The 57,671-nt window shown below is 41.8% G+C and carries 49 protein-coding genes, 1 tRNA gene and 2 pseudogenes (2 of these 52 running past the window's edge); 35 read left to right on the top strand and 17 right to left on the bottom strand.

Going from position 1 to position 57,671, the window contains the following annotated elements; all coding sequences use genetic code 11:
* On the top strand, positions 1-31 hold the 3' portion of the coding sequence (locus tag CSQ79_RS19210; protein ID WP_099702758.1) for a retropepsin-like aspartic protease family protein. Its footprint begins 527 nt before the window's first position; the window shows 31 of its 558 coding nt (coding positions 528-558); its start codon lies beyond the left edge, outside the window; the stop codon is at positions 29-31.
* Here CSQ79_RS19210 and trpD read toward each other — a convergent pair.
* The 4 genes from trpD to CSQ79_RS19190 all read right to left on the bottom strand — a co-directional run bounded on the left by trpD (position 19) and on the right by CSQ79_RS19190 (position 3,721).
* The gene (gene trpD, locus CSQ79_RS19205) at positions 19-1,095 is read right to left on the bottom strand and encodes an anthranilate phosphoribosyltransferase (RefSeq protein ID WP_099702757.1); all 1,077 of its coding nucleotides are present in this window, start codon (positions 1,093-1,095) and stop codon (positions 19-21) included. The genes CSQ79_RS19210 and trpD overlap by 13 nt on opposite strands.
* A gap of 51 nt (positions 1,096-1,146) precedes the next feature.
* Entirely contained in the window at positions 1,147-1,899 is a 753-nt protein-coding gene (locus CSQ79_RS19200; RefSeq protein WP_289501322.1) for a hypothetical protein, read from the bottom strand.
* Positions 1,900-1,988: 89 nt separating this feature from the next.
* Positions 1,989-2,885 carry a S1 RNA-binding domain-containing protein gene (locus CSQ79_RS19195; protein ID WP_099702755.1) on the bottom strand — a complete coding sequence of 299 codons (897 nt, stop codon included), beginning with the start codon at positions 2,883-2,885 and terminating at the stop codon, positions 1,989-1,991.
* A 92-nt stretch (positions 2,886-2,977) separates the two neighbouring features.
* Positions 2,978-3,721, bottom strand: coding sequence for a dienelactone hydrolase family protein (locus CSQ79_RS19190; RefSeq protein WP_099702754.1), 744 nt, complete (start codon positions 3,719-3,721; stop codon positions 2,978-2,980).
* A gap of 333 nt (positions 3,722-4,054) precedes the next feature.
* Between CSQ79_RS19190 and CSQ79_RS19185 the strand changes: the two genes are divergently transcribed.
* Complete coding sequence (locus tag CSQ79_RS19185) at positions 4,055-5,038, top strand: GntR family transcriptional regulator (protein ID WP_099702753.1); 984 nt, start codon at positions 4,055-4,057, stop codon at positions 5,036-5,038.
* 23 nt (positions 5,039-5,061) lie between these two features.
* On the opposite strand, the gene CSQ79_RS19180 is transcribed toward CSQ79_RS19185, so the two are convergent.
* From CSQ79_RS19180 to tig, 5 genes are all read right to left on the bottom strand, one after another.
* Positions 5,062-5,706 carry a MarC family protein gene (locus tag CSQ79_RS19180; RefSeq protein WP_099702752.1) on the bottom strand — a complete coding sequence of 215 codons (645 nt, stop codon included), beginning with the start codon at positions 5,704-5,706 and terminating at the stop codon, positions 5,062-5,064.
* Between the two features lie 8 nt (positions 5,707-5,714).
* Positions 5,715-6,632 (bottom strand): alpha/beta fold hydrolase, encoded by a 918-nt coding sequence (locus CSQ79_RS19175; RefSeq protein ID WP_099702751.1) that lies wholly within the window; start codon positions 6,630-6,632, stop codon positions 5,715-5,717.
* Positions 6,633-6,769: 137 nt separating this feature from the next.
* A complete protein-coding gene (clpX, locus tag CSQ79_RS19170) occupies positions 6,770-8,107 on the bottom strand; it encodes an ATP-dependent protease ATP-binding subunit ClpX (protein ID WP_099702750.1) in 1,338 nt (445 codons plus the stop codon).
* Positions 8,108-8,116: 9 nt separating this feature from the next.
* Positions 8,117-8,809, bottom strand: a complete 693-nt coding sequence (gene clpP, locus CSQ79_RS19165; protein ID WP_099702749.1) for an ATP-dependent Clp endopeptidase proteolytic subunit ClpP — start codon at positions 8,807-8,809, stop codon at positions 8,117-8,119.
* A 317-nt stretch (positions 8,810-9,126) separates the two neighbouring features.
* Positions 9,127-10,542, bottom strand: a complete 1,416-nt coding sequence (tig, locus tag CSQ79_RS19160) for a trigger factor (protein ID WP_099702748.1) — start codon at positions 10,540-10,542, stop codon at positions 9,127-9,129.
* Between the two features lie 704 nt (positions 10,543-11,246).
* Here tig and CSQ79_RS19155 point away from each other — a divergent pair.
* From CSQ79_RS19155 to CSQ79_RS19120, 8 genes are all read left to right on the top strand, one after another.
* A complete protein-coding gene (locus CSQ79_RS19155; protein ID WP_099702747.1) occupies positions 11,247-12,308 on the top strand; it encodes an aspartate-semialdehyde dehydrogenase in 1,062 nt (353 codons plus the stop codon).
* A 44-nt stretch (positions 12,309-12,352) separates the two neighbouring features.
* Positions 12,353-13,246: a 4-hydroxy-tetrahydrodipicolinate synthase gene (gene dapA / locus CSQ79_RS19150; protein WP_099702746.1), complete on the top strand. Its 894-nt coding sequence runs from the start codon at positions 12,353-12,355 to the stop codon at positions 13,244-13,246.
* Positions 13,247-13,410: 164 nt separating this feature from the next.
* Entirely contained in the window at positions 13,411-15,177 is a 1,767-nt protein-coding gene (locus CSQ79_RS19145) for a ribonuclease J (RefSeq protein WP_099702745.1), read from the top strand.
* A gap of 587 nt (positions 15,178-15,764) precedes the next feature.
* Positions 15,765-16,136, top strand: a complete 372-nt coding sequence (locus CSQ79_RS19140; RefSeq protein WP_099702744.1) for a Mo-dependent nitrogenase C-terminal domain-containing protein — start codon at positions 15,765-15,767, stop codon at positions 16,134-16,136.
* Positions 16,137-16,436: 300 nt separating this feature from the next.
* Positions 16,437-17,459 (top strand): aldo/keto reductase, encoded by a 1,023-nt coding sequence (locus tag CSQ79_RS19135; protein WP_099702743.1) that lies wholly within the window; start codon positions 16,437-16,439, stop codon positions 17,457-17,459.
* A 197-nt stretch (positions 17,460-17,656) separates the two neighbouring features.
* Positions 17,657-18,550, top strand: a complete 894-nt coding sequence (locus tag CSQ79_RS19130; protein ID WP_099702742.1) for a hypothetical protein — start codon at positions 17,657-17,659, stop codon at positions 18,548-18,550.
* A gap of 182 nt (positions 18,551-18,732) precedes the next feature.
* Positions 18,733-18,909 (top strand): 50S ribosomal protein L32, encoded by a 177-nt coding sequence (gene rpmF / locus CSQ79_RS19125; RefSeq protein WP_099702741.1) that lies wholly within the window; start codon positions 18,733-18,735, stop codon positions 18,907-18,909.
* Positions 18,910-19,033: 124 nt separating this feature from the next.
* On the top strand, positions 19,034-19,636 hold the full coding sequence (locus CSQ79_RS19120; RefSeq protein WP_099702740.1) for a sulfite oxidase-like oxidoreductase: 603 nt from the start codon (positions 19,034-19,036) through the stop codon (positions 19,634-19,636).
* An 81-nt stretch (positions 19,637-19,717) separates the two neighbouring features.
* Here the strand turns inward: CSQ79_RS19120 and CSQ79_RS19115 are convergent, their stop codons facing one another.
* The 3 genes from CSQ79_RS19115 to CSQ79_RS19105 all read right to left on the bottom strand — a co-directional run bounded on the left by CSQ79_RS19115 (position 19,718) and on the right by CSQ79_RS19105 (position 23,078).
* Positions 19,718-21,094 (bottom strand): aldehyde dehydrogenase, encoded by a 1,377-nt coding sequence (locus tag CSQ79_RS19115; RefSeq protein ID WP_099702739.1) that lies wholly within the window; start codon positions 21,092-21,094, stop codon positions 19,718-19,720.
* A 168-nt stretch (positions 21,095-21,262) separates the two neighbouring features.
* Positions 21,263-21,940: a response regulator transcription factor gene (locus CSQ79_RS19110; RefSeq protein ID WP_099702738.1), complete on the bottom strand. Its 678-nt coding sequence runs from the start codon at positions 21,938-21,940 to the stop codon at positions 21,263-21,265.
* A gap of 1 nt (position 21,941) precedes the next feature.
* Positions 21,942-23,078, bottom strand: a complete 1,137-nt coding sequence (locus CSQ79_RS19105; protein ID WP_289501321.1) for a sensor histidine kinase — start codon at positions 23,076-23,078, stop codon at positions 21,942-21,944.
* A gap of 440 nt (positions 23,079-23,518) precedes the next feature.
* Between CSQ79_RS19105 and kdpA the strand changes: the two genes are divergently transcribed.
* From kdpA to CSQ79_RS19060, 9 genes and pseudogenes are all read left to right on the top strand, one after another.
* Positions 23,519-25,207, top strand: a complete 1,689-nt coding sequence (gene kdpA / locus CSQ79_RS19100; protein WP_099702737.1) for a potassium-transporting ATPase subunit KdpA — start codon at positions 23,519-23,521, stop codon at positions 25,205-25,207.
* Between the two features lie 34 nt (positions 25,208-25,241).
* Positions 25,242-27,344, top strand: a complete 2,103-nt coding sequence (gene kdpB / locus CSQ79_RS19095; RefSeq protein ID WP_099702782.1) for a potassium-transporting ATPase subunit KdpB — start codon at positions 25,242-25,244, stop codon at positions 27,342-27,344.
* Positions 27,345-27,461: 117 nt separating this feature from the next.
* Positions 27,462-27,710, top strand: coding sequence for a potassium-transporting ATPase subunit F (locus CSQ79_RS19090; protein WP_289501320.1), 249 nt, complete (start codon positions 27,462-27,464; stop codon positions 27,708-27,710).
* Between the two features lie 2 nt (positions 27,711-27,712).
* Positions 27,713-28,330, top strand: coding sequence for a K(+)-transporting ATPase subunit C (gene kdpC, locus CSQ79_RS19085; protein WP_289501319.1), 618 nt, complete (start codon positions 27,713-27,715; stop codon positions 28,328-28,330).
* A gap of 47 nt (positions 28,331-28,377) precedes the next feature.
* Positions 28,378-28,580, top strand: a pseudogene (locus tag CSQ79_RS28975) (type II toxin-antitoxin system HicB family antitoxin).
* Positions 28,581-28,583: 3 nt separating this feature from the next.
* Positions 28,584-28,808: pseudogene (locus CSQ79_RS28970) on the top strand (type II toxin-antitoxin system HicA family toxin).
* Positions 28,809-28,971: 163 nt separating this feature from the next.
* Entirely contained in the window at positions 28,972-30,144 is a 1,173-nt protein-coding gene (locus CSQ79_RS19070) for a universal stress protein (RefSeq protein WP_289501318.1), read from the top strand.
* Positions 30,145-30,290: 146 nt separating this feature from the next.
* The gene (locus tag CSQ79_RS19065; protein ID WP_099702735.1) at positions 30,291-31,448 is read left to right on the top strand and encodes an anhydro-N-acetylmuramic acid kinase; all 1,158 of its coding nucleotides are present in this window, start codon (positions 30,291-30,293) and stop codon (positions 31,446-31,448) included.
* 312 nt (positions 31,449-31,760) lie between these two features.
* Positions 31,761-33,287, top strand: coding sequence for a serine/threonine-protein kinase (locus CSQ79_RS19060; protein WP_099702734.1), 1,527 nt, complete (start codon positions 31,761-31,763; stop codon positions 33,285-33,287).
* A 452-nt stretch (positions 33,288-33,739) separates the two neighbouring features.
* Here CSQ79_RS19060 and CSQ79_RS19055 read toward each other — a convergent pair whose 3' ends face one another.
* Both CSQ79_RS19055 and gltB read right to left on the bottom strand, forming a co-directional pair.
* Complete coding sequence (locus CSQ79_RS19055; protein ID WP_099702733.1) at positions 33,740-33,934, bottom strand: NblA/ycf18 family protein; 195 nt, start codon at positions 33,932-33,934, stop codon at positions 33,740-33,742.
* Positions 33,935-34,967: 1,033 nt separating this feature from the next.
* Complete coding sequence (gltB, locus tag CSQ79_RS19050) at positions 34,968-39,689, bottom strand: glutamate synthase large subunit (RefSeq protein ID WP_099702732.1); 4,722 nt, start codon at positions 39,687-39,689, stop codon at positions 34,968-34,970.
* 789 nt (positions 39,690-40,478) lie between these two features.
* On the opposite strand from gltB, the gene CSQ79_RS19045 reads away from it, so the two are divergent.
* The 9 genes from CSQ79_RS19045 (at position 40,479) to CSQ79_RS19005 (ending at position 49,768) form a co-directional block, all read left to right on the top strand.
* Positions 40,479-42,401, top strand: a complete 1,923-nt coding sequence (locus tag CSQ79_RS19045) for a phosphodiester glycosidase family protein (protein WP_099702731.1) — start codon at positions 40,479-40,481, stop codon at positions 42,399-42,401.
* A 335-nt stretch (positions 42,402-42,736) separates the two neighbouring features.
* The gene (locus CSQ79_RS19040; protein ID WP_099702730.1) at positions 42,737-43,153 is read left to right on the top strand and encodes a cupin domain-containing protein; all 417 of its coding nucleotides are present in this window, start codon (positions 42,737-42,739) and stop codon (positions 43,151-43,153) included.
* Between the two features lie 109 nt (positions 43,154-43,262).
* Positions 43,263-43,598, top strand: a complete 336-nt coding sequence (locus CSQ79_RS19035) for a HesB/IscA family protein (RefSeq protein ID WP_099702779.1) — start codon at positions 43,263-43,265, stop codon at positions 43,596-43,598.
* Between the two features lie 199 nt (positions 43,599-43,797).
* A complete protein-coding gene (rpsL, locus tag CSQ79_RS19030; RefSeq protein ID WP_099702729.1) occupies positions 43,798-44,169 on the top strand; it encodes a 30S ribosomal protein S12 in 372 nt (123 codons plus the stop codon).
* 307 nt (positions 44,170-44,476) lie between these two features.
* Positions 44,477-44,947 (top strand): 30S ribosomal protein S7, encoded by a 471-nt coding sequence (gene rpsG / locus CSQ79_RS19025; RefSeq protein ID WP_099702728.1) that lies wholly within the window; start codon positions 44,477-44,479, stop codon positions 44,945-44,947.
* A gap of 104 nt (positions 44,948-45,051) precedes the next feature.
* Positions 45,052-47,127, top strand: coding sequence for an elongation factor G (gene fusA, locus CSQ79_RS19020; protein WP_099702727.1), 2,076 nt, complete (start codon positions 45,052-45,054; stop codon positions 47,125-47,127).
* 22 nt (positions 47,128-47,149) lie between these two features.
* A complete protein-coding gene (tuf, locus tag CSQ79_RS19015) occupies positions 47,150-48,379 on the top strand; it encodes an elongation factor Tu (RefSeq protein WP_099702726.1) in 1,230 nt (409 codons plus the stop codon).
* Between the two features lie 266 nt (positions 48,380-48,645).
* Entirely contained in the window at positions 48,646-48,963 is a 318-nt protein-coding gene (gene rpsJ, locus CSQ79_RS19010) for a 30S ribosomal protein S10 (protein WP_015190074.1), read from the top strand.
* A gap of 163 nt (positions 48,964-49,126) precedes the next feature.
* Positions 49,127-49,768: an LON peptidase substrate-binding domain-containing protein gene (locus tag CSQ79_RS19005; RefSeq protein WP_099702725.1), complete on the top strand. Its 642-nt coding sequence runs from the start codon at positions 49,127-49,129 to the stop codon at positions 49,766-49,768.
* A 47-nt stretch (positions 49,769-49,815) separates the two neighbouring features.
* Here CSQ79_RS19005 and pheA read toward each other — a convergent pair whose 3' ends face one another.
* Positions 49,816-50,673, bottom strand: a complete 858-nt coding sequence (pheA, locus tag CSQ79_RS19000) for a prephenate dehydratase (RefSeq protein ID WP_099702724.1) — start codon at positions 50,671-50,673, stop codon at positions 49,816-49,818.
* A 164-nt stretch (positions 50,674-50,837) separates the two neighbouring features.
* On the opposite strand from pheA, the gene CSQ79_RS18995 reads away from it, so the two are divergent.
* Positions 50,838-51,488 carry a DUF3318 domain-containing protein gene (locus CSQ79_RS18995; protein ID WP_099702723.1) on the top strand — a complete coding sequence of 217 codons (651 nt, stop codon included), beginning with the start codon at positions 50,838-50,840 and terminating at the stop codon, positions 51,486-51,488.
* Between the two features lie 26 nt (positions 51,489-51,514).
* On the opposite strand, the gene CSQ79_RS18990 is transcribed toward CSQ79_RS18995, so the two are convergent.
* The gene (locus tag CSQ79_RS18990; protein WP_099702722.1) at positions 51,515-52,291 is read right to left on the bottom strand and encodes a 7-carboxy-7-deazaguanine synthase QueE; all 777 of its coding nucleotides are present in this window, start codon (positions 52,289-52,291) and stop codon (positions 51,515-51,517) included.
* Between the two features lie 298 nt (positions 52,292-52,589).
* On the opposite strand from CSQ79_RS18990, the gene yqeK reads away from it, so the two are divergent.
* From yqeK to CSQ79_RS18965, 5 genes are all read left to right on the top strand, one after another.
* Positions 52,590-53,198 (top strand): bis(5'-nucleosyl)-tetraphosphatase (symmetrical) YqeK, encoded by a 609-nt coding sequence (yqeK, locus tag CSQ79_RS18985; RefSeq protein ID WP_099702778.1) that lies wholly within the window; start codon positions 52,590-52,592, stop codon positions 53,196-53,198.
* A gap of 100 nt (positions 53,199-53,298) precedes the next feature.
* On the top strand, positions 53,299-53,745 hold the full coding sequence (rsfS, locus tag CSQ79_RS18980) for a ribosome silencing factor (RefSeq protein WP_099702721.1): 447 nt from the start codon (positions 53,299-53,301) through the stop codon (positions 53,743-53,745).
* A gap of 4 nt (positions 53,746-53,749) precedes the next feature.
* A complete protein-coding gene (locus tag CSQ79_RS18975) occupies positions 53,750-54,250 on the top strand; it encodes a CGLD27 family protein (protein ID WP_099702720.1) in 501 nt (166 codons plus the stop codon).
* 61 nt (positions 54,251-54,311) lie between these two features.
* Positions 54,312-55,265, top strand: coding sequence for an asparaginase (locus tag CSQ79_RS18970; RefSeq protein ID WP_099702719.1), 954 nt, complete (start codon positions 54,312-54,314; stop codon positions 55,263-55,265).
* Between the two features lie 40 nt (positions 55,266-55,305).
* A tRNA-Met gene (locus tag CSQ79_RS18965) sits at positions 55,306-55,382 on the top strand.
* A 51-nt stretch (positions 55,383-55,433) separates the two neighbouring features.
* Here CSQ79_RS18965 and CSQ79_RS18960 read toward each other — a convergent pair.
* Positions 55,434-56,186 (bottom strand): SDR family NAD(P)-dependent oxidoreductase, encoded by a 753-nt coding sequence (locus CSQ79_RS18960; protein ID WP_099702718.1) that lies wholly within the window; start codon positions 56,184-56,186, stop codon positions 55,434-55,436.
* A 78-nt stretch (positions 56,187-56,264) separates the two neighbouring features.
* Between CSQ79_RS18960 and CSQ79_RS18955 the strand changes: the two genes are divergently transcribed.
* Positions 56,265-57,671 carry the 5' portion of a slr1306 family protein gene (locus tag CSQ79_RS18955; protein WP_099702717.1) on the top strand. Its footprint extends 36 nt past the window's final position, so the window shows 1,407 of its 1,443 coding nt (coding positions 1-1,407); it begins with the start codon at positions 56,265-56,267; its stop codon lies off the right edge, out of view.

The following is a 57,671-nucleotide window of genomic DNA, read 5'->3' as shown; positions in this document are numbered from 1 at the left end:
GCAAAATGTTGTTGAGTTTCATGTTCGTTGAAGAAACTCGACTAATTGCTCCAGCTTAGTCCAAGCAGCCCCACTCAGAAGAATGTCCTTCGCCAACGTAATTCCGGTTGCCAGATCTTCCGCAGGGACAAGCCCTGCTACTTGTAAGGCTAACGAAGCATTAAGGGCTACTACGTCTTGTTGAGCTACTGTTCCTCTACCCTGCAAAACTGCCTGCAAAATTTCTGCGTTTTCTTGCACATTACCTCCACGAAGTGCTGTTGTAGGAGCAGGAGTTAAGCCAAATTCTAGAGGATCAATAGTTGTCAAATGAACTTGACCTTGAGACAGAATAGCTAAATCAGTGAGATCAGCTAAGCCTGCTTCATCTAGCTTCTCACGCCCATGAAGTGCGATCGCTTTTTGTGTACCCAATTGACATAATGCCTGAGCAACAGTTTGTAAAATTGTGGCATCAAATACTCCAATAACTTGCCCTGTAGGACGCAACGGATTAATCAAAGGTCCCAAAAGATTAAACACAGTTCTTACTTTAAGCGTTTGCCGCAGCGGCGCTACAACCTTCATGGCAGGATGCCAACCACGCGCAAACAAAAATGTAATTCCTACTTCCTCAAGCGCAGCTTGAACTTGTTGTGCTGACGCGTTTAAATCAACACCTAGTGCTTCCAAAACATCAGCAGAACCAACGCGACTTGAAGCAGAACGATTGCCGTGTTTCGCAACACGAACTCCAGCAGCAGCTGCCACAAAGGCAACTGCAGTTGAGATATTGAATGTAGCAGCACCATCACCGCCAGTACCACACGTATCAATCACTGGCTGATCGTGCATAATTTGCTCTTGGCATTGAGATTGAACGAGTAGAACCTCAGCCATTCCTGCAAGTTCTTCTGCCGATACGCCTTTCACTTGAATTGCGGCTAAGATTGCACCTGATAGAACAGGTGGAATTGTTTCATTTAGCCATCCTTGCATCAGTTGCGCGGCTTGTTCCCGAGATAGCGACTGGCGATCCAAGAGTTGTTGTAATAACTCGCTATTCCAGTTTGCAGGAGGCTCTGAAGTGGCAGTTGCTAATGATGGATAGGTCATAGATTAAGTTAAACGATCTAGCACTGGATGAGATACAAAGCAACTAAATTGCTACGATTCAACAGCTACAGGAAAAAACCGCTTATCTTCAGAAGAGTATTGCCAAGCAATTCCTTCAGGATCGCGGCTACGACTCCATTCAAAGAAATCTGGATTTGAGCGATGCTTGTAAACTGTACTAGAGTTAACAGCTAACCGCTTGGCAAGTTCAGATTGCAAAAGTGAGTCTGGCACTAAGTGCTCTTGAGTATGTGTTGGTGTGACAAAGCTATGAGCTGTCTCACCAAGCCTTGTCAGTTCAGCTTGTGCTTGTGAATGGTTTTGTAGATTTTGCTCTAAGTTTTCAGTTGCTCCAGGCAAATCTTCAACTACAGTTTTTTGCTCAGATTTCAGTTCTGGTAAGGTTACAGGTATTTCGCTGTCATCAAAAATACTACCCAGAGTTTTAGCTGTGACAAAGAAATAAGCATTGCTTCCATCTTCTGGTTCAAGAACCCGTGCTCCAAATTCTGCTGCTTTGTAGTCAAGATAGCGTTTTGCTTTTGCTGCGGGGAGGTTTGCCCGCATTACTAAATCAAGAGTTGTAATTCGTCCTTGATTTTCTTGAATTAACTTATGGAAAGTAGGATTTAGAGTTTTGCTCCACTTTTGCCATCGATAGCGTTGGAAAATATTCAAAAGCACAATAAAACCAGCAATTGCCAGTAGCAATCGCCAGGTCGAGAAGAGGAAAGTAATCGCAAGCGCGACCGGTAATATGAGAATTAGAAAACTATCAGCGCTGTCGGTTGATTTTACTGTCATGCCCATTGTTGCAAATCAATTTGCTGGCAAACAATCTTATCTTGGCAAAAATTGCGCCCAATTTTACCAACGACTTTATAAAAAACAAACTATTCGAGCAATTTTTTTCTAGCGCGGTTTGCCCTAGCCTCTACACTTGCCATCACTTCATCTCTTTTTTCCAGCATTTCGCCAGGATAATTTTCTAAAACCTTTGTAGATAGGGAAATTCGGCTTTGAGTTTCATCGACATCAACAACGATCGCATGAATCTCTTGACCGACTTGGAACAGCAAGGGCAAAGATTCTATATAGTTTTGGCTAATTTGCTTGATGTGCAGCAACCCATTGATATTTTTTAAATCAACAAAAACCCCAAACGGCTTGATAGCAGTAATTTTGCCGGTTACTAATTGACCTAATTCAAACTGAGTGATTGCTTGCGATCGCGTTGCCAAACGTTGCGAAAGAACTAGTTTATTGCTACTGGAATTGATCTCTAGCAAACTTGCAGTGAGATTTTGCCCCACAAGATTTTCTAAGTTTTCTCGTTCGAGTAAGTGCGATCGCGGAATAAACCCTCGCAAGCCATGTACATCTACTGTGACACCACCTTTGTTGACTCCACTCACTCGCACTTCTAAACTTTTACCGTCTTCTTGCATTTCTCCTAACTGTTCCCATAGTTGTTTAATTTGCAGTTGACGGCGAGATAAGGTAACTTGCCCATCAGCATTTTGTTCGCGGATAATCAGAAATTCTCGTTCTTCCTGCAAAGGCAAAACAGTAGACAGATCGGTTACTGAGTGCAAGCCTACTTCAGTCAAAGGGATAAAAGCTGCCGATTTTCCACCAATATCTACATAAGCACCATCACTTTCATATTGAAATACCTTTCCTCGCACCACCTGTCCTTTGCGAAATTGAAAGTCTTGTTGATCCAAAGCTTTGGCAAAATCATCCATAGAAAAGGATGTAGCAGCAGAAGGTTTAAATTCAGATGTCATGAGATAGCACTAATTCACAAAAACAAACAAGCCGTTTATATATCGTATGTCCTCAAAATCTGGAGGAGCAAGCCATTATAGTTCTTTCAGCTTTAGACTTCCTTAAGATGGTTCTGAAATAATTGTTTGACATGTTCCCACGCATCAGCAGCAGCTTCCGGATTGTAGCTAGCACGGCGATCGCAGAAAAAACCATGATCGGCTTGCGCGTAGCGAAAGATCTGATGCGAGACTTGATACTTTTTTAATTCTGCCTCAATTTGATTGACATCTGCTTCAGGAATACTCGCATCTTCCATGCCAAAAAAAGCGTAAATTGTACCGCTGATTTCAGGAGTACGCTTAATAGTAGGAGAGCCACCTCCAGGAGTTTGATGTACAATTCCTGCTCCGTAGAAAGATGCAGTCGCTTTGATATCTTGGAGAGTAGCAGCTAAGTAAGCAACATGACCACCGAAGCAAAAGCCAATACACCCGAAGCCGTTTTTTCTTACTTGTGGTTGGTCTTTGAGATAGTTAATTGCAGCTTGAATATCACTCCAGAGTTCGGTAGCTTTGGTTTGTTGTTTGTATTTTCTGCCAAGTTCAAGATCTTGTGGCGAGTATCCTACTTCAAAATTAGGCACAACACGGTGAAAAATTGCGGGAGCGATCGCGACATATCCTTCTTTGGCAATTCTTTCTGTCACATCCCGAATATGTTCGTTAACACCAAAGATTTCCTGAATCACAACAATTCCAGGGTAAGAACCTTCACCAACAGGCATTGCCAAATAAGCTGGGATTTGAAGCTCAACGTTAGGAATTTTTACATGAGAAGTCTGAATTTCTACCATAGCTATGATGAATGTTAGCTGTCTCGTGGGATGCTGAGATAAATGTGTCAATAAATTGATGTTATCGAGATATCGAACAATGGTGCAGTAAACTTAAAGTTTAAAGAAATTTTGCTAATTGTTGAGAACTTATGCAGATTTGCTAAGAACCCAAGGAATGCAGTAAAGATTTTAAGCACAGTTAACTCTTAACACAACAAATATGCATTGCCCTTGGCTGCAGGTATTATCTGTTTTTTGTCTTTTAGTCTTTTCATAGTCAATCTGTAGCAAACCATTTGAGTATTAAATGCATTCGTTGATTCTTGCTACGGATTGTCTTTTGGAGGAACAATGGTTCAGTTTCATATTCAACCAGATAGTGAAATTCCAGCTTCAACTCAGTTACTCAACCAAATTTGGTACGCGATTACTTCTCGGCAATTTCCCCCAGGGCATCGGCTACCCAGTACGCGCGCTCTTGCGATGCAAACAGGGTTACACCGGAACACGATCAGTAAAGTCTACCGCCACCTAGAGGACGACGGACTTGTCGAAAGTCGAGCTGGATCTGGTATTTATGTCCGTGCCCAACCATCAATGCGGAATCCAGCGCCAATTCCTATTTTGGAAAAGTATCCTCAAGCAGAAAAAATTGTCCAAAATAGTCTCGATGAATTGCTTAAAATTGGTTGTTCATTAAATCAAGCAAGGGAACTATTTCAAGCAGAAATAGATTGGCGATTGCGTTCGAGTGCCAGAGTGTTGGTGACAGTACCAGCAGATGATATTGGTGCAGGTAAGTTGATGGTTGACGAACTAGAGCAATCTCTAAAAAGACCTGTACAATTAGTCCCGTTAGAAGAACTTGCACAAGTATTAGAGCAAACACCTGCAGGAACAGTGGTAACAACTCGCTACTTTATTGCCAGAGCTGAAGCGATCGCTACTCCTAAATCTGTTCGTGTTATCCCTATTGATATCTATGACTATGCCAAAGAAATTCAATTACTGAAAAAATTACCTAAAGGCACTAATCTGGGTATGGTTAGCCTCAGTTCTGGTATTCTTCGAGCAGCAGAAGTGATTGCCTACAGTCTTAGAGGTGATGAACTACTAGTTATGAGTGCGCAATTAGGAGATAACTACAAACTCAGCGCTATTGTTAAAAGTGCTCAGGTTATCATTAGTTTTGATCAAGCAAGTTTTCCTGCTATTAAAGCAGCTGTACAGGCAGCTAGAGAAGACATTATCCGTCCTCCGCAGCTAATTTGTAGTGAGAATTATATTAGTGAGAAATCAATTGATTTTTTAAAGAGAGAACTTGGCTTAGGTTAGACCTAGATGTAGTCAAGGTTGCTTTAACGCAATAGAATAGGTGCTGCTTCTCTCAACAAAGAAAACGTACCATCAGCAACAAACTGAACAGCGATCGCCAAAATAAAAAACCCTAGCACTCGATTTAAGGCTCCCAGCCCATTTTTTCCTAACACACCAACCAAAGGTTCTCCCAAAGCTAAGCATAGATATATCGCCACTCCAAGCAAGACAATTCCAAGTAAACAACCCGCATCTTCAACCCATCTGCTGTTACTTGCTGCAAAACCAATAACGACACCAATCGCACCAGGTCCACTAATCATAGGAATTGCCATTGGTGTAAAAGAAATATCTTCTTTATCTACTGCTTCGTCACTTTCTGGGCGCGTGAGTCGTTGACGCGCTGTAACCATTTCCCAAGCTGTATGGGCAATCAGTAACCCTCCTGCAATTCGCAACACTCCCAGTGAAATACCAAAAAAGCTCAGAATTTCTCTTCCTGCCAGCAAAAAAACCCCCAAAACCAAAACGACATTAATTGCTGTCTGACGTGCTTGATGTAGACGATACAGTTTCGTATTCACTGCTGTCAAACCATAAAAAATTGGTATTGCACCTACTGGATTGGTAACGGGAAATAAAGTCAAAAATGTTCCGATCGCAGCGGAGGTTAGCTGTTGCCACATAGGTTCCTTCAACCAGCTATTTTCATTGGTTGCTCAATTTGCAAGAATGTACGAACCTTTTGCAGATAAGTTGCTGCATCTTCCAACATAGGAAAATGAGCAGTTTTAGGAATCATGGCATATTGTACCAGCGGGTTTAACTCTGCGGCTTGGCGTCCCATTTCTGCTGGAATAATTTTGTCATACTCTCCAGCTACTAACAAAGTTGGTACTGCAATTTGTGCAAACTCTTGCGGCATCATTTCAGCTGCTTGTTTGCTCACTGAAGTAAAAATTGTGCCTAAGGCTGCTTGATAATCGGCAATGAGAAAATCTTGTAAAAAAGCCTTGCGTTCAGCCGCAGGTATCGGACGATGCAAAAACCGAGCGATAAACATCCGGTCCACTAAAGGTATTTGACTGAGCCACTTTGGACGAAATTTAACAACATACCCACCAAACTTGTGAAAAGCAGTAAATGCTTTCTCGTCATATTCAAAAATGCCGCTACAAGTAAGAATAGCTCGATTTACCCGCTGTGGGTAGCGGTTGAGAAATAAAGTAGCAATAGATGCTCCCATTGAGTGAGCATTAAGATATACTTGCTGAATTTGCAAGCAATCTAGTAGGACTGCCAAGTCTTCTGCGTATTCTTCTAACTCGTAAGTTAATTCTCTTACTGCTGCTGACTTTTCTTGAGATTCTGAATCAGCAACTGCAATACTGGTTGATGTTAGCGGAGATTTACCTAAAGACCTGCCAAACCCTCGAAGATCGTAAAGCAAACAATCAAAGCTATCTGCAAGGGCACGGGCTACACTTTGCCAATACCGCGCTGAGCCAGCCCAACCGTGGATAAATACCATCACAGGTTTAGCTTGTAACTCTGTTGGTGTCCGAACCCACTCGTAGTAATGTTCAACGCCACGAATACCAATGTAAGGCATTTTCCCCAAACTTTTGCAAAAATAATTTCCTAAGTTGAAGTTCAGCTAAAGATAATAGCAATTAAGCTTGCACCTCTAACCTTTTACTTTTAACCTACGACTGATTGGCAACTTTTGCAAAATATTTGATCATATACCTAGGCTGATTCTGGCTTAGGAAGTGATGAAGGATGCACTAATAGTTCTGCTGTCGAGCGTTTTTCAACCATTTCTGGAGTCACAGTGCAGCGCGTGACATCTTTACGTGAAGGCAGCTCATACATAACGTCTAACATCAATTCTTCTACAATGCCACGTAGGGCTCTTGCACCAGTTTTACGACGATACGCTTCTTGTGCGATCGCCCGTAGTGCATCTGGTTTGAACTCAAGTTGAACGTTGTCCATTTTAAGGAGTTTTTGATATTGCTTCACCAACGCACTGCGGGGCTGAGTCAAAATTGCCATTAAAGCTTCCTCATCCAGCGGATCGAGTACAGCTACCACAGGTACTCTGCCAATGAACTCAGGAATCATGCCAAATTTTACAAGGTCATCAGGTTCTAAATGTCTTAGCACATCAGCAGTTCGCTGATCTCGCGATGAGCTTTCTCCAGGCTGAATAAAGCCCATTGATTTTTTGCCAGTACGCTGTTCTACAACTTTTTCTAAGCCAACAAATGCACCACCACAAATGAATAAAATGTTACTTGTGTCTATTTGAATACAGTCTTGATAAGGGTGTTTGCGTCCTCCCTGAGGTGGCACGTTTGCTAGCGTTCCTTCTAACATTTTGAGCAATGCTTGCTGCACGCCTTCACCCGAAACGTCGCGTGTAATTGAGGGATTTTCGCTTTTGCGAGCAATTTTGTCGATCTCATCAATATAAATAATTCCCCGCTGTGCTTCTTCTACATCCAAATCAGCCACTTGCAAAAGCCGCAGCAGAATGTTTTCAACATCTTCCCCAACATAGCCCGCTTCTGTAAGCGTTGTTGCATCGGCAACAGCAAAAGGTACATCTAAAATCTTTGCTAAAGTTTGTGCTAAAAGCGTTTTGCCGCAACCTGTAGGACCAATTAAGAGAATGTTCGACTTTTGTAGTTCTACAGCCTCTTCTGACGCTTTACCACTGTTTTTGGCTTGTACAACACTTAGCCGCTTGTAGTGGTTATATACCGCAACTGATAAAACCTTTTTCGCCTCATCTTGACCAATAACATGATCGTCAAGATGTTTTTTAATTTCTCGCGGCTTAGGCATTTGACTAAACGAGAAATTACTCGAACGGTTGCGCCGCTTTGGTGGAGCTTCAACTCGATTTGCCTGCTGTGGCGCTGTTTCTTTTGAATCGAGTAATTCCTCATCTAATATTTCGTTACATAAGTCAACACACTCGTCACAAATGTAGACTCCCGGTCCAGCAATTAGCTTGCGCACCTGCTCTTGAGATTTACCGCAGAATGAACATTTTAGATGGGAGTCGTACTTTGACATACCTGCCTCTTAATTTACTGTACTTACTGGTTCGTTGGCTTTGGGGAGATTTTGTCTAGAAATAACTTGGTCGATTAAACCATAGTTGCTTGCTTCTTCAGCTGACATAAAAAAGTCTCTTTCAGTATCAGCTTCAATACGCTCTAGTGGTTTACCTGTGTGATGCGCCAATATTTCATTGAGCTTCCGCTTAAGGTATAAAATCTCTTTCGCTTGAATTTCAATATCAACTGCTTGACCTTGGGCGCCACCAAGTGGTTGGTGAATCATTATCCGTGAGTTTGGTAAAGACATCCGTTTACCATGCGCTCCTGCTGCCAAGAGAAAAGCACCCATACTGGCAGCTAATCCAAAGCAGATCGTAGCAACATCACAGCGAATTTGCTGCATAGTGTCATAAATCGCCATGCCAGCTGTTACAGATCCCCCTGGCGAATTGATATAGAGCTGAATATCCTTTTCTGGATCTTCTGCATCTAGAAATAATAACTGTGCAACAATCGAGTCGGCTACAGTGTCATCCACCTGAGTTCCCAAAAAGATGATACGCTCTCTGAGTAATCGCGAGTAGATGTCAAATGCCCGCTCTCCCATACCCGATTGCTCTACAACCATAGGAACAATGTTACTGGCACCAAGCGAGTTGATTTCTAAGTAGTGTGAACTAATAATCGGGTGATTTGAAGTTTGAGATACGAGCATATCACAGTGTCTCAGAACGATACTGAATGTGTGGTGCATCTAAACAATTTGAAGCTATGAGCATTTAATGTTATTGGATACACTATCTGTGAACTATTATGCCTTATCTATCAAAGAATCAACTTTGAGATATGTTCTTAACTTAAAAAAACAATGTTACTCTAAAATAGAGTACATCGTTTTTATCTTTATATTTTTAAGATAGCAGCAATAGCATCTTTACGGCTGTAGACAGAGTAATTTCATTCAGCAGTTTTTCACCTAAACGTTACCGATGCTAATTGCTGCTTAAGCAGACATTTATGCAGATGCTGTAGTTATGCCGTTGTCTCAACTTCAGATAGCGGAGAATCGTCGGTAGCAGAGTCAGAAAGTGCAGCTTCTACTTCTGGTTGCGAATCTGCTGAAGCACTCAATGAGCCTTCAGGCAACAATTCCATAGTACTACGCTCTTCCAACCAACTCATAATTTTTTCTTTGAGTAAGTCTTCTTCTACAACTTCTCGCAATCTGTTTATGTCAATGTCATCGTTTGAGTACTCTGACAAAAGTTCTTTCACTTTTGCCTCTACTTCTGATGTTTCTACCTTGATTGACTCGCGTTGAGCTATTTCCTGAAGTGCTAATACGCTTCTAAGCCGCTCAATAGCTTCTGGACGGGAATTTTCTCTTAGCTTGGCAACACTCTCTTGGGTAAACAGTTTTTTGACATCAATTCCTTGTTGACTCAACTGTACTGCTGCTTGAGTAAGCATATTGTTGACTTCTTGTGCTATGAGCGTTTCAGGCAAGTCTACCTCTAGATACTTAACCAGCTCATTCGTCAGTGCTTGCTCTTTATTTGCTTTAGTTTGGCGCTCAGCCTCTGCTTTAAATCGCTCCTCTAACGAACTACGTAGTTCTGCTAGAGTTTGAAATTCGCTCACTTCTTGAGCAAAATCATCATCAAGCTCTGGAAGTTCTTTTTCTTTAAGCTCTTTCAAAGTTATTGTAAAAGTAGCTGCACGCCCTGCAACTTCTTGTTGAGGATAATCTTCAGGGAACTGGGCTGTAACTTCTTTAGTTTCTCCAGCTTGCATCCCGACAATGCCGTCAATAAAGCCAGGAATAAAGCGTTCTTGTTGCAGTTCTAGTTGAAAATCATCAGCCGATGCACCAGCAATTTCTTGTGGCTCCTGTTCCTCCTCTTGAGCTAGATAGCCTTTAAAATCAACTATAGCAACATCTCCAAGTTGTGCTGCTCTTCCTTCTACTGGAATCAGAGTTGCCATTTCACTGCGTTGCTCTGCCAGTAAATTATCGACTTTTTCAGGATTATACTTAACTTCCTCAGCTTTAACATGCAAATCGGTGTATTGGGTAAGATTTACTTCTGGTTGGACGTCAACTGCTGCAGAAAACTGTAAGGCTTGTCCAGGTTCGTATTGAGCGATCAATTCTTCAAACGAGGAGCGTAGCTGCGGTTGACCAATGGCTTGGATATCTTCTTGCTTAATTGCTTCAGTAATTCCCGTTTGAATAAGTTCTTCTAAGGCAGCTGCCTTGACTTGCACCAAACCTAATCGCTGAAGCAAGATTTGGCGCGGTACTTTTCCCTTGCGAAACCCAGGAACATTCATTGTGCGCGTTAGTTTTTGAATGACCTGGTCATAGGTCTGTTGAGACTTTTCTGCTGAAATTTCTATAGCCAAACCAATTTGACTAGCGGGAAGTTTTTCCTGGGTGACTTTCATTTTGCGCTTGTATTTCCGAACAATTTGACTACTCAAGCAAGACTGAACTAATTGCTACTTTAGGATTTGCTCTTGAGCATTGAACTATTCTATCTTTAAGCTTAGTCTATGCCAGATAGTGCCAGAATATAAATTGTGGGCGATCGCATTACTTTTTGTCTAAATAAAAAAGTGCTTTACTCACCTGTCTTAATTAGGTTCTGTAGTGTGATATTCTGGTTGGCACTTTATAAATAACACTATTCGCTGTCCAAGCATGACATCTTAGATTAAAGCATCTGACAAGGTTACAGCTACTTATGATGGTGTCAGTAGCAATTATGTACAGTATAAGCTCAAGGGCATCTAGGGTTTAAAGTACGTACGTATTATCTGTACATTAGTGACTTCATTTCGCGTGTCTCAATTAAATTCATCTTGCAGTGGAACTATGACTTTTGTTAACTGGCACAACAGCAGAAGCGCCATCTAAATTGTTAAAATTAGTTTAAAATAAAAAGTATGATATCCAATTTTGCATACTAAATTTAAAGATAATTAAGAATTGTTTGATTATTAAAAATATATTGTTGTTAGTTAAAAAAGTTATTAGTTGTCATCAAAATGGATAAGAAACTAAATAAGTAAATCTTAAGATTAGAAAAAGTATCTATTTTTTAGCATAAAGATAAGTTAATCAAATAATTTTGTTTAAGGAGGAAAGTTTGACAAAATCATATCGTGTTGCAATCTTAGGTGCGACAGGTGCTGTCGGTGCAGAATTACTAGATCTGTTGGCTAATAGAAATCTTCCAGTAGCTGATTTGAAATTACTAGCATCATCTCGTAGCGCAGGCAAAAGTTTACAGTTTCAGGGAGAAAACATTGTAGTAGAACCAGTGAGCGATCGCTCATTCAATAATATAGATATTGTTTTGGCTTCGGCTGGAGGTTCTACCTCAAAAGCTTGGGCGGCAAAAGCTGTGGCATCTGGTGCAGTTGTTATTGATAATTCCAGTGCTTTTCGTATGGAGCCGTGCGTCCCTCTAGTAGTTCCTGAAGTAAATCCGCAAGCTGCTGCTAGCCACCAAGGTATTATTGCTAATCCTAACTGTACAACTATTTTGATGACAGTTGCTGTTTGGCCGTTACATCAAGTCAAACGAGTGCAGCGCATCGTTGCTGCAACATACCAATCGGCAAGTGGGGCTGGAGCAAGAGCGATGGAGGAAGTAAAAATTCAAGCTCAGGCGATACTCAATGGTGAAACGCCAACAGCAGAAGTTTTGCCTTACCCATTAGCTTTTAACCTTTTTCCTCATAACTCTCCTATCAATGAACTGGGATACTGCGAGGAAGAAATGAAAATGGTCAACGAGACTCGCAAGATCTTTGACGACCAAAATATTCGAGTTACGGCAACCTGTGTTCGGGTTCCCGTCTTACGCGCGCACTCAGAAGCGATTAACTTAGAGTTTGAGACACCGATGAGTGTTCAGGAAGCAAAGGAAATTTTAAGCGAAGCTCCTGGCGTGCAGATTGTGGAAGATTGGAAAGCAAACTATTTTCCGATGCCAATTGAAGCGACAGGGCGCGATCCAGTTTTAGTAGGTCGCATCCGCCAAGATATTTCGCATTCTCATAGTTTAGAACTATGGATTTGTGGAGACCAGATCCGCAAAGGTGCAGCACTCAATGCGGTACAAATTGCCGAACTATTGATTAAAAACGATTGGCTACAACCAACCTCTGGAAACCAACAACCAGTGACCATAGTTAATAACTAACACACTGCTAAGATATGGACTGCTACTCAATGAGGAGTTAAAGGGTGATAGACTTTGGACGCGTTATGACGGCTATGGTTACGCCATTCAAGGAAGATGGCAACGTGAATTATGCCGTGGCAGAGCAATTGGCAGTGTATCTAGCGGAAAACGGTACAGATACCCTAGTCGTCTGTGGTACTACCGGAGAATCACCCACTCTCTCTTGGGATGAAGAATATGAATTATTTCAAGTCATCCTTAAAGCAGTAGCAGGAAAAGCTTTGGTTATGGCGGGAACAGGCTCTAACTCAACTAAAGAAGCGATCGCAGCTACAGAAAAAGCCGCTAAAATAGGAGTACATGGATCTTTACAAATTGTTCCTTACTACAACAAACCACCACAAGCCGGTATCTATCAGCACTTCAAGGCAATTGCTCAAGCTTGTCCTGAACTGCCGATTATTTTATACAACGTGCCTGGACGCACTGGGCAAAACTTACAACCAGAAACGGTGGCTCGTTTGGCAGAAGTCGAAAATATCGTAGGGATCAAAGAATCAAGTGGTAATCTAGACCAAGCTAGTGAAATTCGCCGATTGACTTCAAGTGAATTTAAACTATACTCAGGTGACGACTCTTTAACGTTACCCTTGTTATCAGTTGGCGGGAGTGGAGTTGTTAGTGTTGCTAGTCATTTAGTGGGTACACAACTCCAAAAAATGATTCAATCTTTTACTACAGGACAAATTCAAGTAGCAACTCAAATTCATTTGAAACTTTTTCCCTTATTCAAAGCTCTATTTGTTACAACCAATCCAATTCCTGTAAAAGCAGCACTTAAACTTCAAGGTTGGGAAGTTGGCTCAACACGCTTGCCATTACATGAAGAAGCAAATGAAGTTAGTCAAAAGCTCAATAAAATACTAATAGAAATAGGCTTGAAATCTAATTGTTGAAAGATAAATTAAGTATAATTAAATATTAAATTTTAATTGAAGAAAGCTCTGTCAGAACTTGAGAAATACAGGTTTGTTGTATTTCTCAAGCATCTTATTAAAACTTAAACAGTAGATATCTTATCGCTCGTTTGTAAAAAACTTACACGTAAAACTAGTAAAGTATGAAAAACAACGAATCGGCATCAGCAGTAAAAATTATTCCCCTTGGTGGTCTACATGAAATTGGCAAAAACACATGTGTTTTTGAGTATAAAGACGAAATCATTTTATTAGATGCAGGATTAGCATTTCCTACTGATGAAATGCATGGCGTAAATATTGTTTTACCAGACATGACATATTTGCGTGAAAATCGCCATAAAATCAAGGGAATGATTGTTACCCACGGTCATGAAGATCATATAGGAGGAATTGCTTTTCACTTGAAGCAATTTGAGATTCCAGTCATTTATGGTCCTCGCTTAGCAATGACAATGCTAGAAGGTAAACTAGAAGAAGCAGGAGTACGCGATCGCACCGAATTAAAAAGTGTTCGTCCCCGCGATGTTGTGCGGTTAGGCTCGTCATTTTTAGTCGAGTTTATTCGTAATACCCACTCAATTGCTGATAGCTTCACGATAGCAATTCACACTCCAGAAGGTGTCATTATTCACACTGGAGACTTCAAAGTTGACCATACACCGGTAGATGGCGAGTTTTTTGATTTACATCGTCTTGCAGAACATGGAGAAAAAGGAGTTCTTTGTTTAATTAGTGACTCCACTAACTCAGAAGTACCAGGACACACACCTTCAGAACGCTCTGTTTACCCCAATTTAGACCGCACTTTTAGCCAAGCCTCGGGACGACTACTAGTAACAACCTTTGCCTCTTCAGTACACCGCATCAATATGATTTTAGAGCTGGCAAAGAAGCACGGTCGCTCTGTTTCTGTAGTTGGACGGTCGATGCTTAATGTTATTGCCCACGCTCGCAACCTAGGCTACATCAAGTGTGAGGACGATCTTTTACAACCGTTACATGTCGCGCGATCGCTACCTGATGATAAGGTACTGATTTTAACTACTGGTTCTCAAGGAGAGCCAATGTCTGCTTTAACTCGAATCTCCAGGGGCGAACATTCTCAACTGCGCATCCGCGAAGGAGATACTGTAGTATTCTCAGCTAATCCAATTCCAGGAAATACAATTGCTGTTGTTAACACCATTGATCGACTAATGATGCAGGGAGCAAAAGTCGTTTACGGTAAGGATAAAGGAATTCATGTTTCTGGTCACGGCTGTCAGGAAGACCAAAAGCTCATGCTAGCGCTGACAAAACCTAAATTTTTCCTCCCAGTGCATGGTGAGTATCGCATGCTAGTAAAGCACGCAGAAACTGCGCAAAGTATGGGGATTCCTGCAGAAAATATGGTCATTATCCAAAATGGTGATGTTGTTGAAGTCTCTAAGGAATCAATTCAGATTGCAGGCAAAGTACCTTCAGGAATTGAATTAGTTGATACTTCTGGTTCAGGAATGGTCAGTGGTAAAGTTCTCAAAGAGCGTCAGCAGCTTGCTGAAGAAGGCATTGTTACTGTTGCAGCAGCAGTAGATTGGAATGGTAAGTTGATGATCAAACCAGAAGTTCATGTAAGAGGTGTTGTTATCTCAATTGAGCGATCGCTACTGCAAAAATGGGTACAAGAGCGGATTGAAGATTTCTTACACTATCGTTGGTCAGATTTTGCTCAGTCTGCTAATGGAGAACAAGCTGAAGTAGATTGGGCTGGACTCCAAGGTCAACTAGAACGCGAACTTTACCGAGAAATTCGGCGCGAACTTCAGTGTCAACCCTCTGTTACTTTGCTATTACAATCTCCAGAAGAACCCGCGAAAGCTACTGACGGTAGACGTCGGCGACGTACTGCTGCCCAAGTTGCTTCGTAGTGAGATTAAGCTACAACATAGGCGAGTTTGTGTATAGAAAGCTCTAAAACTAAGATGAAACTCACAACAGTGAGTTTCTTGTTATTTGCACCGACATAGGCAATTTTATGATTGTGTGAATTCACTGAAACTAGAGTTTACTAGGGAACAAAATTCAGTAATGTTTCTCATTCTGTTTTGAAACAAATTAGTGAAGATAATAGCAGTTATTAGTCGCACTGCTTAAGGAAAATACTCCTTAAGCATGAGTACGTTATAGTTTTATAGTCTCTTTTTTGTCTATGGATATTTCATAATTGGTGTTAGCTGCTAAGAAATAGACTCAATATATCCTTGTCTTTAACTCTTAGCTTCATTAAATTTTTAAGTAAAGCAAGTTATAAACAAGATAAGCTTAGTAGCCTTACCTACGAGCAAATTTTCTAGTTAATCTAAGTCTTGTAGAGAAACGTTTCTCAATCAATTACGTCAATAAATAATAAGACTGCATCTTAATCTAGAGCAGGATAATTCCGATATGGCTAACTAACCCCTTGTAGATCCAATTTGGGAGTTCAAATTGCCTCGCTGTTTTTGAGGAGTGAACGATGAATGTATCGCAATACACAACAAAGATTTTACTAACTAGCTGGGTGGGAATTGATCAAGCTATTGCTTCAGATAAAAATATCAAATTACGACCTCAGCCTGAGAACAAAACCAAGTTTGATATGCTGCAACCATTGCGCCAACAGGTCAATAAGATCAATATCTGCAATCGTACTTTTGCTCATCGCTTGTGTAAACTAATTCCTGCACAATGTCCTTTTGAGCGTGACTTAAAACTTTTTGGTCGCACACTTCATATTCCTCCGATGTGTAAGCTTAATCCACTTTATGAAGAAGTTGTAGGTTTACGCTTTCGTGCATTGTGTTACTTAGCTGACGAGTGTGGTGAAGATATTACGTCCTACTGCTAAGTTCAGCATTGCTGCAAATACAGATTAGTTGCTGTGTTATTCAATTTGATGGCTGTAATACTAAGATTGCATGGTGGAACCATGAATAACCTTTAGCCATCTAGCTTCCAAAATTAAGTTATGAGTATGACTCGCTGGGTGTGTTGGTTTCCTCCAGTGAGTTTTTTTATTACAGTTTCAACCTATTGTGCTGTCTACTAACTCAACGAGCAAAGGGTACTTCTTGACAAAGACAATGCGATTGCAACAAGACATTATGGCACGATGGATACTGCCCTTATAGCTTAGGAATACTTAAGAATGACTAGTTTACCTGCATCGAGTAGGCTGCAATTCACTTCTGATCTAAATATTTGCCGTATTTTGAATGGAATGTGGCAAGTTTCTGGTGCGCATGGGCGTATTACGCCAAAAGTGGCGATCCAGAATATGTTTGATTACAAAGATGCAGGCTTCACAACATGGGATTTGGCCGATCATTATGGTCCTGCAGAAGATTTTATTGGCGAATTTCGGCGACAACTATTAGCTCAGTACGGACAAGCTGCCTTATCTGAAATACAAGCCTTTACTAAGTGGGTACCAAGACCTGGCAAAATGACGAAAAAAATAGTTGCAGATAACATCGATATTTCTCGCCGCCGAATGGATACAGAAACTCTCGATCTACTTCAATTTCACTGGTGGGAATATCGCGACTTGAACTATTTAGAAGCATTGAGATACATGACAGAGCTTAAAGAAGAGGGCAAAATTAAGCATTTAGGTCTAACTAACTTTGATACAGAGCACCTAAACATTATTCTGCAAAACGGTATCAATATTAAGTCTAATCAAGTGCAATACTCTTTGGTTGATCGTCGTCCTCAAGTGCACATGAGTTCGTTTTGCCAGCAGCATAACCTACAACTATTTGCTTATGGTTCTTTGTGTGGTGGGTTTTTAAGTGAGAAATACTTAGGCAAGCCAGAACCACGAGGAAGTGAACTTAATACTGTTAGTTTGCGGAAGTACAAAAACATGATAGATGCTTGGGGTGGATGGCAATTATTACAGGAGTTGCTGACAGCATTAAAATTAATTGCAGAAAAACATCGTGTCAGTATTGCGAATATTGCAGTTCGCTATGTTTTAGAACAACCAGCCGTAGCTGGTGTAATTATTGGCACGCGGCTTAGTATTTCCCAACACATTGAAGATAATGCTGCAATTTTTAACTTTGGGTTAGATACAGCAGATTATCAACAAATCAGCACAATTTTGAATCAGTCACGAAATCTGTATCAACTTATCGGCGATTGTGGCGATGAATACCGCCGTTGAAAGATTACATAATTTACAATGGAACAGAACTTTACCGCATCTAAAATAAGTTTCATCTGACATAAGACAGATTTTTGTGAAAAAATAGGACAAAAGTCTGAAATAATCAGTTATATTTGACGACAAAATTTAACATTCAAGGCAAGACTAAGTCATAGGCTTGTCTAGTCAGGTGTTTACCAAGGAGAAGTGCGGTTATGATGTGGTTTCACCATCAGCCCTCAAAGAAAACTCAACTTACCTGTGACAACTGGACAAAGTATCGCAACGCTGCGAATGTAAGTAAGACAACATTATTAGCTGTGTTATTAGGACTAGGATGCGATTTTTTAGTAACTCATGCAGCAATAGCACAGAATGCAGCACAATCTAGTCAAGCTCAAGCCAGATCAGCTCGCATGAATCTTGCTGTAAACAGACAACCACAGGAAACTTACGAAAGTTTAATCAATCGAGCAGAAACAGTTGCTATAACTGCGGTAAAACAGCGTTTTAGCCAAGATAAACATGCACCAGCGGTTTCAGTAATGATTGTGGCTCACAGCTATGGGGCGATCGCTCCCGTTTTATCTTTGGAAATTAGCCGTAATCAGTGGCAATACAGTAAAGGTAGTAAAACTGAAACCAAAGATCAAATGAAATACTTCTCAACAGCACGAATGCTATTGGGATTTGATGGTGTTGCTACCAGTAACTCGAATCAGCAGCAAACTTCAGAAGCAACTCCCGAAGTCACGCCAGAAATGGAACAAATTGATCGATTTATTCGAGAATCTGATGCCAAATCAGAGGTTCCGCCTGAGGAAATGTCTGATAGTGAAGCGCCAGCGGTCGTACCTGTAGAGACACCTACTCCTGAGTTACCTACAATCGTACCTGGTGAAACTTCTGTTCCTGAAAATAGTACATTGCCTAGTGATAGCGTTATTCCTAGTACACCTACAGCAGTGCCTGAAGGCTCAACATCTCCAAATCCTACATCGCCACAGAATAACGTAAATTCAATTCCTGCACCAACAAACGGAGCATTACCAGAAAATACTATTCCCAGCATTAATGACATCGTTCCAGAGGATAATCAACAAATCTAATAACCCTTTCCACCTCTTTAGTGTCATGGAAACGAAGCAAGCACACTAGTAAGTAATAGTCGAATTTCTTGTTTTATATACTGTACCAGTAACAAGCACATCAGGGTTGCACACTCACTATGGTGAATTGGTAGTGATGCTCTAGAATAGAAAGGTTGTGAAGAATTGCAGTGTAGCTTGTTATGGCGGTTCCTAAGAAGAAAACATCTAAATCAAAGCGCGACCAAAGAAGAGCCACTTGGAGACGTAAAGCAGCGGTGGAAGCACAAAAAGCCCTTTCCTTGGGTAAATCAATTTTGACTGGGCGCTCTACTTTTGTCTATCCATCTAAGGAAGAAGAAGCTGAAGAAGAGGAATAAATTGTGGGGTGTCAAACTTAAGACAAGACAAGCTCTAGTTTGAGGTTTTCCCTAGCAATCTTAAAGAGTTTGATCTCAAAATGGAGTTAGATATATCCCATAGCGAAGTAATCTACCCAAGCAAATGCTAGGAAAATTTTTTCAAAAACCAGGAGGCGAACAAAGCGATCGCGTTCCCCCTGGTCAGTATTTAACTAAAGGGTTTCCTGTACTCACCTACGGTCAAACTCCAAAAATTAATGTGGAAGAATGGCAGTTTCGCGTGTGGGGCTTGGCAAAGCAAGCAACATTCACTTTGTCAGATTTCATGGCACTGCCACAACATGAATTTACTGCGGATTTTCACTGTGTTACCCGCTGGTCCAAGCTGGATGTGAAATGGACTGGGGTGAAAGTAACAGATTTTATGAAATTGATAGAAGTAGATTCTCAAGCTATTCATGTTATGGAACACTGTTATGGAGGATACACAACAAATATTCCTTTAGATGACTTTGTTCGAGAAGAAAACTTTTTTGCTCACACTTTGTTTGGCGAACCGCTACCAGCTGAACACGGTGGTCCGTTGCGACTAGTTGTTCCTCATCTATACGCGTGGAAAAGCGCCAAGTGGATTAATGGTCTAGAATTTCTCGATCGTGAAGAGTCAGGCTTTTGGGAACGCAACGGATATCATCGACGGGGTGAACCTTGGGCGGAGGAACGCTATAGTAGCTTTTTTGGATAATTGATCGTGTTGTAGACTCAAGCGCGATCGCTTTTGTTCTTATAAATCAAGCAGAGCGATCGCGTCTCATATTGACGCAGCTTAGCCGATTAATCGTTTAATAAGGTCTAATTTACCTGCATAAGGTGCGTATCGCCACTTTAAATCGAAAAGAAAAGACTTTTTTAAGACACTTTTCTGATGTGAAAATGTATCAAAACTAGCCTTCCCGTGATACTTACCAATTCCACTCTCACCAACTCCACCGAAAGCTAAGGATGAAACTGCAACCTGCATAACTGTATCGTTAATACACACTCCACCAGAGGAAGTTTCTTGTAAAATTCGCTGTTGAATCTTCTTATCGCGAGAGAACAAATATAGTGCTAAAGGTTTGGGTTTCTCGTTGATGATTGCGATCGCTTCGCTCAAATCGTCGTATTCTATGATAGGTAAAATTGGACCAAAGATTTCTTCTTGCATTACTGGTGCTTCTGGGAAAACGTTATCCAGAATTGTTGGTGCAAGGTAACAAGTGTTTTGATTAGTTTGTCCTCCTGTAACAATTTCTCCATCTTGCAATAACTGTGATAAACGAGTAAATTGCTTTTGATTTATAATCCTGGCATAATCAGAACTTTGTTCAGGATTTTCTCCGTAAAACTTTTGAATAGCTTCTTGCAAGCTATTTAATAACTGTTGCTTTATTTTGCTATTAACTAAAAGATAATCAGGCGCAATACATGTTTGACCAGCATTAATGAACTTACCCCAAGCAATTCTATTTGCTGTATGCTCAATATTAATATTAGTATCAACAATACAAGGACTTTTACCACCTAATTCTAAAGTAACAGGTGTTAGATGTTTTGCAGCCGCTTCCATTACTACTTTACCAACTGCTGTGCCTCCAGTAAAAAAGATATGATCGAACTTTTCAGCAAGTAGCTGTTTGCTGGTATCAATACCTCCTTCTATTACCGCAATATAAGCAGAATCGAAATATTTTTGAATTATTTGCGAAACGACTTTTGAAGTGTTTGGCGCAATTTCTGAAGGTTTGAGGATAGCACAGTTTCCCGCAGCGATCGCGCCAATCAAAGGAGCAATTAATAACTGGAATGGATAGTTCCACGGACCAATAATTAAGACAACACCTAATGGTTCGGGATGAATGTATCCACTAGCAGGAAGCTGTTCTAATGAAAGTTTAACTTTTTGAGGTTGTGCCCACGCTCTAATATGCTTGATCGCGTAATCAACTTCTCTAACAATACTAATTTCTGTAGCATATGTTTCTAATTCTGGTTTATGTAAGTCTTTATAAAGCGCATCTACAATGCTTGCCGTATTTTCTCGAATTGCTCTTTTTAAAGAGTTTAGTTGCTCAATCCGAAATGCAATTTCTTTTGTATGACCAGAATGAAAATATGTACGTTGTTTCCGAATGATATCATTGATAGTCAGTTCAGCAAGCATTCTTAATTCCCCTGACTAGATTTGCTCTCAAGTTTATAGATCTTTGATGATAGTCTAAGAATTATTTTTTAAACTATTTTGCCAATTTTACATCATTCCAAATGTAGAAATACTAATACTCTTAAGCTAAAAATAAGATATTTTTGCGAGTCAAGGTACTTAACAGATCTATAAAGCTCTTGGTTTAATACCTTTTTGGATTGCTAAAACAGCAGCTTGGGTGCGGTCTCGTACGCCTAACTTTTGAATAATTGTATGAACGTGCACTCGTACTGTACCAGCGCTGATATAAAGCGCTGCAGCAATTTCTTGGTTTGATTTACCAGCAGCAATAAGAGCAAGAATTTCTTGTTCGCGTCGAGTCAAAGGTAGATTTAGTTCTTCTCTATTTTTGGTAGCATCTGTAGTGACTGCGCTGTCAAATTTAGCACGGATCTCACTTGTTGCAGCCCGATCCCACCACGATGCACCTGCGGCTACTGAACGCAGTGCTAAAATTAAAGTCTCTGCGGCGATTCCTTTTAAACAATAACCTTGCGCCCCCAGTGTAATCAACCGCTTGATCAAAGACTCGTGAGAATGTGAAGTTAGCACTAAAATTGGTAAATCAGGATTTAGCTGCTTGATTTGACGACAAGCTTCTGTTCCTCCGATTCCTGGTAATCCGATATCTAATAGCACAACATCAAGCGGAGAATGCTTGACAATTTCTAGCGCCGTCTCGCCATCTTCAGCCTCAGCGACAATTTCTATGTCTGATTCTTGTTGCAACTTGACTTGCAAACCAAGGCGAAAGAGTTCATCATCTTCAACAAGTAGAATCCGCAATGTCTTTGCAGGTAACATATCACGCCTTCTCAAGCGGTTGAAATGGTAAGGTTGGTAATCGAAATGCAAAGATTGCGCCACTAGATGTTTGCATAGGATTTCCTACACTCCGATTCTCTGCCCAAATTGTACCGCCATGCGCCGCAATAATCTGGCGCGTCAAGTAGAGTCCTAATCCAGAACCTTTAACTTGGCGATCGCTGTGTCCTTGGTAAAATCTTTCAAATAAGTGCGGCAGTTCTTCCGATGTTATCCCTAAGCCGTTATCTAGTACTTTAACAATGTGGTGGTCTGATTGCGACTGTAATATAATTTCTACCTTACCACCCCGCAGCGAATGATGAATTCCATTCGTAATTAGATTAGCAAAGACTCGTTGGAGTTGCAGTGAATCGCCATTTACCCACAGCGATCGCCGAAATTCTGATTCTCCAAAGCTTAAACTAATACAAACTTGGCGTGATAAGGCTAAATCTGTGAGTGTCGCGATCGTTTCTTCAGCGATAGTGACGAGATCTACTGGTGCTAGTTGTAGTTTTAATCCTTCAATATCATTACGATACACATCTAACAACGTTTCCACAAGCTGTAATGTAGACAAATGACTGCGAATCATTGTTGCTAAAACTTTTTGATGCGTTGGTGTGACTGTACCAAATTTTCCTTGTTCAAACGCTTTAAGCGTTTCGATTGCACCTAAAATCGGCGTTTTCAGATCGTGAGTTAAGGTAGAAGCAAAATCTTCTCTCACTTGAATCAACTGTGCTTGTGCTTGCAGTTTTGCTTGTTGTTGGGCGATCGCTTGCTGATAACAACGATTGCGATCGCTCAAAATTCCGGTTACGATTAATGCCATTGCTGCAATGCAGCGACTAGCCACAATAGAAGGCTTGATTGTCTCTTCTACCGGAAACCACAAGTTCAAAATTGTTAAAAATACTGATAGCAAAGTTGCATAAACTGTTGCTGTTCTACCTAGATGTGAAGTAGTTAATAAGATTGGTCCCGTGTAGAGATAACCAAACACGTATTCTACAGGTGTCGTAAACTCTAGTATTAAGACCACTAAAAATAGACAAACAATCAACCACAGCGATCTTGTCCGTAAATTTCTGTCAAAAGAGTTTATTTGGTGCTGTAGCGATCGCAACAACATTCTGTTTTTAACATACCCTACTTTAAATTTTAAGATAAATCATTGTAGATGACTAAAACCTGCTCACCTTTTAACTAAAGTCCTGCATTCTCGTGGCTGTTAGGCAAATAATATATCCCTAGATATAGTCGCTTCATCAACTGACTAGTAATTTTATACTACTCTGTATATATCAAACAGCGTTTCAACTATAGCTATTTTTAGCAAATATTTTATATCTTTAATTAGTTGTCAGTTTCAGATAATATTCAGATAATTTTTATGAAAGGCAAAAACACTTATTACTCAAGGCATTATAAATAGCTTTGCTTCAGCCTTAATTTTTAAGTTACTCTCAGAAAATAGCTGCTGGTGTAATATAAATTTGAGATGAACTATTTTAACAGTAAACCTTTGAAAGAAAAACATCTTTTGCGTACATTAATACCATTTAATAATATATGCTACAAGGATTTTTTCAAATTGCCTTAACATTAATAATTCTAGCAGTCATCGCGCCAGTCTTTGGTAAGTACATAGCACGAGTGTTTCTTAAGAAAAGCACGCTATTTAATCGAGCTATCAATCCTATAGAGCGATTTATTTTTGCGGTTGCTGGAGTACGGTATAAAGACAATATGACTGGTAGGCAATACATCCAAGCCATACTAATCAGTAATTTAGTTATGGGTGTTTTTGTCTTTTCACTACTCATGCTACAAGGTCTTCTTCCTTTAAATCCTACTATTCTAAATGCCCCTAGTTGGGACTTAGCATTGCATACTGCTATTTCTTTTGTTACTAACACAAACCAGCAACATTATTCTGGTGAGACTACATACAGTTATGCTAGTCAAATGCTAGCACTAGGTTTTTTAATGTTTACTTCTGCTGCCACTGGTTTAGCTGTAGGTATTGCATTCATTCGAGGTTTGACTGGTAGATTACTAGGTAATTTTTACGTTGACTTAACCTTATCTATTACTCGAATTTTATTGCCAATATCGTTTTGCGGAGCTTTACTATTATTATTAGCTGGTGTACCAGAAACTTTAGCTTCTCCAGCAATAGTAACAACGCTAGAAGGTACAACACAGACAATTGCAAGAGGTCCCGTTGCACATTTTGAAATTATTAAGCAGTTAGGAGAAAATGGTGGTGGTTTTTTTGGTATTAACTCTGCACACCCGTTTGAAAATCCTAGTACTTTTACTAATTTGCTAGCAACTATTACTATGTTATCTATTCCTATGTCATTGATTTTTACCTACGGGATATTTGCTAACAATACCAAACAAGCTTGGTTACTATTTTGGATGGTATTTAGTATATTTATAGTTTTAGTAGGTATAACTGCAGTTGCTGAATATCAAGGTAATCTCTTCGTCAACAATACAATTTTTGGTGGAGAGCAGCCAAGTTTAGAAGGCAAAGAAGTACGTTTTGGTTGGGCACAAACAGCATTATGGGCAGTTAGTACAACAGCAACAATGTGCGGTGCAGTGAATGGAATGCATGACTCTTTAATGCCTGCAGGTGGATTTTCAACCTTATTTAATATGTTTTTACAAATTATATGGGGTGGTCAAGGAACAGGTACAGCTTATTTATTTATTTATTCAATTCTGACAGTATTTATCACAGGCTTAATGGTAGGACGTACTCCAGAATTTTTAGGTCGTAAAATTGAGAAAAAAGAAATTGTCTTAGCAAGTCTTGTCCTACTCGTTCACCCAATTTTTGTTTTAATTCCGAGTGCGATCGCCTTATCTTTTCCTGACACATTAGCTGGTATTAGTAACCCAGGCTTTCATGGATTATCGCAAGTTGTTTACGAATACACGTCTGCAAGTGCAAACAATGGTTCTGGTTTTGAAGGATTAGGAGATGCCACACTTTGGTGGAATCTGAGTACCAGTATTAGCCTTTTAGGAGGACGCTACATTCCCATCATTGCTTTACTGCTTTTAGCTGACAGTATGGCGCATAAACAACCTGTACCTGAAACCGCTGGAACTCTGCGTACCGATACTTTATTATTCACTAGCGTGACAGCAGGAGTCATCTTAATCTTAGGAGTGCTGACATTTTTCCCTGTTCTAGCACTAGGACCGATCGCCGAAGGTTTTCAACTACTGAGGAATGAATAATTACCCATTACCTATTACCTTCCATCTCCTCATCATGGATTCTACAACTTCTTCACCAATAAGCCCGCGTCACCGTCCTACTGGTCCTCGCAAAGGGCGCAAGCATACACCAAAAGTGAGCAGAAAAGGACTTTACCAACGAGCTATCCGAGATGCATTTACCAAACTAAATCCGCGACAAATGGTAAAAAATCCGGTGATGTTTTTGGTATGGGTAGGTACGATTATTACCGCATTGCTCGCAATTGATCCGGCGCTGTTTGGTACAGTACCAGGTGAGAATCTGCGGGTGTTCAACGGCTTGATTACAATTATTTTGTTTTTGACGGTTTTGTTCGCCAATTTTGCCGAAGCAGTCGCCGAAGGGCGCGGAAAAGCGCAAGCTGATGCCTTACGTTCAACAAAATCAGACACCCTAGCACGAAAACTTTTAAACGATGGTTCGATCCAAGAAGTTTCTTCTACCACTTTACGCCGAGGCGATCGCGTCAAAGTCATCGCTGGCGATCTTATTCCAGCAGATGGCGAAGTGATTGCGGGAGTTGCTTCTGTTGATGAATCGGCAATTACTGGAGAATCAGCACCGGTATTAAAAGAACCTGGTTCCGATGTCGCAAGTTCAGTTACAGGCGGTACGCGAATTATATCTGACGAACTCACGATTCAAATTACTGCCGATCCTGGTAAAGGCTTTATTGATCGCATGATTTCTTTAGTAGAAGGTGCAGAACGTAGTAAAACTCCGAACGAAATTGCGCTAACCGTCTTACTTGCAGTGCTCACGCTGGTGTTTCTGTTGGTTATCGCAACGCTACCATTCCTCGCCAATTATGTTCAAAGTCCTGTAAGTGTAGCAATTCTGATTGCTTTACTAGTCGCACTGATTCCAACCACGATTGGCGGGTTACTGAGTGCGATCGGCATTGCAGGCATGGATCGCGTCGCTCAATTTAACGTCATTGCGACCTCTGGCAGGGCAGTAGAGGCATGCGGCGATGTGAATACGCTTGTCTTGGACAAAACGGGAACTATAACGCTAGGAAACCGTTTAGCTGAGGAATTTATTCCGGTCAACGGTCATTCTGTGGATGATATTGCTAAAGTTGCTTTCGCAGCAAGTGTTTTCGATCAAACACCCGAAGGTAAATCGATTGTGCGGTTAGCGAATAAACTCGGAGCATCACTTGATTTTGACTGGAGTAAGGCTGAAGCCGTTGACTTTTCTGCCAAGACGCGTATGAGCGGAACGAACTTACCGCATGGAGTGGAGGTGCGTAAAGGTGCAGTAGAAGCAATTAAGGGATTTGTGCGTTCGCGTAACGGTCAAATTCCTACAGATCTCGATGCTGCTTACGAACGTGTCTCCCGCTTGGGTGGTACACCACTGGCTGTCGCACTCAATGGCGATATTTATGGCGTAATTTATCTCAAAGATATTATTAAACCTGGTATCAAAGAACGTTTTGATCAGCTACGACGTATGGGCGTGCAGACGATTATGCTGACTGGCGATAACCAAATTACTGCAGCAGTAATTGCCCAAGAAGCAGGCGTGGATGATTTTATTGCCGAAGCCACTCCTGAAGATAAAATTGCTGTCATTCAACGCGAACAAGCCACAGGAAAACTAGTCGCAATGACGGGGGATGGGACAAATGATGCTCCTGCACTCGCACAAGCAAATGTCGGTGTGGCAATGAATTCGGGTACTCAAGCTGCAAAAGAAGCTGCGAATATGGTTGATTTAGACTCTGATCCAACGAAGTTGATTGATATTGTTGCGATCGGCAAACAACTACTGATTACTCGCGGCGCGTTGACGACATTTTCGATCGCGAATGATATCGCCAAGTATTTTGCGATTATTCCGGTTATTTTTACTGCTGCGGGTATTGGTAGGTTAAATATTATGAATTTGGCAAGTACCCAATCGGCGGTTTTGTCTGCACTTATTTATAACGCTTTGATTATTCCAGCGCTAATTCCTCTGGCGTTGACGGGGGTGAAGTTTAGACCGTTGAGCGCGAATCAACTTTTGCAGCGAAATATTTTGCTTTATGGTTTGGGTGGTGTTGTTGCTCCGTTTTTTGCGATTAAGGTGATTGATGTGGTTATTGCGGCGGTAGGTTTGGGGTAGAAGTAATATTAAACGAACCACAAAGACGCATAGACGCCCGTAGGGCGGCTTCTCGTAGAGTAGGACGCAAAGAGAAGAGATTGTGAGAGATTTTTGTAAATGAGTTGGGGCTTGTATATGAAGAGTTTTTTGGTGATGGATGTATTGGAGGGTATTTCTTTTGTTTGGGTGCGATGGCGTAGACAAAAATTGCCTCTACAGCTTTTAATTGCACTGTGTTTGAATTTGGCGATCGCACCAGCGGTTTATGCAGCGGTTGGTGGCGTGCAGCGTCGTCAGGCTTGGGCTATTGGTTTACTTGGATTGGTTACTTTGGGTTTAACAATTTATTTGTTTGATGTCGTTTTTCGACCGGAGCGCTATTAGTTATGTCTATAGTGCGCGATATTACAAGATCTGTTCGGATCACTTTTGTGCTGTGGCTACTGACAGCAGTGATTTATCCACTGATCATGATTGTTATTGGTCAAGTTTTTTTCCCGTTTCAAGCTAACGGTAGCATCGTTCAAAACCTAGAAGGACAAAATGTCGGTTCTGCATTGATTGGGCAAGTCTTTACGTCAGATCACTATTTCCAAAGTCGCCCCAGTGCAGTAAACTACAGCAGCTTTACACAACAAGAACGCGATCCAGAAAATATCGGACAAAAGACAGGTGTATCGGGTGCGAGTAACTTTGCTCCGAGCAACCCTGATTTACTCGCACGTATCAATGAAACTGTTGCACAGCTAGAAGAACGCGGGATTTTACCTACTGCTGATCTTATTTATGCTTCGGGTTCCGGTTTAGATCCGCATATTACAGTAGAAGCCGCGTTTAATCAACTAGAACGAGTTGCCCAGGCGCGTAATTTATCTCCAGAGGAAATTGCTCCGTTGATTGCTAAACACACGCAAGGCAGATTTCTATGGGTTTTTGGCGAACCAGGAGTCAATGTGTTGAATTTAAATCGCGAGTTAGACGTTTTACAAGCTCCGCTAGAGTAGCATACCTGTGGTTAAGTTGATTGTATTCAAGTCTTTAACTGAAATTCATGAAAGTGTTTACCGCTATTGTTGAGAATTCAGATACTAACCTCTATGTAGGTTATGTACTGGATTTCCTGGAGCGCACTCTCAAGGAGAAACCTTGGACGAGTTACACGAGAATCTGCATGAGGTAATTGAAATGCTCCTGGAGGATCAAGAACAAATGTTCGATACATTCGTCGGCACGCAACAGATTATTATCCAGTAAATGATGAGCAGTATACCTGTTCTCAAACTACGAGAGGTAGTTTGCATACTGGAGAACCTTGGCTTTGTGGAGGTGCGTCAAAAAGGCTCACACAAGCAGTTTCGTCATACAGATGGTTGAGCTACGACAGTTCCCTTTCACAAGGGACGTGATATTTCACCTAAATTGCTGCGACAAATTGCAATTGATATTAATTTAACAGTTGAAGAGATGTTAGAGTCACGGTGAGGTTTAACTAAGGCTTGCACTGATACACTGCTTAGATAAAAAAACAGCTTAGCGGTTAAAACCTATCAGCAAAATTGGCAACTAACTAATCGCTTTGTTGAACCGTGATTTTAGTCGTTAGGCTAACGAGCGAATATTACATTGAGATAAGGCAAAGCTTGCAGTGAACAAGACTGAAGAACCTATAGTGTCTGAAAACACTACAATTCGCCCAGCGCGTAAAGGTAAGCACAAAATCTTTATTGGGATGGCTCCAGGAGTTGGTAAAACTTACCGAATGCTCGAAGAAGCCCACGCACTCAAACAAGAAGGTATTGATGTTGTGATCGGGTTACTCGAAACTCATGGACGTAAGGAAACTGCACTAAAAGCTGATGGATTAGAACTGATCCCCCGCAAAGGAATTGTTCGGGGCGGGTTGACGTTAACGGAAATGGACACAGAGGCAATTTTAGCGCGATCGCCACAACTCGCACTCATCGACGAATTAGCACATACGAATGTCCCTGGTTCTGAACGTGAAAAGCGCTATCAAGATGTCGAAGTTATTTTAGCCGCAGGTATTGACGTCTACTCAACAGTCAATATTCAACATATCGAAAGTCTCAATGATTTGGTAGCAAGAATTACAGGTGTCGTCGTTAGAGAACGCGTTCCCGATCGCTTGATTGAGGAAGCGGATGAGGTAGTTGTCATTGATGTGACTCCTGAAACTCTAGAAGAACGTTTACTTGAAGGTAAAATTTATGCTCCCGAAAAAATTCATCAAGCACTCGCTAACTTTTTTCAACGCCGCAACTTAATTGCTTTACGCGAACTTGCACTGCGAGAAGTTGCTGATAATGTCGAAGAAGATGCAATCGCACTCAATGCTAATTTCTCAAATCAGCAACTTGCAGAACAAACTTGTAACATTCACGAGCGGATTTTAGTCTGTATATCTACTTACCCCAACTCATTACAATTGCTGCGTCGTGGGGCGCGGCTTGCGAGTTATATGAATGCTCCTTTATACGCTGTTTTTGTTGCTCATCCCGATCGCTTTCTCACCAAAGCGGAAAGCTTACACATCGAAACTTGCAAGCATCTGTGTCAAGAATTCGGCGGGACTTTTATCCAAGTCACAAACTACAATATCTCTTCTGCGATCGCCGATGTTGCTAACCAATACCGCATTACTCAGATTGTCATCGGAGAAAGTCAGCGATCGCGTTGGAAAATGCTTTTGCGTGGTTCTCTTACACAACAATTAGTACGGTTGCTGAAAAATATTGATATTCATATTATTGGCTCGGAGAGAAACGCTGAGTTTGATAGTGTAGCTTCAGTAGGATAATTATACAGGTAGGTGGGCATAATTAAATATCACACGTCACATTTGTTGGGTAATGGCTAAGAGATACTACTTGACCAATTACCAGTTATCAGTTACCAGCCCTTAAGTTATGTTTATGTTTACCCACTTACTTAGTTGATAAATTAATGCTTGTAATTGGCTTAATTAGCGGTACCTCAGTTGATGGCATCGATGCTGCCTTAGTTGATATTTCTGGTACAGATACCGATCTCCAAGTAAAATTCTTAGCAGGAGATACTTATCCTTATCCTACAAAGTTAAAAGAAAAAATACTTGCAATTTGTGCGGGAGAAGCGCTTTCGATGCCACAATTGGCAGACTTAGATGACGCGATCGCCCTAGTTTTTGCTCAAGCTGCACAACATTTACAAATCAATCATCCTTCAGTAGAACTCATTGGCTCGCACGGTCAGACAGTGTATCATCGACCACCGCAGAGAAGGGGCGAGGGGTTTGCTGACATCCTAGGGTATAGTCTTCAGTTAGGACGGGGGGCTGTTATTGCAGAATTAACTAAAATTCCAACTATAAGTAACTTTCGCGCAGGGGATATTGCAGCCAAAGGTCACGGCGCGCCACTAGTTCCCCGCATAGATGCATATCTTCTTAGTCATCCTCATGAGTCGCGTTGCGTACAAAATATTGGTGGAATTGGCAACGTTGCTTATTTACCATCGAGATCGCATCCTCATTGGTTAGAGAAAGTGCGTGGTTGGGATACAGGACCTGGCAATTCGCTTTTAGATTTGGCAGTACAGTATTTAACAAATGGTACTCAAACTTATGATGGTGATGGGAACTGGGCGGCTAGTGGAACTCCTTGTCATGCATTAGTAGAAAAATGGTTGAGTGAGGATTATTTTCAACTACCACCACCAAAGTCTACAGGAAGAGAGCTTTTTGGCTGGGAATACTTACAAAATTGTCTAGTCGATACCAATGCACTCAATTTAAATGCTGCTGATACTTTAGCAACTCTCACAGAATTGACCGTTGCCTCAATTGTCCACAGTTATGAGGCGTTCCTACCACAATTACCTGAACGTGTTTTATTATGTGGTGGCGGTAGTCGGAATCTCTATTTAAAGCGCCGATTACAAGAATTACTAGCACCAATACCTGTGCAAACTACAGACGAAGTTGGACTGAGTGCCAATTTTAAAGAAGCGATCGCATTTGCTATTCTTGCTTACTGGAGAATGTTAAACCTTCCTGGCAACTTACCGCAAGCTACTGGTGCAACTCAACAAGTACTGCTCGGAGACGTGCATTTACCAATGTGAAAGCGAGCAGAGGAGACGGAAAGTTATGAGTTGAGGAAATTCTAATGCCTCCGGCACCTTTCTTCGCGCATAATTCAAAAATAATCACTCGCTTCTAATAAAGTGCCAAACCAAGCTAGTTTCTCAGTATAATCCCGCTTGGAGATTCATCGCTACCAAGGTTAGATTTGTCTTGTAATTAGTCTGTGTAGTACTTTTCGGCTACTGTGGCTAGGATAACTTACTGATTCAAGCAGTAGCTACATGTTTTTTATTACACAGTTAATACTGGCTAGTGCCATGAAACCTTATCACTGGTCGATTTAATTTCGTATGATAGATCCCAACATTGGTCGCTTAATTGCTCAGCGTTATCAACTTCAAGAACTCATTGGAACAGGAGCGATGGGTCAAGTTTATCTCGCCAATGACCTATTGTTGGGTGGTGTACCTGTTGCCATTAAATTTCTTGCCTTATCGATTCAAAATAACAAAATTCGAGTACAGGAACGATTTGAGCGAGAAGCTAAAACTTGCGCACTCCTCGGTCAAAAAAATATTCACATTGTCCGAGTCATGGACTACGGTGTAGATGAACAGAGTATTCCATACTACGTCATGGAATACTTGCAAGGAGAAAGTCTAAGTGACGTCATTCGCTCGCAGTCTCTCTCACTAATAAGATTTTTGAGTTTTGCGCGTCAACTTTGCTTGGGGTTGCAAGCTGCACACGAAGGTATTCCTGTTGATGGGGAACTTTGCCCAATCATTCACCGCGATATTAAGCCAAGTAATGTCTTGGTGGTACCTAATCCTAGTTTTGGAGAATTAGTCAAGATCCTTGACTTTGGCATAGCGAAGCTACTTCAATCAGACAGTTCTGAAACAAACTACTACTTAGGAACTTGGGCATATTCTTCTCCTGAACAAATTGAGGGTAAAGAACTCAATAATCGCTCAGATATTTATAGTTTGGGTGTGATGATGTTTGAGATGCTGACAGGTAGAATGCCTATACAAGCAAATACCAATTCCTTTGGTGGCTGGTATAAAGCCCACCACTTTCACCCACCACGCTCTTTTAGAGAAATAAATCCATTGCTGGAAGTACCGCAAGAATTAGAAAATCTAGTGATGCGTTGTCTAGCCAAAAAATCCAGCGATCGCCCCCAAAATATTAGTGAGATTCTCCAAACAATTACGTTATTAGAGCAACTAGATAGTTTGCCACAACCTTCAATTTTTTTAGGTCACAAAAACTTATTATCTCAACTAAATGACACTCCTCAAAACATCACAGAGGAGGAGTGTTTAAATACTGATGCAAGTAGCAGTGAACTTCCGTCTTGGCCAAAAAACAAACCAATTGCTGATATTGTTTTTCCTCATCCAATTCGTATACACGATCAACTCACTGTCGCTTTATGGGTGATGCTACCAAAGCAAGAGATTGAAAAGCGACTACAAGGTACGCGTTATAATCAGTTTTTATTTTTGAATGCCCCCCACCCGATGATTTTGTGGATTACTGTGTTACACAGCCATGAGCATACACCTAAATGGCTCCCTTACTACCTAGATTTGAAATCTCATCAAGGTATAGAACTTGCAAGGCTTTTACTCGAAACCGGATGCTATAAAATACTCCTGTTCGCGCGCGAATCTCCACAACGTGCTTTTACGTGTATACAAACAGAGATTGCATCTCCACAACGCCAATTGTTACAACAGTGGATTACAATGAGCCAACGTGCAGTTTCTACTGCCTCTCCACAGTTTAGTCGTGGTCTTCTCAAAAAGGAATTAGAGAAAATAAAGCCTCAAGTCATAATGAAGTTGGCAGCAGTCTATAAAACTTAAGTGTTTCTTTGTGACTTAGTGGCAAGACTTGCTTATATTGTGTAGTACCAAAATTTAGAACTGGAAATGACTTTCGCTGCTCTTGCGCTCACTCTACTTAAATGCACGCATAAATCTTTAGCGTAGAGCTAGCTTAATTATAGAAGACCAAGGCTTTTATCTGACAAAGCTTATGTTACACGTTTTATTTGAGGCGGTTGCTATGCATCGACTCTTCGCCGTAGCTGGATGCAAAAAAAGCATTGAGAAAAACACAGCATGTGTAACAATTACTCTATTTGGTATTGATTCTTGTGCAGTAGTTTTATGATGCAGCTCAAACTCAAGTGAGCCGAGTGAAATGATTACATGGTTATGTTTGTCTAGTTGACGCCCCGACACCCCCAGTCCTTTTCCCTGCTGGAACCGAGCAAGAGATGGAGGTCGCCTACTGCGACTTTAGATTTATGTAATTAAGCCCAGCTACCTCCTTCTAAACCCCAATGATGCTTTAGCAACTGTTTGTAAGTTGCTTCGCGCATCACCATCTGCTGATACAGCTTGACTAAAAAGTCTTTAGCCTGCTCGTGACTCATATTTTGAACTTGTGATTCAAAGGAGCGGATGCTGAATTGCTGTTCAAGAGAAAGTTCAATTGGCTGATCCATAGCTAACTCCAAACGAGATACTGAATGTTATTGGTCACTCTACCTAAAGTAGGAATAAAAATTGTTGCACTACCTACATTTAAGTCTATTTTTACAAAATATAACAAATAGTTGACAACTTGCACATACTCCTCAATAAGTAGTTATTCTAAATCAAAAGAAATATCCTGACCTCGGTGAATTTCAGGAGGGCTGGGTTTGTTCTATCAAGTCTAAAGAAGTAAAAAAGCTCAATTTGAACATAAATTGAGTATTTATACTTAAACCAACTTAAGTTGACTAAAGTGTAGACGGTATAGAGTAGGAAATTTGATGGTGATGTTAAGGCATAAGTAAGCAAATATAAATCACCTACCTTAGCTTCTCCTTCAATATCTCAAGACACCAAAAAACAGTTCGTTGAGGTAGTAAAAGCAGGTCAAAGTAATACACTTCAAAGAAATGCAGCAGTGCTTCATTCATGAATAAGCTATAGCTATAGTCATGGCTGCTAAACTTGAAGCTATCTCGATTATGCTAACCAATGGCATAACAAAAATTACAACTCTCAGCAACGTTGTTGTCGTTTTCAGATAACAGTCCTGTCATTCGTATTGGTATTAAGTTTGGCTGATAGAGAATAGCAGTACGATTGGTCATTAAATAGGGCAAGTGCTGTACTGATCTTCTAGCTAGCAGCAGTAAAGGTTAAATGTGTTTTCTCAGCCTGGGGAGTGTACTGTTTTTCCCATTTTACTGAGTGGCGAGATGATCACTACTATTCCTATAGCTGCTATTGGGACAATCTTCAAACTCAAAATACCTGACAGAAATAGCAGTGAGTGAAACTTACACATGAAGCACACATGCTCTTTGATCGAAGTTTGAGTTACTTAGATGAGTGTGCCTATGTGTACTCTATAGTCTGAGCTTTATTTGTAGTTCAAGGAGATAGACTTTATTTATCTAGCGGCGCATAAATGCGCTGAACATCAAGCGTTTATATCAGCAAAGAGATGGAGAAACTCAATTGAGTTTCTCCCCTGCACTCACCTTATTGCACAGAACTCAACTCCTTCTCTACAGCAGCTTCAGCACTGTCGGCTTCTGATGGTGGTACAACTTGCCAAAATTGTGGTAGATACTCTAACCAATTTTCCAGAATATGTTTCCCTTTGGGTGAATTTGTGCGTTCTACATGAGCCACAATCAAATCTTTTAATTGCTTCTCACCAGCAGGGCTACTCACTCGTTGCAGTTTGACAATTTCTGGATTAACTAATGCAGGAAAATTGCTATCTTCATCCAAGAAGTATGCTAAACCTCCTGTCATTCCAGCACCTACGTTTCTACCAGCTTTACCTAAGACAACAATGACGCCACCTGTCATGTATTCACAGCAGTGATCGCCTGCACCTTCGATAACGGCGGTTCCTTTGGAATTACGTACTGCGAAGCGTTCGCCTGCAATACCATTAGCAAAGAGAGTTCCACCTGTAGCACCGTACAAACAAGTGTTACCTACAATTACATTTTGATCAGGGGCATAAGTTGCCGCTACTGGAGGTTTAATAATAATTTCCCCACCATGCATTCCTTTGCCAACGTAATCGTTTGCTTCACCTTCAAGTGTCAAAATCATGCCAGCCAAGTTAAAGGCACCAAAACTTTGTCCGACACTTCCTGTGAAATTGAGATTAATTTGTCCTTCAAAGCCAGTATTACCATATTGAGCAGCGATCGCTCCTGCGAGTCTTGCTCCGACTGTGCGATCTGTATTCACAATCTTTGAGTTTTTGGTAACAGTAGACTGATTGCGAATTGCTGCTTGAATTTCTGCATCGGCGAGTAATTCATCATCTAAAACAGAACCATTACTGTGAACTGTTTCATGATATAGCCAAGTGCGGTCTTCTTTAGTGTCTGGTAACTGTGTAATGCAGTCGAGATTGAGCGTTTGTGTTTTTGTCAGCCTAACTCCTTCTCGCACTTTTAGTAAATCAGCACGTCCCATAACTTCAGTCAGCGAGCGATAACCAAGTTTTGCCAAAAGCCCGCGCACTTCTTCTGCAATAAAGTAGAAGAAATTAACGACGTGTTCTGCCATACCAGGGAAGCGCTGTCTGAGTTCCTCTTTCTGACTTGCCACACCAACAGGACAGTTGTTTGTATGACAAATGCGTGCCATAATACAGCCTTCTGCAATCATGGCAATTGAGCCAAAGCCGAATTCTTCAGCACCCATTAAAGCCCCCATCAGGACATCCCAGCCACTCTTAAAGCCGCCGTCAACGCGCAACACGACGCGATCGCGTAATTTATTTTCCATCAACACCCGATGCACTTCGGTTAATCCAAGTTCCCAAGGTCCACCTGCATGTTTAATTGAGGATAAGGGTGATGCACCTGTACCGCCATCGTGTCCTGAAATTTGGATAATATCTGCATTTGCTTTAGCAACGCCTGCAGCGACTGTACCGATACCTACTTCAGCGACTAGCTTGACAGATACTTGAGCTTGAGGATTGATCTGATGCAAGTCAAAAATTAACTGCGCCAAGTCTTCGATTGAGTAAATATCGTGGTGTGGTGGTGGAGAAATGAGCGTCACTCCAGGCTTAGAACGTCGCAGCATGGCAATGTACGGGCTGACTTTTTTGCCAGGAAGTTGACCGCCTTCTCCTGGTTTTGCTCCTTGGGCGATTTTAATTTCAATTTGCTTAGCATTCATCAAGTACTCTGGTGTTACCCCAAAGCGTCCTGAAGCCACCTGTTTGATTGCCGAAGATGCTGTGTCGCCGTTTTTCAAACCTCTCAAGTGAGGTAGTAGTGCGGAATGACCTTGATCGTCAACATCATCCAATACGTGATAGCGGACGGGATCTTCTCCACCTTCTCCTGAATTTGATTTACCACCAATGCGATTCATTGCGATCGCCAGAGTTTCGTGGGCTTCGCGCGATAGCGCCCCCAATGACATTCCTCCAGTACAGAAACGTTGCACAATTTCTGCGATCGGTTCAACTTCATCTTTCTCAATTGGGGTGCGGTCTGAGTTAAAGTCAAGTAAATCGCGTAATGCAGTTACGGGTCGGTGTTCTAAGAGTTGGCGGTAAACTTCGTAATGATCGTAATTCTTTTGATCGGCGATCGCTTTATGCAGGGCTTTTGCCAGTTCTGGGCTATTCATGTGGTATTCACCACCTGGGCGATACTGAACAAACCCAAAGTTTTCTAATTTCTTGACAGTTAATTCAGGGAAAGCCCGCTGATGGAACGATAAAACTTCCTGCGCTAGTTCGCTGGTACTCAAACCACCCAAGCGTGAAGTTGTGCCACGGAACCCCAGTTCTAGCAAGTCTTGGGCAATACCAATTGCTTCAAAAATTTGTGCCCCTTGATAACTTGTCAGCAGCGAAATTCCCATCTTCGATAAAATTTTGAGAATTCCTGCTTCTACTGCTTTGCGATAGTTATTCAGTGCTTGATCGAGTGTAATTGCTGCAATTTTACCGCGCTCCATAAACTGTTGAGTTTTTGGATCAGACCACCAACTACGTACAGTTTCTAAAGCAAGGTACGGACAAACAGCACTCGCACCATAACCAATCAAACAAGCAAAGTGATGCGTACTCCAGCACTGCGCCGTATCAACAACCAACGAGGCTTTCATCCGTAAGCCTTGACGGATCAAGTGATGGTGAACTGCACCAACAGCTAGTAATGGCGGAATATAACTTAATTCTTCTGATAGTTTACTGGCTGTGCGATCGCTCAAAATCAAAATTTCGTTGCCATCTTTTACCGCCGCTGCTGCTTGTTCGCATAGCTTTTTCACTGCAACTTCTAATCCTTGCGGACCTGTGGCAATTTCAAATAATGTAGATAACGTGGCACACGCAAAACCTGACTGCTGTACAGCTACTAAATCTTCTGCTTGCAATACTGGAGAATCAAGTTTCAGGCGCTTGGCATATTCTGGTTTAACTTCTAGTAAGTTTCCTCGTTCGCCTAGTTCCATCTTCAGCGACATCACCAAGCTTTCGCGCAAAGGATCGATGGGAGGATTTGTTACTTGTGCAAACCGCTGCTTGAAGTAGTCATACAGCAAATGAGGGCGTTCGGATAACACTGCTAAGGGAATATCATCTCCCATACAGAAGGTTGGTTCTTTTCCTTCACTTGCCATTGGTTGAATCACCATTTCTACATCTTCTGTGGTGTAGCCAAAGGCGATTTGACTCCGTAGCAATGCAGTTTTTGGATTCAGTGTTTGTGGCAAAGGAGTAGAAGACAAGTTCTTTGTTGTATCTTCCTCTCCACCAAATGCTGCTTGAGTATCTAAATTTAGAGTATCTGTATTACCAAGATCGACACGATATTCCTTCAGCCATTGACCATAAGGCTTTTCTTGGGCAATCCGCTGCTTAATCTCCCAATTTTTCAAAACCTCGTGGCTTTCCAAGTCCACAGCAATCATTTGTCCTGGACCGAGTCTGCCTTTTTCTACAATATCGGCTTCTGGTAAATCAACAACACCAGCTTCAGAGGCAACAACAATGTAGCCATCTTTTGTTAAGCTATATCGTGCCGGTCGCAATCCATTACGGTCTAGAGTTGCACCTACTTTCTTGCCATCACTAAACACAAGCAGTGCTGGTCCATCCCAGGGTTCTTGAATACCACTGTAATACTCGTAAAAATCAATAATTTCTGGATAATTATCTAAATCTGGCTGATTTAAGTACGCTTCTGGCACCATAATCATCAGTGCTTCAAGCGGACTACGACCCGACCGCACTAATAACTCAAGTACATTATCAAGTGTAGCTGAGTCACTGTTATCAACATAAACAATCGGTTTGAGTACATCAAAACGATCTTCCCAAACTGGATGTGTGAGATCGGCTTCTTTTGCCATCATCCAGTTAATATTTCCTAACAAAGTGTTAATTTCCCCGTTGTGCCCTAGTAGCCGCATTGGTTGCGCTAATGGCCATTTGGGCATCGTGTTTGTGCTAAAGCGGCGATGGTAAACTGCAAACGCACTTTGATATGCTGGATTTCTTAAATCAGTGTAAAATTCACCCAAAATTGCCGATCGCACCATTCCCTTATAAACAATTGTGCGACTAGAGAAAGAGCAAACATAGAAGTTCTCGCCGTCTTTCACCTCACTGGTTGCTGCTAGTGCTTTACCAATTTGCTTCCGCGCAATATACAACTGGCGTTCTAGCGCGTCTCCTGTTTTATCTTTGCTAGATATGAGTACTTGTTCGATTTGGGGTTGATTTTCTCTCGCTTGAATTCCCAACAACTGGGGCTTGACTGGTACAACACGCCAGCCTAATACAGTGAAGTCTTCTTGTACTAAGACGTTTTCTACAGTATGACGAACTATGTTTGCGATCGCGTCTTCTTGCGGTAAAAACAACATCCCTACTGCACAATTTTCTGGGTGTGGCATCTGATGTCCTTGCTGTTGCACCCACTGACTCAGCAACTCCCAAGGAATTGCACTCATCAATCCTGCACCATCACCCGAATCTTGGTCAGCACTACAACCACCTCGATGTTCTAAACAAGCAAGCGCTGCTAGTGCTTTCTCAACAATTTCATGGCTCGCTCGATTTGCACAATGAGCAATAAATCCCACGCCACAGGCATCCCTTTCTTCTACTAACCAACGTGGTCCTACATAAGTGCTACTGAGATGCGTTTCTGAGTTTTGACTCACTTCATTTCGTTGATTTTGGTTCATCTGCTGGTTATTCATAAACTAGTAGGATTCTGTAGAAGGGATTTACCTAAATTGACTGCGATTAATTCTGTAATTTATAACTACAGAACAGTGGCGGATGAAAAATACAAGGTTGAGTTAATAAAAATTATTTAAAATTATCCGACTCACGTTCAATACTTTTTGCCGGAGAGTTAATCAGGACTTTTGCTTTCAGTGCTTGTCATCTCATCTATAACGGATTTAACACTTTCTTGTTGGAACCCTAATCTGTGGGTGAATGTCTTAAAGTTATGATTTTGTTACTACTCAGCAAATCATTGAGGAGTACTAGCTCAGAATCTATCTTAGTACGTAACCTATTGACAAATGCCAATAAACCTGCACTAACTGTCGATCTTCATCATAGAGTTACAGAGTAAGGTTATGATCAAATGCCTAGATTTGACAATTCCACGACGCAACAAAATTATAATTGCAATTTTGGAAATGCTACTGCTAAGCACTTACCAACCAATTTAGTAGCAACACCCAATTCAAGTCGAGCATAGTAGCACACTCAATTAATGGGTAAGACTTGGATACTGCTAGCTTTTTTGGCAAATACACTCAAGCCACTTCTATACATTATGACCTTAAGGCTCGGAATAAAAGTCAGTAATTTTTAATATTTGAGTTAAATTCCCTGTTAAGGAGTCAATAGTGAAACAAGACGATACCAAAAATTGGAAGTCATTGCGTGCAAAGTCACCAAATATCCGCACCGGTTGCCGCTGCTATGACGTTTCAACTCTTGTTCAATCCTATCAATCACTAAAGTGAGTAATGCCTATCTTATCTCGCGCATTTTTTGGATCAAGTAAAACGCTATTTCCTTTGCTGACGATCGCTTTATGGCTTACCCCAATCGTCAACAGCGATGCTCAGCAATCGTTGGAACTAGCTTCATCTTCAAACTCAAAATTACTAGTTGCTCAAAGCTCTACATCGCGTTTAATTGCGACAGGAACGCAAGTTTCAATTAACAATCGAACATTTCCAGCTACTTGGAGTCAGCGACAGCAGCCAACCAAATCCGGAGTTGCCACAGCCATGAGCGATGCAGGACTCATGCAACTGCTTGGTGTAAACTTACTAAACACCAGAGACGTCACCAAGCAACCAGTACAATGGTTTTCCTCACCAACAGTGTCAGCTTTTGAATTAGATACTTGGCATCGTGATGGTTATCGTTATCTCGATATTACTCAATTAGCTAGCAAAATGGGCTGGCAGACGCAAGCGCAGGGCAACATCCTCCGAATCAATACACCATCAGCAACAATTCAAAACATTCGTCAAGGAAAACAAACCTGGGGCGATCGCATTGTCATTGATTTAAACCGTCCCACATTTTGGCAAGTGACGCCTCAACCAGTTGCAGCAAAACCTCAACCACCATCAACAGTAAACGATGACGATCAACCCCCCAATCAAGAATGGCTAATCACCATCGACGCCACCACCGATCAATCGCTAACACAACAATTTCAACCAAGTCTCCTTGAGCAGATTACCAGCACTCAACCTAACAATCAAACTTCGATTACTCAAATAGAAACTGCCTCACATCTAACAACAATTCGCTTGAGTGTCCCTGCTGGGTTAACCCCGCAATTGAGTACGTTACCGAATCCTAATCGCTTAGTCGTTGATTTGCGACCTGATCCAATGGTGGAACGCGATATTCAATGGGCTTTAGGAGTACGTTGGCGACAGCAATTTGTGACTTTAGGAAATTCACGCTTTCCTGTTGTCTTACTCGAAATTAATCCCCAAAAAACTGAGTTATCACTTCTCCCAATTGCGAGTGTACCAAACTCTCTGACTGGTACTGCGCCCATCATCACCACTGCACAACAACTAAAGGCTGCAGCTGCAATTAATGCTGGCTTTTTTAATCGTAAGAATCAGTTACCTTTGGGTGCTATTCGGCGTGATGGACAATGGTTATCAGGTCCAATTCTCAATCGAGGGGCGATCGCGTGGAATGACTCTGGTGAATTCAAATTCGGGCGACTACAACTTCAAGAAACAATCATTACTGCTACTGGACAGCGTCTCCCTGTTGTTACTTTTAATAGTGGTTACGTCAAATCTGGTATTGCACACTATACAAATGCTTGGGGAACTACGTATACACCTTTAATTGACAATGAAATTATTGTTGTTGTCCAAAATAATCAAGTAGTAGGACAGATTCCTGGAGGTGTATCTGGTGCAACAACAATTCCCATCCCTCCTAATGGCTTCTTACTCGCTTTAAGAGCAAATCCACAAATTGCCAGTTTGCTTTCTGTAGGGTCAATCATCCGTACAGAAAACTCCACAACTCCCGCTGACTTTTCTAACTACCCACACATTTTAGGTGGTGGACCACTTTTATTACAAAATCGCCAAATAGTCCTTAATGCTCAGGCTGAAGGCTTTAGTGAAGCTTTTAGCCGCCAAAAAGCTTCGCGCAGTGCGATTGGTGCAACTGCAACAGGAAACCTTCTTATTGCTGCTGTTCATAATCGAGCTGGTGGTGCTGGTCCAAGCTTGACTGAAATTGCCCAAATTATGCAACACCTGGGCTGTGTGGATGCCTTAAATCTTGATGGTGGTAGTTCTACAAGTCTTTATTTAGGAGGGCAACTACTCGATCGTTCGCCTCGTACTGCTGCTCGCGTCCACAATGGACTTGGTATTTTCCTTCAACCTCGCTAGTTAGATAGTCAACGGGCATCATGTATAAAGTTGCATCTTGATCTTGGTTAATAGTTGAGGACTATTTGGAACATAAAAAATCTTTGCATCAACCAATGACAAACCTTAACTTTTATCGAATTACTGAAGTTAAAGATTACTTAAACATATCCCATCGCTGATGAAGAGTTGTTATAAACATATGAAACTGCTGCAATTTGTAGTGACAGTTGCTAGTCAGAATTTGCTATCTTGGGCTATATTTGCCTGAGTTTGAACATTTTAAACGTCAAGTTGGTTTGCTATTTTTCTATTCATCGTACAGCTTCGTTCTATAAATTTAAGGAGAAATATTTATGATCCAGGCTCAAGAAACCGCCCACGAGCCGACAGCAGTATCTCTACCGTCTGTAAGTCATAAAGGCATCGCAGCTACTGAACTCAGACCGTGGGGAGCTTTTACAGTTCTAGAAGAAGGACGCGGATACAAAATTAAGCGAATTGAAGTTAAACCAGGGCATCGCCTAAGCCTACAAATGCATCACCACCGCAGCGAACATTGGATTGTTGTTTCAGGTACAGCAAGAGTAACTTGTGGTGAGGCAGAAATCTTACTAACAAATAATCAATCAACCTACGTTCCTCAGTGTACAAACCACCGCTTGGAGAACCCTGGTGTCATTCCACTGGTTATTATCGAAGTGCAAAACGGCGAATACCTAGGAGAAGATGATATTGTCCGTTTTCAAGATGACTATTCTCGGACAAAGTAAGTACAAAGATAGGGAAGAAAACCGATAAAATGTGTTAGTACCTGGTTCTTGTGTCTTGGATATTTGTCGCCAAGGTGACATAGCAACAACTCCCTATCTTTGCGATATTATGGTTCGTCTCAGTACATCTGCGGCTCATGAAATTCAGCGTCTTAAATTAAAGCAACGACAAGATGCTTTCTTTCGGTTAAAAGTTCAAGCTGGCGGCTGCTCTAGCTTGATCTACGAAATGGCATTTGACACTGAGCTTGTGCCCAGCGATCGCATTTACGAATGTTGCGGATTGACAGTTGTTGTTGATGCCCAAAGTTTAGAATACGTCAATAACCTCCTTCTTGATTACTCAGAAGATTTAATGGGAGGAGGTTTTCGCTTTCATAATCCTAATGCGAGTACTACCTGTAGTTGCGGTATTTCGTTTGCCATAACATCTACTTCTTCTTGAACTAAATATGATAAGAACTTAGAGTTTGGATGTTAAGACTGAAGGAAAAACTAGTTATAGCAGCATAGCTAGGATATTACATAAGCTCTGACTCCTGACCTCTTGTGAGCAACACATATTTGACATACAGTTTATATATTTGCTACACTCAGAATTTGTTAAATCTCAAAGCAGTAAGAAACTTTACATGCTGTAACCCATGCCAACCATACAGCAACTTATCCGTAGCGAACGTCAGTTAACAACCAAGAAGACAAAATCACCAGCACTAAAGGAATGCCCACAGCGCCGAGGTGTATGTACGAGGGTTTATACTACAACCCCTAAAAAACCAAACTCTGCCCTACGTAAAGTAGCAAGAGTACGTCTTACATCTGGGTTTGAAGTCACAGCATACATTCCTGGCATTGGTCATAACTTGCAGGAACACTCAGTTGTGATGATAAGAGGTGGTCGTGTGAAAGATTTACCTGGAGTACGATACCACATTATTCGAGGAACTCTAGACACGGCTGGAGTTAAAGATCGCAAACAAGGTCGTTCCAAATACGGAACAAAGCGTCCTAAGTAGCACAACTTAGAAATATAAATGTAGCAAATCTCACGCTTGCTACAATTTTTAAACAAAAAATGTTAAATTAACAGAGCTTGTACCTCCATTCAGTTTTGTCAATGAAGGTGCAAATCTAGGATGTCAAGTAAAGTATAAAATCCCCAGTTTACAACATTAATGATGAGGATAAACCTTGTCTAACGTTGTGCAGGAATAATACTCCATTGTTATTTGTGACTCCATTAAAGCTAGCTTACTCAGCATAGTCAAGAAAGTTAAGTCCGCTCCTAATGTCGTTGTTGCCCAATAGTTTAAAGGCTTACGTATGTCTCGTCGTACTGTTATTCAAAAGCGTCCAGTTCCACCAGATTCAGTATATAACAGTCGCCTCATTAGCATGATGATGCGACGGGTGATGCGTAGCGGAAAAAAATCCCTAGCCGCAAGAATCATCTATGACGCAATGAAAACTATCGAAGAACGCACTGGATCTGATCCGATAGAAATCTTTGAAAGAGCAGTTCGCAATGCAACTCCTCTTGTTGAAGTAAAAGCGCGTCGTGTTGGCGGTGCAACGTATCAAGTACCGATGGAAGTACGCACAGATCGGGGAACTACTCTAGCACTTCGTTGGTTAATTCAGTACTCCAGGCAACGCTCAGGACGCACAATGGCAGGTAAGCTTGCTAATGAACTAATGGATGCTGCCAACGAGACAGGAAGTGCAATTCGCAAACGGGAAGAAACTCATCGTATGGCGGAGGCAAACAAAGCATTTGCTCACTATCGCTACTAGAGAGGAGATCAGCACAAATATAGAACGGATTTCCCTAAACGTATAGAATCTTAACAGAGAGTAATATCAAGATACCTGCGGCAACACAATTCAAGGAGGTAGCTGTGGCACGTACAGTCCCGCTGGAAAAAGTACGCAATATCGGGATTGCGGCCCACATTGATGCGGGCAAGACAACAACAACAGAGCGAATTCTCTTCTACTCCGGTATTGTTCACAAAATTGGAGAAGTTCACGAAGGAACAGCAGTAACTGACTGGATGGAACAAGAGCGGGAGCGGGGAATTACGATCACTGCTGCTGCGATTACGACAAGCTGGAAGGATCACCAAATCAATATCATTGATACTCCTGGGCACGTAGACTTCACAATTGAAGTTGAGCGTTCGATGCGGGTACTCGACGGTGTGATTGCTGTATTCTGCTCAGTCGGTGGCGTACAGCCTCAATCAGAGACAGTATGGCGACAAGCAGATCGGTATAAAGTACCAAGAATTGCCTTCATCAACAAGATGGATCGCACAGGAGCAAACTTCTATAGAGTTTACGACCAAATACGCGATCGCCTACGTGCCAATGCAGTACCAGTACAGCTCCCTATTGGCAGTGAAGACACCCTAAGTGGGATTGTAGACTTAGTGCGGATGCGTGCTTTTATTTATGCAAACGATAAAGGTACAGATATTCAAGAAGCCGACATTCCTGCAGAGATGCAAGAGCAAGCAGCAGAGTACCGCACTAAGTTAATCGAGGCAGTTGCAGAAACGGACGAAGAACTCATTGAAAAGTATCTAGAAGGCGAGGAGCTAACCGAGGCAGAAATTCGTAAAGGTTTACGTCAAGGAACAACAGCCGGAACGATTGTACCCTTATTGTGTGGTTCAGCTTTTAAGAACAAAGGTGTCCAATTACTGCTAGACGCAGTAGTAGATTACTTACCAGCACCGATTGACGTACCCGCCATTCAAGGTACTCTACCTTCAGGAGATACAGTTGAGCGCCGAGCTAGTGATGAAGAACCATTCTCAGCTTTGGCATTCAAAATTATGGCAGATCCCTACGGGCGACTGACATTTATCCGCGTGTACTCTGGAATCCTGAAAAAAGGTAGCTACGTCATGAACTCTACCAAGGGCAAGAAAGAGCGGGTATCGCGCCTTGTGGTATTGAAAGCAGATGACAGAACTGACGTAGACGAATTGCGGGCAGGAGATTTAGGAGCAGCGTTAGGACTGAAGGATACTTTTACAGGTGATACGCTTTGTGATGACAATGCTCCAGTTATACTAGAGTCACTATACATTCCAGAGCCTGTAATCTCTGTTGCAGTGGAACCAAAAACAAAGCAAGACATGGATAAGCTGTCCAAAGCACTGCAGTCCTTGTCTGAAGAAGATCCTACCTTCCGCGTGAGTGTTGACCCTGAAACAAACCAAACCGTTATTTCCGGAATGGGAGAGCTACACCTCGAAATTCTTGTCGATCGAATGTTGCGAGAATTTAAGGTAGAAGCTAATGTAGGTGCACCGCAAGTTGCTTATCGCGAAACTGTGCGCAAACCTGTCAAAGCAGAAGGCAAGTTCATTCGTCAAAGTGGTGGTAAAGGTCAATACGGACACGTTGTTGTTGAATTGGCTCCAGGTGAACCTGGCACTGGTTTTGAGTTTGTCTCCAAAATTGTGGGTGGTTCAGTACCCAAAGAGTACATTTCCCCTGTTGAACAAGGGATGAAAGAAACCTGTGAATCAGGGATTTTGGCTGGATATCCAGTCATTGATGTCAAAGCAACTTTGGTAGATGGCTCTTACCACGAAGTTGACTCCTCGGAAATGGCGTTTAAAATCGCTGGTTCCATGGCGATGAAAGAAGCTGTGATGAAAGCTTCACCCGTGCTCTTAGAACCTATGATGAAAGTAGAGGTAGAAGTACCTGAAAACTTCCTAGGGGATGTGATGGGCGATCTTAACTCTCGTCGCGGTCAAATCGAAGGCATGGGATCTGATCAAGGCATTGCTAAAGTCACTGCTAAAGTCCCATTAGCAGAAATGTTCGGCTATGCTACAGATATCCGCTCGAAGACCCAAGGTCGGGGTATCTTCACGATGGAGTTTAGTAACTACGAGGAAGTACCTCGCAACGTGGCTGAAGCAATTATCGCTAAAAGTAAAGGGAACGCATAATTAAAAAAGGAACCGATCATTCATGGCACGCGCAAAGTTTGAAAGAACTAAACCCCACGTTAACATCGGTACGATTGGTCACGTTGACCACGGCAAAACCACACTGACAGCAGCAATCACTATGACCCTGGCTGCTATGGGTCAAGCGAAAGCTCGAAAGTATGATGATATTGATGCCGCTCCAGAAGAAAAGGCTCGTGGTATCACAATCAACACAGCTCATGTGGAGTATGAGACAGCAAAGCGGCACTATGCTCACGTAGACTGCCCAGGACATGCTGACTATGTGAAAAACATGATTACTGGTGCAGCACAAATGGACGGAGCCATCCTCGTTGTATCTGCAGCAGATGGTCCAATGCCGCAAACTCGCGAACACATTTTGTTAGCGAAGCAAGTAGGGGTTCCTAACATCGTTGTCTTCTTAAACAAGAAAGACATGGTAGATGACGAAGAACTACTAGAGCTTGTAGAACTAGAAGTCCGCGAACTTCTTAGTTCATACGACTTCCCTGGTGATGATATTCCCATCGTCTCTGGAAGCGCATTGCTAGCTCTCGAAGCAATGGTAGGTGCACCTTCGACCCAAAAAGGCAGTAATGAGTGGGTTGATAAAATCTATGAATTGATGGATGCTGTAGATGCATACATCCCAACACCAGAGCGCGATGTCGATAAGCCTTTCTTGATGGCAGTAGAAGATGTGTTCTCAATTTCTGGTCGTGGTACTGTAGCCACAGGTAGAATTGAGCGCGGCAAGGTCAAGGTAGGTGAAACTGTGGAGCTAGTAGGTATCAGAAATACTCGCAGTACCACTGTAACTGGTGTAGAAATGTTCCAGAAGACCTTGGATGAAGGTATGGCTGGAGACAATGTTGGTGTCCTACTTCGGGGTTTGAAGAAAGAGGACATTGAGCGAGGAATGGTACTAGCTAAACCTGGTAGTATCACCCCACATACTCAATTTGAGTCTGAAGTTTATGTACTGACAGACAAAGAAGGTGGTCGGAAGACGCCGTTCTTCTCAGGTTATCGTCCTCAATTCTATGTCCGGACAACTGACGTAACTGGTACAATCACAGCTTTCACTTCTGATGATGGTAGCGAAGCTGAAATGGTCATGCCAGGCGATCGCGTCAAAATGACTGTAGAACTAATCAGCCCGATTGCCATTGAACAAGGAATGCGCTTTGCGATTCGCGAAGGCGGTCGGACTATTGGTGCAGGTGTTGTTTCCAAAATTGTGAAGTAACACCTTTGTGAAAATGTCGAGAGCAGGAAGGCAACGCTCATGCGGTAATATGCTTTTCTGCTCTTTGTAATGTCACAAGTGCTTCATATAGCAATGGTCAATATGGTTAGGACATTATTAAAGTTTTGAGGCATTAGAATTTCTTAACTCAGCACTCTTTACGAGTAATTCTCCTCCTGACCCCTGATCTTTGAACCGTAGGTCTGCGCGAAGTGCGTCCTCTAACCCCTCAATTACTATAAAACTGAACCAGGAAAATTAAAGAAATGGCAACTCTTCAACAGCAAAAGATTCGGATTCGCTTGCAGGCTTTTGATCGCCGCTTACTTGACACTTCATGTGAAAAAATTGTAGATACGGCGAATCGAACTAACGCAACAGCTATTGGTCCTATTCCCTTACCGACTAAAAAGAAAATATACTGCGTGCTGCGTTCTCCTCACGTTGATAAAGATTCACGCGAACACTTCGAAACACGCACTCACCGCCGGATTATTGATATTTATCAGCCCTCTTCCAAAACGATCGATGCTCTGATGAAACTTGATTTGCCATCTGGTGTCGATATCGAAGTTAAACTCTAAAAATAATTGGCTATTAGCGATTGGCAATTAGCTATTAGTGCAGCTAAATGCTAACCGCTAAGTGCTAAGTGATTTTCTATTACCTCATCATTTAGTAATTTTCCTTAATAAATAGGCTAAAGTAGGTATTATATTGCGCAGTTACCGTTTTTACTGAGCGAAAATGGCATCCTCTTCCAAAATTGCGGTTCGAGAACTATCCCTGTTTCCTCTACCTGAAGTGGTTCTCTTCCCCGGTAGACCTCTACCCCTACATATCTTTGAATTTCGCTACCGGATCATGATGAACACGATTCTAGAGAGCGATCGCCGCTTTGGCGTCCTGCTGTGGGACCCAGTCCAAAATCAACCTGCGACAGTTGGTTGTTGTGCTGAAGTGATTCAGTATCAGCGCCTACCAGATGATCGCATGAATATTTTGACTCTAGGACAGCAGCGCTTTCGTGTTTTAGAATACGTTCGAGAAAAGCCTTACAAAGTGGGTTTGGTTGAATGGATTGAAGATAACCCCCCACAAAAGGATCTCAAGCCTTTGGCTAAGGAAGTCGAACAACTACTTCATGATGTTGTGCGTCTTTCGGCAAAGTTAACTGAACAGAGTATTGAAGTACCAAAAGACATCCCCGACTTACCTACAGAACTCTCTTACTGGGTAGCTAGTAATCTTTATGGTGTTGCAGCAGAGCAACAAAGCTTACTCGAAATGCAAGATACTGTGGCTCGTTTGGAACGCGAAGCAGAGATTTTGACTTCTACTCGCAATCATCTAGCAGCGCGTACTGTCCTCAAAGATACTTTTAATTAATGAAAGTGAAAGAGTGTTGAGTGGATAGTGTCAAAAGGAATTAACAATTAGTAACTTTTCGTCTCTACCACGTTGTAGCTACCTAACAGTTTGAGAATCTCTGTATAAGTAGCAAGTTCTGCGATCGCTCCTTGAACCAAAGGAGAATTGGCATCTGCTTCTAGATCGAGGAAAAAAAGGTATTCACCAAGCGATCGCTTAGTGGGACGCGACTCAATGCGGCTTAAGTTGATACCACGCTCAGCAAATATTTGCAAGGGTTTGACTAAAGCGCCAGGAACGTTAGCTGGTAAACTAAGAGCGAGTGATGTGTGGGTGTGTTCGACAGAACAGACTTGATTATTTGAATGCTGACCGACTACCCAAAACCGCGTACAGTTATCAGGATAGTCATTAATTGCATGAGCAAGAATAGGTAAATTGTAGATTTGGGCTGCACGTAATGAAGATATTGCCCCTGAACTACTTTCTTGTTCGAGATATTGGAGAGCTTCTGTTGTAGAATTTGTGGGAATTAACTCAACACTAGGTAAAAACTGCTCCAGCCAACCTTGACACTGTGCTAGTGCTTGTGGATGCGAGTACACTGTTGCAACAGCTTCTAAGTTTGGTGCGTGGGAAAGCAAAGCATGGGTAATCGGCAAGACTAAGGCTAGTTGAATTTGCAATTGGTCTAACTGCCAAAGTGTATCTAGTGTAATTGTGACACTTCCCTCAATCGAGTTTTCGACAGGAACAACAGCAACATCTGCTTTTCCTCGCGCCACAGCCTTTAAAGTCTGAGCAATACTAGGATAAGGACATAATGTTATTTGTTCTTCATCATTGAGCTGATTTCTATAAGCTAATGCTGCTTGTTCTGCATAAGTTCCAGTAGGTCCTAAATGTGCAATTGACATTGCCATCGCGTTTCGCCTTTTGCCATAACTCCTACTGATATCTTGCACTGGTATGGGAGTATTTGGTTGTGCAGCAATCTTGATAACTATATTGCTACCATTAAAGGACACGGTATACTCCAATATGAAAGATAGTAGCTTTACTTGTAATTTGCAATAACACTGAGTTTATGACATCCTACGCAACAACCTCTGCCAAAGCAGAAATGAGCGAACTGCGCCGCTTAAGAAACTTACTACCACCAGAATTGCAAAGTTGGGTAAGTGTAGAAGGAACTACCGAAGTTAATCCACCTTTAATTACTACAGAAGAAATCGGCAGAGATCAAGTCGAAGTTCTCATCGATCTGGTGAAATGGGATCAACTGGCAATTGACCAGCGCAATTTGCTGTTTTGGCACGAAGTTGCCCGAATTCAAAATGATACCATTCCTAAAGATGGATGGGAAATGGCAGCCCTCGCAATTGGTTTGGGTGGTGCTGTTGGTGAACTTTGGGTGCAAGATGGATTGCTACTACTGCTAGCTCTAGGCTTGTGCGGCGTGTCTGGCTACCGATTATACGTTAAAAACAATGGGCAAAAGCAGCTACAAGAAGCAATTGATGCTGATGAAAAGGCGATCGCCCTTGCTACTCGCTTTAACTACACTCTCCCTAATGCCTATAAAAGCCTTGGTAGCGCACTAAAAACATTAATTGAACAATCACCAAGTAAGCGCCAAAGGGCAAAATATGAATCTAGACTACAAGCCCTCAAACGCAGTGCGAATAAGGCTAAATCACGAACAAAAACTTCTCAAGAAGTCGTCTATGGAGAATAAATAAAACTCCTGTGCGTCAATAACATTTATAGCTGATTGAGCATTTTGTGCGTTTGAGGAACTACACGCACATGTTTGAGCATCTGCTTGATTTTAGCTTGCCAAGTCAAAACCTGTGCTGGAGTTGGGGCGAAAATGACTTGGTCAGATTTTTGTATGTTATTTAAAGGTGTTACAGGTTGTAGAAATAAAGGAATTTCTGGGCTAACATTTGCGACTAATTCAGCAGCTTGGTGGAGTTCAGCAATATCAGTTTCACTAGAGACAATCACTTTAACAAATATTTCTACATTGGCTTGGTAACAAAGCTGTAAGAATTCTGCATGTTCTTGCCAGTGACTTTCACCGCTAACGCTGGGTAACTTCAAATCCATTCCTACAGAGTCAAGATGTGGTAAAACCACGGCTAACTGCTGAGGACGATGTCCGCCTGTTTCTAGATAAATAGGTAATCCAGTATATTTTTGTAACTGAGGAAGGAACTTCAACAAAAAGGTACTGTGCAACAAAGGTTCACCGCCAGTAAGACTGATACTATCGTGTAAACCAGGTACATCAAGTTGTTGTACCCACTGCAACAGTAAATCTAGAGAAACTGGATTATCATAAAGTTCAAAGTCGCGTAATCCAGGCGATCGCTCAATATGGCATGTGGATGGAACAGTCCAAGTGTGAGCACTATCACAAAAGCGACAGCGTAAGTCACATAAGGCAAAGCGAATAAAAATCTGTCGCGTACCAACATTAAGTCCTTCTCCCTGGATTGCGGAGAAAACCTCAATTAGGCGTGTAGTAGTTGTCATTTAATATAAAATTTTTCAGATGAATAAACAATATTGAGGGAAGGAGCCTAACAAATAAATTTGCTGCTAGATCAACAAAAGCCACAGAGATGGACTTACAAACAAAATGACTCTTGAGCTTTTGCTCGTCAACTTTGTCTCGTTAGCCTCGAAGCAAGATCAGAGAACATCTGCAATTCATGCAGGAGGTCTTCTAATGAGTCGCTTAATTCATTACTAACACTTCGTTACAATAAAGTTATGAATTTCTGAAGTAATCTCTTAATCTATTGTGCTACCCTCCAACCAGAATTCGGAGTTGAAAAGTGTTGAACGCGATCGCGTTTTAGCTTGGTTAGAAAACAACGTTCCTCAATCCCGTATCCAACATATTCTTAGAGTAGAACAGATGGCAATTGAGTTGGCAGATTGTCATCGAATTGACGTAGAAAAAGTCGCCAAAGCTGCGTTAATGCACGATCTCGCGAAGTACTTTAAACCGCAAAAGCTTTTGGACATGGCACAAGCTGAAGGATTAGAAATCGATCCTACTAGTGCAGCTAATCCTCACTTATTGCACGCTGATGTTGGGGCGCTGGTTGCTAGAGATACCTTTAGTGTAGACGATGCAGAAGTTTTACAAGCGATCGCCAATCATACTTTAGGTCAACCTGGCATGAGTTCACTTAGCTGTATCGTGTTTTTGGCAGACAGCTTAGAACCAGAACGCGGAGATACTTCAGAGTTAGCAGAATTAAGAAAAGCAAGTTATCACAACCTTGACCAAGCTGTGTGGTTAACTTGCGACTACTCATTGAAATTATTAGTTGATACGCATCGTCTCATTCATCCTCGAACAGTTGCTACGCGTAACTGGTTTTTGCAAAAAGTAAAAAATTCGCAGCGAGTAGCTGATAAAACTGCATGAGCTGTTGTTTTTTGTTAGTATGCAGAAAAAACGCAGCCGTGATTTTGCAGCATAATTTTTAAAAATGTTTAATAAATTTTATCAAGTTATCTGAGGTTTAATGACTGAATATTCGCCAATAAATTCACAATCACAGTCTGTATCCAGAGCATCGAGTGCAGTTAAATCAGGACAAGCCGAGGTAGATAATAGTGGTAAAGGATTAGCCCTTACTGCTGCTCAAGCAGCTTCAGAGCGTAAAGCAGGAGACATTGTCGTGCTGCGGGTTACAGACGTATCATATATGGCAGACTATTTTGTCATCGCCACTGGATACTCACACGTTCAAGTCCGCGCGATCGCTTCTGCAATTGCAGACAAAGTGGAACAAGAGTGGCAACGTCAACCAATACGCACTGAGGGAAAAGCAGATGCAAGTTGGGTGTTACAAGACTATGGTGATGTCATAGTTCATATCATGATGGCTAAAGAGCGTGAATTTTACAATTTAGAAGCTTTTTGGGGTCATGCGGAACAAATCGAGTTTTCCACTGCTGATGGGGCTTAGCACCATGATGGATTTTTCAGTTTCTGATTGTCCTGTCCCTGCTGAACAACAGCCACTCAACGAATATGAGGCGCTAAAAGCATCAAACTTTTTTAGTACTTGTAGTTCAGAATGGCGCAAGTATCTCACCAAGTTAGCTTGGGTATGGGCATTATCTTGGGTCATTGCAGGACCAGTCGCCGCCGCAAGTTTTTCTCCCCAGAAGTATATTGTACAATTTATGCTTTGTGGAGCAGGGTTAGCAACTATTGGCGTCATTTTTACTGTTGTGCGTTGGTATTTAGGCTGGTCTTACGTATGCGATCGCCTGACAAGTCCAACGATTTTTTACGAAGAGTCTGGTTGGTATGACGGACAAACGTGGACAAAGCCACAAGAAATCCTGACGCGCGATCGTTTGATTGTGAGTTATCAAGTTAAACCAATTATTCACCGTTTACAGCAGACGCTAGGAGTCATAGCACTAATTCTATTGTTGGGTGAGTTGTTTTGGTATTTTTTGTAATTTTCTCGATTCATCAGTTTGAGATCTACTTTTACGTCCCGCTAAATGATAGAGTTTACCCATGACAAGGGGAAAACGAACTCAAGCCGCAGAACTCGAAGTGAGGTTACTGCGCGAAGGTATTATCGAATCAAGACATTTAGTCCAGGCTGTCGTATGTGACGATCGAGGACGAGTTTTGTCTGTTGCTGGAAATGCAGAGACTGCGACATTTATCCGTTCTGCACTCAAGCCATTTCAAGCATTAGGTGTCACTACAACAGGGACACTTGAACGCTACAACCTAACGGATCGAGATTTAGCAATTATCTGTAGTTCACATAAAGGGACAATAGAACAAGTACGTCAAGTATTTAATATTCTCTGGCGTGCAGATATTGATCCTTCAGTTTTACAGTGCCCTATCCCTGAAGGTAAACACAGTTCATTGCAGTACAACTGTTCAGGAAAACACGCTGGTATGCTTGCTGTTTGTCAGCAACGGCGTTGGTCACTCAATAATTACTTACAGCGCACTCATCCTGTGCAGCAACTGATTTTTGGTAAAATTGCCGAATTACTGCGGATGCCAGCTGATGAATTTATCAGTGCCCATGATGATTGTGGCGCTCCGACTTATTTGATGCAAATGGGGCAAATTGCGTCATTGTATGCACAGCTTGCTTCTGGTAATAACCTTGATATGGAAAGAATTGTGCGGGCTATGACGCATCACCCCAAGCTGGTTGCCGGAGAAGGTGAATTTGATACAGAACTCATGCGCTTAACTCAAGGAGAGTTAGTAAGTAAGGCTGGTGCAGAAGGTATTCAATGTATTGGTCGTATTGGCGAGGGTATGGGATTGGCAATTAAAGTGATGGATGGGGCAAAGCGGGCTAAATATGCTGTTGCCATTTACCTACTTCAGCAAATGGGTTGGATTAACCCTAGTGTTGCAGAAACTTTGGCAGAATCATTTATGACACTAGGAAAATACAAGCGCCTAGAAGTCGTTGGAGAATTATCCATGTTGTAGTTGCTAAAATTTTGATAACGGGTTATATTAGATAAGTTGACGCGGGATAGAGCAGCCTGGTAGCTCGTCGGGCTCATAACCCGAAGGTCAGTGGTTCAAATCCACTTCCCGCCACCAAATGAAAAACTTCGTAGTCTATAGTGATTGCGAAGTTTTTTTTATGAATATCTAGCGGACATAAGAGGCGCCATTAATATCAATTGTTGTTCCTGTAGCGTGCGGAGCTAGCCCAGAGGCTAAAAAGGCAATAACATTAGCAACATCTTGAGGTGGAGCAATTTTACCCAAAGGAATATCACGAGTTACAAATGCTTCACCGTATGCTTGAATAAATTCGTCTGCCATCTCAGTTTCAACGAAACCAGGTGCCACAGCAAAAGCAAGAATATTATCAGCAGCAAACCCCCGCGCAATACTACGCGTTAAAGCAATGACACCTCCTTTTGAGGCAGCATAGTGCATATAGTCTGGGGCATCACCGCGAAAAGCAGCGCGACTCGCAACATTAATGATAATTCCACCAGCGCGATCGCGAAAATGCCCAATAGCCTCGCGGCATAAATCAGCAACCGCAATCAAATTAACTTGTAAAGTTGTCTGCCATATAGTGCCCCACATCTCATCATCAATGCCGGCTGACTGGATAATACCTGCATTATTGACTAAGACGTCAATTTGTCCTCGCCATGCGATCGCTTCTTGCCATAATTTACGACTCGCATTTGTAATAGCTAAATCGGCTTGTACTACATAACAGCGATCGCCACCGATTTCTTGAGCGATAGCTTGGGCAGATGCTTGCGCGCGGCTGTAGTGTAGGATCACATAAGCTCCAGAAGAAGCAAGTGTCAACACTGTTGCTGCACCAATTCCTCGCGATCCCCCTGTAACTAAAATAACTTTGTCGTGTAGATCAATCATCAGTCCTCCTAGTGCTAATCGCTTTCACAAAATTGTTCTATGCTGGAATAGAAAGCATCCAAGTATCTGCATTTAATCATGGCTGTTCAGTTGCGGCGACCGATTTTAATGGGTGGTGTAGGTTTATCCTTCTCTTTGTGGGTATTGCAAAGTTGGCATCACTCTATTGTGCTAGGTGAGTACGGCATTTTAGGAGCGATCGCAGTGGGTGGAACTTTGTGGCTATGGCAGCAAAGAACTCCAAAAAAACAAAGTCTAGATAACTTACCTGTTACGCGAGAAACCGTAGAAAAAGCGATCGCACAAGTAGTAAGTGTAATTGAACAGTTGACTGTCGAAACTGAAAGCGATCCGATTCAACTGCGTCAAGAACTAGCCGAACTCAATAACGAGCTTGAACGACAAGAATTACGAGTAGTTGTGACTGGTGGCAAATCAGTCGGTAAATCAACTTTAATTCAAGTGTTGTCTGATTGCGTTCTTGGGCAGAAGCTAAGTTTTAATGAAACACCTGCTTTATTTACAATTGTCGATAGCGATCGCCAAGCTGAAACCGCTGCACTCGCACAAGCAAATACCGCAGATTTAGTATTATTTGTAACTAACGGCGATTTAACAGAAACTGAATTTCAGACGTTGCAGCAGTTAATCGCAACGAATCGGCAACGTACTTTGCTTGTATCTAATAAACAAGACCAACATTTAGCTGAAGAACGCACCGTTGTGTTATACGCATTACAACAGCGGATGCAAACACTGCTAAAAGCAGAAGATATCGTGGCGATTGCGGCATTTCCTAATCAAAGGAAGGTACGCCAACATGCAGCGGATGGTGCAATTCAAGAATGGCTAGAACAACCTCAACCTGTCATTGAACAACTGGGCGATCGCTTAGCAACTATTGCAACCCAAGAAAGACAACAACTGATTTGGGCAACAACACAACGCCAAGCTTTAACGATAAAAGTCAAAGCAAAAACATTACTCAATAACGTTAGACGCGATCGCGCTATCCCTGTTATCGAACAATATCAGTGGATTGCTGCTGCTGCTGCTTTTGCAAATCCAGTTCCTGCACTTGATTTACTGGCAACTGCGGCAATTAATGCCCAGTTAGTAACCGAATTAGGTGCAATCTATCAACAGAAATTCTCTCTTCAACAAGCCCAAACTGTCGCTGGAACTATGGGAAGTTTGATGGTAAAGCTGGGTTTAGTCGAACTTTCAACAAAAGCTGTAAGCACAGTGCTCAAAAGTAATGCTATAACTTTTGTTGCAGGAGGGGCTGTACAAGGCGTGAGTGCGGCGTATCTGACACGTTTAGCAGGTTTAAGTTTGGTTGAGTATTTCCAATTACAGGAAGTTGCAATTGATTCTAAAGGACTAAATTTAGAGAAGTTAAGCCAAACCTTACAAAAGGTATTTCAGCAACAGCAGGTGACTTTTCTACAAGGCTTTGTTAAGCAGGGTGTAGAACGTTTGTTA

This window comes from Gloeocapsopsis sp. IPPAS B-1203 (assembly GCF_002749975.1).
Classification (GTDB): domain Bacteria; phylum Cyanobacteriota; class Cyanobacteriia; order Cyanobacteriales; family Chroococcidiopsidaceae; genus Gloeocapsopsis.
This window is presented reverse-complemented; position numbering and strand designations above follow the sequence as displayed.

Coding starts and splice junctions, on each gene's coding strand:
- trpD (WP_099702757.1), bottom strand. CDS start 1,095: ATGACCTATCCATCATTAGCAACTGCCACTTCAGAGCCTCCTGCAAAC.
- CSQ79_RS19200 (WP_289501322.1), bottom strand. CDS start 1,899: ATGACAGTAAAATCAACCGACAGCGCTGATAGTTTTCTAATTCTCATA.
- CSQ79_RS19195 (WP_099702755.1), bottom strand. CDS start 2,885: ATGACATCTGAATTTAAACCTTCTGCTGCTACATCCTTTTCTATGGAT.
- CSQ79_RS19190 (WP_099702754.1), bottom strand. CDS start 3,721: ATGGTAGAAATTCAGACTTCTCATGTAAAAATTCCTAACGTTGAGCTT.
- CSQ79_RS19185 (WP_099702753.1), top strand. CDS start 4,055: ATGGTTCAGTTTCATATTCAACCAGATAGTGAAATTCCAGCTTCAACT.
- CSQ79_RS19180 (WP_099702752.1), bottom strand. CDS start 5,706: ATGTGGCAACAGCTAACCTCCGCTGCGATCGGAACATTTTTGACTTTA.
- CSQ79_RS19175 (WP_099702751.1), bottom strand. CDS start 6,632: ATGCCTTACATTGGTATTCGTGGCGTTGAACATTACTACGAGTGGGTT.
- clpX (WP_099702750.1), bottom strand. CDS start 8,107: ATGTCAAAGTACGACTCCCATCTAAAATGTTCATTCTGCGGTAAATCT.
- clpP (WP_099702749.1), bottom strand. CDS start 8,809: ATGCTCGTATCTCAAACTTCAAATCACCCGATTATTAGTTCACACTAC.
- tig (WP_099702748.1), bottom strand. CDS start 10,542: ATGAAAGTCACCCAGGAAAAACTTCCCGCTAGTCAAATTGGTTTGGCT.
- CSQ79_RS19145 (WP_099702745.1), top strand. CDS start 13,411: ATGAAAAACAACGAATCGGCATCAGCAGTAAAAATTATTCCCCTTGGT.
- CSQ79_RS19140 (WP_099702744.1), top strand. CDS start 15,765: ATGAATGTATCGCAATACACAACAAAGATTTTACTAACTAGCTGGGTG.
- CSQ79_RS19135 (WP_099702743.1), top strand. CDS start 16,437: ATGACTAGTTTACCTGCATCGAGTAGGCTGCAATTCACTTCTGATCTA.
- CSQ79_RS19130 (WP_099702742.1), top strand. CDS start 17,657: ATGATGTGGTTTCACCATCAGCCCTCAAAGAAAACTCAACTTACCTGT.
- rpmF (WP_099702741.1), top strand. CDS start 18,733: ATGGCGGTTCCTAAGAAGAAAACATCTAAATCAAAGCGCGACCAAAGA.
- CSQ79_RS19120 (WP_099702740.1), top strand. CDS start 19,034: ATGCTAGGAAAATTTTTTCAAAAACCAGGAGGCGAACAAAGCGATCGC.
- CSQ79_RS19115 (WP_099702739.1), bottom strand. CDS start 21,094: ATGCTTGCTGAACTGACTATCAATGATATCATTCGGAAACAACGTACA.
- CSQ79_RS19110 (WP_099702738.1), bottom strand. CDS start 21,940: ATGTTACCTGCAAAGACATTGCGGATTCTACTTGTTGAAGATGATGAA.
- CSQ79_RS19105 (WP_289501321.1), bottom strand. CDS start 23,078: ATGTTGTTGCGATCGCTACAGCACCAAATAAACTCTTTTGACAGAAAT.
- kdpA (WP_099702737.1), top strand. CDS start 23,519: ATGCTACAAGGATTTTTTCAAATTGCCTTAACATTAATAATTCTAGCA.
- kdpB (WP_099702782.1), top strand. CDS start 25,242: ATGGATTCTACAACTTCTTCACCAATAAGCCCGCGTCACCGTCCTACT.
- CSQ79_RS19090 (WP_289501320.1), top strand. CDS start 27,462: ATGAAGAGTTTTTTGGTGATGGATGTATTGGAGGGTATTTCTTTTGTT.
- kdpC (WP_289501319.1), top strand. CDS start 27,713: ATGTCTATAGTGCGCGATATTACAAGATCTGTTCGGATCACTTTTGTG.
- CSQ79_RS19065 (WP_099702735.1), top strand. CDS start 30,291: ATGCTTGTAATTGGCTTAATTAGCGGTACCTCAGTTGATGGCATCGAT.
- CSQ79_RS19060 (WP_099702734.1), top strand. CDS start 31,761: ATGATAGATCCCAACATTGGTCGCTTAATTGCTCAGCGTTATCAACTT.
- CSQ79_RS19055 (WP_099702733.1), bottom strand. CDS start 33,934: ATGGATCAGCCAATTGAACTTTCTCTTGAACAGCAATTCAGCATCCGC.
- gltB (WP_099702732.1), bottom strand. CDS start 39,689: ATGAATAACCAGCAGATGAACCAAAATCAACGAAATGAAGTGAGTCAA.
- CSQ79_RS19045 (WP_099702731.1), top strand. CDS start 40,479: ATGCCTATCTTATCTCGCGCATTTTTTGGATCAAGTAAAACGCTATTT.
- CSQ79_RS19040 (WP_099702730.1), top strand. CDS start 42,737: ATGATCCAGGCTCAAGAAACCGCCCACGAGCCGACAGCAGTATCTCTA.
- CSQ79_RS19035 (WP_099702779.1), top strand. CDS start 43,263: ATGGTTCGTCTCAGTACATCTGCGGCTCATGAAATTCAGCGTCTTAAA.
- rpsL (WP_099702729.1), top strand. CDS start 43,798: ATGCCAACCATACAGCAACTTATCCGTAGCGAACGTCAGTTAACAACC.
- rpsG (WP_099702728.1), top strand. CDS start 44,477: ATGTCTCGTCGTACTGTTATTCAAAAGCGTCCAGTTCCACCAGATTCA.
- tuf (WP_099702726.1), top strand. CDS start 47,150: ATGGCACGCGCAAAGTTTGAAAGAACTAAACCCCACGTTAACATCGGT.
- rpsJ (WP_015190074.1), top strand. CDS start 48,646: ATGGCAACTCTTCAACAGCAAAAGATTCGGATTCGCTTGCAGGCTTTT.
- CSQ79_RS19005 (WP_099702725.1), top strand. CDS start 49,127: ATGGCATCCTCTTCCAAAATTGCGGTTCGAGAACTATCCCTGTTTCCT.
- pheA (WP_099702724.1), bottom strand. CDS start 50,673: ATGGCAATGTCAATTGCACATTTAGGACCTACTGGAACTTATGCAGAA.
- CSQ79_RS18995 (WP_099702723.1), top strand. CDS start 50,838: ATGACATCCTACGCAACAACCTCTGCCAAAGCAGAAATGAGCGAACTG.
- CSQ79_RS18990 (WP_099702722.1), bottom strand. CDS start 52,291: ATGACAACTACTACACGCCTAATTGAGGTTTTCTCCGCAATCCAGGGA.
- rsfS (WP_099702721.1), top strand. CDS start 53,299: ATGACTGAATATTCGCCAATAAATTCACAATCACAGTCTGTATCCAGA.
- CSQ79_RS18975 (WP_099702720.1), top strand. CDS start 53,750: ATGATGGATTTTTCAGTTTCTGATTGTCCTGTCCCTGCTGAACAACAG.
- CSQ79_RS18970 (WP_099702719.1), top strand. CDS start 54,312: ATGACAAGGGGAAAACGAACTCAAGCCGCAGAACTCGAAGTGAGGTTA.
- CSQ79_RS18960 (WP_099702718.1), bottom strand. CDS start 56,186: ATGATTGATCTACACGACAAAGTTATTTTAGTTACAGGGGGATCGCGA.